Below are 54,027 nucleotides of genomic sequence, written 5' to 3'. Positions count from 1 at the left end.
TGTACGTGGCGGGCTTCCGCAACGCCAAAGCAGTCCTGGAGGCCTTCCGCGGCCTGGAGGGGCTGGTCCTTAGGCCTTCCGGCGCCCCCAACCCCCTTCTCTCCGCGGTGGTGGCAGCGGGATTCTTGCAGAAACGCCTCTTCCCCGAGTCCTCCGCCACCTTAGCCACCGCCCTCCTCAAGGCCTTCCCCGACCCCCAGGAGGCCCTTTTCCAAAGCCCGGAGGGCCAGGCCCTCCACAAGGAAGGGCGCACGGAGGAACTGGCCCGGGCCAGCCTCATCGGGGTGGACCCCGTGGTACCCAGGCTCGCCGGGGTGCGCTTCTTCCCCAAGGTGGCCTTTGGCCTAACCCAGGACCGTTACGCCCAGAGGTTTGTGGCATGGAACGGGTAGAGCTCTTAGGCCTTCCCCTGGACCCCGTGGGGATGGAGGAGGCCCTGGCCCGGATCGGGGGCTTCCTGGAGGAGGAGGGCACCCACCAGGTGGTCACCCTGAACCCCGAGATGGCCGTGCGGGCCCAGGAGGACCAGGACCTCAGGCAAGCCATCCTCGAGGCGGAGCTGGTAACCCCGGATGGGGTGGGGATCCTCTGGGCCGCCAAAAGGCTTTTGGGCCTGGAGCTTAAGGAGCGGGTCACCGGGGTGGACCTCACCCTGGCCCTTTTCCGCCGCTTTCCCGGGATCCGGGTCTACCTCCTGGGAGGCAGGCCTGGGGTGGCAATGCGGGCGGCCCTCGAGGCCGGGCGGCTAGGGGCGGAGGTGGTAGGGTACCACCACGGCTACTTCCAGGAGGAGGAAGGGGTGGTGGAGGCGATCCGGCAAAAGGCCCCGGACCTCCTCCTGGTGGGCATGGGGGAAAGGCAGGAAACCTTCATCCACCGGCACAAGGCCCACCTTGGGGCCAAGGTGGCCATGGGGGTGGGGGGCACCCTGGACGTGCTGGCCGGGGAGGCCAAACGCCCCCCGGCCTGGGCCCAGAGGCTTGGCCTGGAGTGGCTCCTCCGGGTGGGCCTGGATCCCAAGCGCTGGAAAAGGGCCCCCAGGCTCTTCCGCTTCGCTTACCTGGTTCTCAAGGAAAGGCGCTAGAATGCGTCCATGGTGACCCCAAGGCGCTTCCTTGCCCTTCTCCTCTTCCTGGGGCTCGGCCTAGCCCAAGGGCTGGTCCTGCCCTTTGAGGGCCCCCAGGGCTTCCGCTTGGCCCAGGCCTTCGCCCAAGGCCTCAAGGCCCCTCCCCCCACCCTCCTGGCCCTTCTCCTGCCCGATCCCCCCTGGCGGGGCGGTTACGATCTGGCCGGGGGGCTTTACACCCGGGCCGGGGCCCGGCTCGCCCAGGCGGCCACGGGGGCCGAATGGGTTCTCCTGGGCAAGGGGGAGGAAAAGGGCTTAAGGCTTTTCCTGGCCCGAAGGGATGGGGTGAAGGAGGGGCTATTCCCCACCCCCAACCTCGCCTGGCTCTGGCTCCAAGGGGAGGGCCTGGCCCCGAAGTTTAGCCCCTTACCCCACCCCACCCTCAGCGAGGAGGAGCTCAGGGCCTTGGCCCAAGGGGAAAACCCGGATCCCCTCCACCAATCCGCCTTGGACCTTAGGGAAGGACGGGGTGCAGGCCTTTTGCAGGGGCTCTTGCCGGAAAGGCTCCTGCTCCTTTGGCAGGACAAGCTTCCCCCCGCCTACCAGGCCTTCGCCCTCCTCTCCCAGGGCAAGCGGGAGGAGGCCCTTAAGCTGGCGGAAACCCTACGGGAAGGGGATGTCCTGGAAAAGGCCGCCGCGGAGCTGGTGTTTAGGGCCCTCGAGGACCCGCGCTGGAAGGAATCGGCCCGGGTCCTGGCCCAAGCCTTCCCCGAACTTCCCCTGGCGTGGGAGGAGGTGAGCTTTGCCGCCTTCTCCGAAGGGAAAGGGGAAGAGGCCAGGGATGCCCTGCTCAGGGCCCTCAGGCTCAGGCCGGATCACTGGCTTTACTGGACCAACCTGGGCTGGGCCTACTACCTCACGGGGGACCTCCCCCGGGCCATCCTGGCCTCAAAGCGGGCGGTGGAGCTCCTGCCCAACGCCACCGCCTACTACAACCTGGGGCTTTTTAAGGCCATCTACGGGGACTTCCTGGGGGCCAAGGCCTTTTACCAACGGGCCTTGAGGCTGGACGAGGGCGAGGACTTCCCCGAGGCCTTAAAGGACCTGGAGGGGCGAACCGAACCCCTGGCCCTTTTCTTCCGGGCCTACGTGTCAGAACGGGCAGGGCTTCCGGCCAAGGCGCTGTACCAGGCCTTCCTGGAAACCCATCCCCGGCATCCCCTGGCCCAGGCGGCCAAGAGGGCCTTGGGCCAGAAAGAGGAGAGGCCCCTTCTGGAGGTGAAGAAGCTTTCCCTGATCCCCGGGGACCTGGAGGCCCGGCCCTTCCACGCGGGGGAAGCGGTCTTCCCGGAGGTGAGACTCGTGGGAGACCCCTACCTTCCCCGCAAGGAGCTGGAAACCCTCCTTTACAGGGAGGGCACCCTGGTTGCCCAGGAGAAGAAACCCCTGGGCTTCCCCCCCCTCACCAGCGCCCTGGAGGAGGTGGCCCCCGCCGTCACCCTGCCCGAGCCCGGGCGGTATGCCCTCGAGGTGCGCTACGGGGAGGCCCAGGTGGTCATCCCCTTGCCGGTGGGGCCGGAAAGCCTGGCGCGGAAGCTCTACGCCCTGGGCCTCGAGGTGCGGGACCTGGATGGCACCCTGCTCCTCAACCCCAAGGAAGCCTTGGGCGCCGAGGGGGACCGCCTCCTCCTGGAAAGGACCCTGGAGGCCCTAAGGCAGGCCGCCCCCCTGGCCACGGGAAGCCGCTTCACTAACCCCCTCACCCAAGGGCCCTACGCCGGGAAGAGCGTGCAGGACCTCCTGAAAAACCCCGCCCCGGAGATGGTGCAGGCCTTTTTCCGGGCAGTGCTGGAAGCCCCGGAACTCCTGGCGGAAAACGACGTGGTGAACGCACTGGTAGCCTGGCTCCTTCAGGGCCAGTAACGCGGTAACGCCCCTGTAACGGCCCCTGGGGTTTACCCTAATCTTGGTCTCATCGGACCGGATTGGAGGCGTATTCGTATGGGCATCCTTCGGCATTGGCGTTTGGGTATTGCAGTGTTGCTGGCAGCGCTGGGTGCTGGTCCTGGCTCGGCTACCGGATACTAGTAAGCAAAAACCTCCCGCCTAGGCGGGAGGTTTTTTGGTGGAGCCGACGGGACTCGAACCCGTGACCTCCTGAGTGCGATTCAGGCGCGCTCCCAGCTGCGCCACGGCCCCACGCGCCCTATATGGTAGCCGGGGGCCCTGGCCTTGTCTAGTCCCCATCCTTGAGCCGCACCTCCACCCGGCCCTTCTTGTCCTTTACGGAAAGCCTGGCCTTGGCCTTGCCCTTCTTGTACTCCGCCTTCCACTCGTCCTTCTTCACCTCGTACTTCACCCGCACCCAGCCCCGGCGGCGAAGGTCCTCGTCGTGGTGGCGGAAGATGGCCTCGGCCTGGGAGTAGCGGTAGACCACCACCAGACCCTGGGGCTCCGGAAAACGCTCCACCACCACCGCCTGGGGAAAGAGGTTAAAGGAGAGGCTTGCGGTGATGCGGAGCTCCAGAGGGCTGGAGGGATTCACCTCGAGGGCCCAGGCTAAAAGGAGCAGGGGTAGCATCCCAAGCATCCTACGCATGCCCATAGCTTAACCCACCCCTCCCCCTGACCCCTGAGCGCCGCCTAAAGTAGACTTTAGGTATGGACGAAGTCTGGCAAAAGCTGGCCGAGCCCTTTCCCCCAGGGGAGGTACAGTGGCGCATCGAAGCCCTCTCCCGGGACAGAAAGCGGGCCCTGGTGGTCCCCTACGTGGACGCCCGCACCGTTTTGGACCGCCTGGACCGGGTGGTGGGCCCGGAGGGGTGGCAGGACGCCTACGAGGTGCTGGCCGACGCCGAGCGCACGGTGAAGGACGAGCGGGGGGAGCGCCGGGAACGCCTGGTGGAGGTGAAGTGCCGCCTCACGGTCCTGGGGGTGACCAAGGAGGACGTGGGGGAGGGGGATTCCCTGAAAGCCGCCTTCTCCGATGCCCTGAAGCGGGCTGCGGTGAAGTTCGGGGTGGGCCGGTACCTCTACCGCCTCGAGAAGCAGTGGGTGGATTACGACCCGGAAAAGGGGCGCTTCACCCCGCCTAGGCTCCCCGAACCCACGGGGGAGGAAACCCCACCCGAAGAGGAAAAGCCCGAGGCCCACCGGCTCATCGACCAGCTTCTGGAAAGGCTTAAGGAAAAGGGCCTGGGCAAGGAGGCCGCCCGGATCGTCACCAAGTACGCCGGTTACGGCAAGACCCCCGAGGAAACCAAGCGGCTTTACGGGGAGCTCAGGGCTCTACTCAAGGGATGAGAATCGTCGCCATCGGGGACCTCCACGCCAACTTCCCCACCCTTTGGCGCATCCTGAAGGCAGAGGGCCTGGCGGATCCTGGGCTTAGGCCCACGGAAGCGCTCCTTTCGGGAAAAACCCACCTGGTCCTCCTGGGGGACCTGGTCCACCCCAAGACCCCGGGGGACTACGGGCGCCTGACGGGGCTTAACCCCTATAACCCCCTGGACCCACACCACCTGCGCCTGGCAGCCGGGGCACAAATCCGGGAGCTCTTCCGGCTAAAGGCCTTTCAGGAGGCAGCCCAGGGGCAGGTGACCATCCTCCTGGGGAACCACGACGAGGCGGTGCTCAAAGGGGAGCCCATCCTGGGAAACCAGCACCTCAGGCACCTGGAGTTCCATCCCGAGCACGGGGGGCGCCCCCTTCCCGAGACCCTGAGGGCCTGGATGAGGGGCTTCCCCCGGGAGGTGGTCTTCCAGGGGGTGCACTTCGCCCATGTGGGCCCCGTGCCCTGGTTGCAGGAATACGACGATCTTTTCTACGCCCAAAGCGAGCCCAAAACCTGGTGGTTCCGCACCCCCGACTACGTAGAGCGGATGGGCTACCGCTTTGGCGTGTACGGCCACGTGCCCATGAAGGAGGGCATCCTCCTAAAGGAGCGCTTCGCCCTCATCGACGCCCTGGACCTGGGGGAGTACCTGGAGATTTTCCCACAGGAAGAGCCCTTGCACCCCCAGGTGAAGCGCCTAAACCATGCTTAACCGCCTCACCTCCCCCAAGGGCATTAGGGAACTCCTGATGCGCCACGGGCTTTTCGCCGACAAGCGCCTGGGGCAAAACTTCCTGGCCTCGGAAGCCCATCTAAGGCGCATCGTGGAGGCGGCCAAACCCTTTACCGGCCCCGTCTACGAGGTGGGGCCCGGCCTTGGGGTTCTTACCCGGGCCCTGGCGGAGGCGGGAGCCCAGGTGACGGCCATTGAAAAGGACCAACGGCTAAAGCCCGTGCTGGAGGAAACCCTAAAGGGCCTTCCCGTTAAGCTGATCTTTGCCGACGCCCTGGCGTTCCCTTGGGAAGAGGTGCCTGAGGGAAGCCTTCTGGTGGCCAATCTCCCCTACAACATCGCCACCCCCTTGGTCACCCGCCTCCTGCAGACGGGCCGGTTTGCCCGCCTGGTCTTTCTGGTGCAGAAGGAGGTGGCCGAACGCATGGTGGCCCGGCCCAATACCCCTTCCTACGGCCTCCTCTCCCTGCGGGTGGCCTACCACGCCCGGGCGGAGAAGCTCTTCGACCTGCCCCCTGGGGCCTTCTTTCCCCCTCCCAAGGTGGTGAGCAGCCTGGTGCGCCTCACCCCCCGGAAGGTGCCGGACGACCCTGCCCTTTTTCAGCTCCTCGAGGCTGCCTTTTCCCAGCGGCGCAAGACCCTGAAAAACACCCTCACCGCCGCCGGATACCCCAAGGAGAAGGTGGAGGAAGCGCTGAAAAACCTAGGCCTACCGAGGGAAATCCGGGCAGAGGCTTTGGATCTATACCATTTCCAGAGGCTGAAGCACCTCCTTTACACCTGGGGTGTAGGTTGTCCTTAACCGATAACTAACGGACCTACACCGATTAGCCACCCCTGTGGTGTAGGGCGGCCCATTTGTCCCGGGGAGGGGGTGATAAGATGGGCGGGAAATGGGGAGGGGGTTTGGGTTTTGGACCTCCTCCTCGTGACAAGAGGCACGAAAGGAGGGGACCTTGGCGCCGATCGCGGAGTACGTGAGCATCCTGATCTACCTGGGGGTGGCCCTTTTCATCGGGGTGGCGGCCCTGGTGGTGGGGGCCCTCCTGGGTCCCAAGAAACCGGGGAAGGCCAAGCTAATGCCCTACGAGTCGGGGAACGACCCAGCGGGGGAGGTCAAGCGCTTTCCCGTCCACTTCTACGTGGTAGCCATGCTCTTCATCCTCTTTGACGTGGAGGTGGCCTTCCTCTGGCCCTATGCGGTGAGCGCAGGCACCCTCGGCCTGTACGGCTTCTTGGGCGTGGCAGGCTTCACCCTGCTCCTCTTCGTGGGCTTCCTCTACGAGTGGTGGAAGGGGGTGATGCGGTGGCACTGAAGGACCTCTTTGAGCGGGATGTACAGGAGCTGGAGCGGGAGGGCATCCTCTTCACCACCCTGGAGAAGCTGGTGGCCTGGGGGCGCTCCAACTCCCTATGGCCCGCCACCTTTGGCCTGGCCTGTTGCGCCATCGAGATGATGGCCTCCACCGACGCCAGAAACGACCTGGCCCGTTTCGGGAGCGAGGTCTTCCGGGCAAGCCCCCGCCAGGCGGACGTGATGATCGTGGCGGGCCGGCTCTCCAAAAAGATGGCCCCGGTCATGCGGCGGGTCTGGGAGCAGATGCCCGACCCCAAGTGGGTGATCTCCATGGGGGCCTGCGCCAGCTCGGGGGGCATGTTCAACAACTACGCCATCGTGCAGAACGTGGACTCGGTGGTGCCGGTGGACGTGTACGTACCCGGCTGCCCCCCACGCCCCGAGGCCCTCATCTACGCGGTGATGCAACTACAGAAAAAGGTGCGGGGCCAGGCGGTCAACGAACGGGGCGAGAGGCTTCCCCCTGTGGCTGCCTGGAAGCGCACCAGGGGGTGAGGTATGCGGCTCAATAGGGTGCTGGAAGAAGCCCGGGCCAAGGGTTACGCCCTGGAGGACAACGGCCTTGGCAACCTCTGGGTGGTGATACCCCGGGAGGCCTTCAAGGAGGAGATGGCCCACTACAAGGCCCTGGGGTTTAACTACCTGGCGGACATCGTGGGCCTGGACTACCTGGAATATCCTGATCCCCGCCCGGAGCGCTTCGCCGTGGTCTACGAGCTGGTCTCCCTTCCCGGGTGGCAGGATGGGGACGGCAGCCGGTTTTTCGTGAGGGTCTACGTGCCGGAGAAGGACCCCAGGCTTTCCAGCGTCACCGACCTTTGGGGAAGCGCCAACTTCCTGGAGAGGGAGGTTTACGACCTCTTTGGGATCGTCTTTGAGGGCCACCCGGATCTGCGCAAGATCCTGACCCCGGAGGACCTCGAGGGCCACCCCCTGCGCAAGGACTTCCCCCTTGGGGAAACCCCCACCCTCTTCCGCGAGGGGCGCTTCATCGTGCCCAGCGAGTTCCGGGCCGCCTTAACCGGCAAAAACCCCGGCCTCACCATGTACCGGGGCGGTAGCCGCAAGGGGTACCGGGCCCTGTGGGCCGACCTCATGAAGGCCAAGGAGGTCAAATGAAGGACTATCTGGACCTAGACCCAAGGGTGGCGGAGGAGCCCAAGGAGCTCCGCACGGAGGTGATGACCCTCAACGTGGGGCCCCAGCACCCCTCCACCCACGGGGTGTTGCGGGTGGTGGTGACCCTGTCGGGCGAAGAGGTCCTGGACCTCGTCCCCCACATCGGCTACCTCCACACCGGGTTTGAGAAGAACATGGAGAACCGGACGTATACGCAGGTGATCACGTATACGCCCCGGATGGACTACCTCCACTCCTTCGCCCACGACCTGGCCTATGCCCTGGCGGTGGAGAAGCTGGTGGGGGCGGTGGTGCCCCCAAGGGCCGAGACCATCCGCATCATCTTGAACGAGCTTTCCCGTCTGGCCAGCCACCTGGTCTTCCTGGGCACCGGGCTTTTGGATCTGGGGGCCCTTACCCCCTTCTTCTACGCCTTCCGCGAGCGGGAAACCATCCTGGACCTCTTCGAGTGGGTTACGGGCCAGCGCTTCCATCACAACTACATCCGTATCGGTGGGGTTAAGGAGGATCTTCCCGAGGAGTTCGTACCCGAGCTTAAAAAGCTTTTGCAGGTGCTGCCCCACCGCATCGACGAGTACGAGGCCCTCTTTGCGGAAAGCCCCATCTTCCACGAAAGGGCCCGGGGCGTGGGGGTCATTCCCCCCGAGGTGGCCATCCACCTGGGCCTCACCGGGGGCTCCCTGAGGGCCAGTGGGGTCAACTACGACGTGCGCAAGGCCTACCCCTATGCGGGCTACGACACCTACCGCTTTGACGTGCCCCTGGGGGAACATGGGGACGTGTTCGACCGCATGCTCATCCGCATCCGGGAGATGCGGGAGTCGGTGAGGATCATCCAGCAGGCCCTGGAGAGGCTGGAGCCAGGGCCGGTGCGGGACCCCAACCCCCAGATCACCCCGCCTCCCAGACATCTTTTGGAAACCTCCATGGAGGCGGTCATCTACCACTTCAAGCACTACACCGAGGGCTTCCATCCCCCCAAGGGGGAGGTGTACGTGCCCACGGAATCCGCCCGGGGTGAGCTGGGCTACTATATCGTCTCCGACGGGGGAAGCATGCCCTACCGGGTCAAGGTGCGGGCCCCGAGCTTCGTGAACCTGCAAAGCCTCCCCTACGCCTGCAAGGGGGAACAGGTGGCCGACATGGTGGCCATCATCGCCAGCTTGGACCCGGTGATGGGGGATGTGGACCGATAGGATGAAAAGGGCCTTGAAGGGACTAGGTTGGCTGAGGACCACAAGGAGCCCGGGGCTAGGTTGGCTAGGGGATAAAAGGGCCCCGAAGGGGCTAGGTTGGCTAGGGGATAAAAGGGCCCCGAAGGGGCTAGGTTGGCTAGGGGATAAAAGGGCCCCGAAGGGGCTAGGTTGGCTAGGGAGGAAAGATGGGGTTCTTTGACGACAAGCAGGACTTCCTGGAGGAAACCTTCGCCAAGTATCCACCGGAGGGGCGACGCTCCGCCATCATGCCCCTCTTGAGGCGGGTGCAACAAGAGGAGGGCTGGATCCGTCCCGAACGCGTGGAGGAGATTGCCCGCCTGGTGGGCACCACGGCCACGGAGGTCCTGGGGGTGGCAAGCTTCTACTCCTACTACCAGTTCGTGCCCACGGGGCGTTACCACCTTCAGGTGTGCGCCACCTTGAGCTGCAAGCTAGCCGGGGCCGACGAGCTTTGGGATTACCTCACGGAAACCCTGGGCATCGGCCCGGGGGAGGTGACCCCGGATGGCCTTTTCAGCGTGCAGAAGGTGGAGTGCCTGGGAAGCTGCCACACGGCCCCTGTGGTGCAGGTGAACGACGAACCCTACGTGGAGTGCGTGACCCGGGCGAGGCTTGAGGCGCTCCTGGAAGGCCTTAAGGCGGGCAAGCGCCTCGAGGAGATCCAGCTTCCCGGCAAATGCGGGCACCACGTGCACGAGGTGGAGGTATGACCGGGCCCATCGTTTCCGGACGCGACCCCCGTTTTGAAAAAACCCTCTACGCCCACGTGGGCCAGGAGGGAAGCTGGACCCTGGACTATTACCTGAGGCACGGGGGGTACGAGACCGCCAAGCGGGTTCTAAGGGAGAAGACCCCGGAGGAGGTCATCGAGGAGGTGAAGCGCTCGGGGCTCAGGGGCCGGGGCGGGGCGGGCTTTCCCACGGGGGTGAAGTGGGGCTTCATGCCCAAGGATGGGAAGCAACACTACCTGATCTGCAACGCCGACGAGTCCGAGCCGGGCAGCTTTAAGGACCGCTACATCATGGAGGACGTGCCCCACCTCCTCCTCGAGGGCATGATCCTGGCGGGCTACGCCATAAGGGCCACGGTGGGGTACATCTACGTGCGGGGGGAGTACCGCAAGGCCGCGGACCGCCTCGAGGCCGCCATCCGGGAGGCCCTCGCCCGAGGCTACCTGGGGGAGAACCTCTTCGGCAGCGGCTTCTCCTTCCACGTGCACGTGCACCGGGGGGCCGGAGCCTACATCTGCGGGGAAGAAACCGCCCTCATGAACTCCCTGGAGGGCTTAAGGGCCAACCCCCGCCTGAAGCCGCCCTTCCCCGCCCAGTCCGGCCTCTGGGGCAAGCCCACCACCATCAACAACGTGGAAACCCTGGCCTCGGTGGTGCCCATCCTGGAGCGGGGCGCGGACTGGTTCGCCAGCATGGGCACCGAGGGGTCCAAGGGGATGAAGCTCTACCAGATCTCCGGCCCCGTGAGGCGGCCCGGGGTTTATGAGCTCCCCATGGGCACCACCTTCCGGGAACTCATCTACGATTGGGCGGGAGGACCTCTGGAACCCATCCAAGCCCTCATCCCCGGCGGCTCCTCCACCCCGCCCTTGCCCTTCACCGATGAGGTCCTGGACACCCCCATGAGCTACGAGCACCTGCAGGCCAAGGGCTCCATGCTGGGCACGGGAGGGGTAATCCTCATCCCGGAAAGGGTCAGCATGGTGGACGCCATGTGGAACGTGACCCGCTTCTACGCCCACGAGTCCTGCGGCAAGTGCACTCCCTGCCGGGAGGGAGTAGCGGGCTTCATGGTGAACCTCTTCGCCAAGATCGGCTCCGGGGAAGGGGAGGAGAAGGACGTGGAGAACCTGGAGGCCCTTCTGCCCCTCATCGAGGGCCGGAGCTTCTGCCCCCTGGCGGATGCGGCGGTATGGCCGGTGAAAGGCTCCTTGAAGCACTTTAAGGACCAGTACCTGGCCCTGGTGCGGGAAAAGAAGCCCGTGCCCAGGGTGAACCTCTGGAGGTGAAGGGTGGTTAAGGTCAAGGTCAACGACCGCGTGGTGGAGGTGCCCCCGGGGACCAGCGTCATGGACGCGGTCTTCCACGCGGGGTACGACGTGCCCCTCTTCTGCTCGGAAAAGCACCTCTCCCCCATCGGGGCCTGCCGCATGTGCCTGGTGCGCATCGGCCTGCCCAAAAGGGGTCCGGACGGCAAGCCGGTCCTGAACGACCAGGGAGAGCCCGAGATCGCCTGGCAACCCAAGCTGGCGGCCAGCTGCGTCACCGCCGTGGCGGAGGGCATGGTGGTGGACACCCTCTCGGAGGTGGTGCGGGAGGCCCAGGCGGGGATGGTGGAGTTCACCCTCCTCAACCACCCCCTGGACTGCCCCACCTGCGACAAGGGCGGGGCCTGCGAGCTCCAGGACCGCACGGTGGAGTACGGGCTTTACGAGAAGTACTACCAGAAGGCCCCCCTCCAGCTTCCCACCTACACCCGCTTTGAGTTCACCCGCCGCCACGTGGACAAGCACCATCCCCTGTCTCCCTTCGTGGTGCTGGACCGGGAGCGGTGCATCCACTGCAAGCGCTGCGTGCGCTACTTTGAGGAGATCCCGGGGGACGAGGTCCTGGACTTCATCGAGCGGGGGGGGCACACCTTCATCGGCACCATGGACTTCGGGCTTCCCTCGGGGTTTTCCGGGAACATCACCGACATTTGCCCGGTGGGGGCCCTTCTGGACCTCACCGCCCGCTTCCGGGCCCGCAACTGGGAGATGGAGGAAACCCCGAGCCACTGTGCCCTCTGCCCCGTGGGGTGCGGGATCACCGCGGACACCCGTAGCGGCGAGCTCCTAAGGATCCGCGCCCGGGAAGTCCCCGAGGTGAACGAGATCTGGCTTTGCGATGCCGGCCGGTTCGGGCACGAGTGGGCGGACGAGAACCGGATCAAATACCCCCTGGTGCGGAAAGGGGAAAAGCTGGTGGAGACCACCTGGGAGGAGGCCTTCGCCGCCCTGCGGGAGGGCCTTAAGGGGGCCCGGAAGGAGGAGGTGGGCATCTATCTGGCCCACGACGCCACCCTCGAGGAGGGCCTCATGGCGGCCGAGCTGGCCCGGGCGCTAGGCACCCCTCACCTGGACTTCCAGGGCCGCACCGCCGCCCCGGCAAGCCTCTTCCCCGCCGCCACCTTGGAGGACCTCCTCTTGGCCGACTTCGCCCTGGTTCTGGGTGACCCCACGGAGGAGGCCCCCATCCTCCACCTCCGCCTGAGCGAGTTCGTGCGGGACCTAAAGCCCGCCCCCAGGCTCGCCCACGGCACCCCCTTTGCCGACCTGGCCATCAAGGAGAGGATGCCCCGCCGCACCGACAAGATGGCCCTCTTCGCCCCCTACCGCGCCCCCTTGATGAGATGGGCCGGCATCAAAGAGGTCCACGCCCCGGGGGAGGAGCGGGAAATCCTCCTGGCCCTTCTTGGGGAAAAGGAGGGAGGAAAGGCGGTGGCCCAGGCCAAGGAGGCCTGGGAGAAGGCCCAAAACCCCGTCCTCATCCTGGGGGCCGGGGTCCTGCAGGATGCGGTGGCGGCGGAAAGGGCAAGACTCCTTTCGGAGCGCAAGGGGGCCAAGGTGCTTCCCATGACCCCGGCGGCGAACGCCCGGGGCCTCGAGGCCCTGGGGGTCTGGCCCGGGGAGAAGGGGGCGGCCTGGGACGAGCCCGGAAGCCCCTACGCCTACTACGGCTACGTGCCCCCGGAAGGAGCCCTTAGGGACAAGCGCTTCCTGGTGATGCACCTAAGCCACCTCCACCCCCTGGCGGAGCGGTACGCCCATGTGGTCCTCCCCGCCCCCACCTTCTACGAGAAGCGGGGGCGCGTGGTGAATCTGGAAGGGCGGGTCCTCTACCTCAACCCCGCCCCCATCGAAAACGGCGAGGCGGAGGGAGCCATCCAAGCCCTGGCCCTGCTGGCCGAGGCCCTGGGGGTTAGGCCGCCCTTCAGGCTGGGCCTCGAGGTGGAGCGGGAACTCAAGAAAAAGGTGCCCGCCCCCAACGGCCTCCTCGTCCACCGCACCCAGCGCCTCCGGCCCAAGGCCCAGGAGGGAAGGCTCTACCTCAGGCCCACCATGTGGAGGGCCTGGCAGCTTACGGGCAAGGTGAAGGAGGCCGTGCGCCCCGAGCTTTGGGTCCACCCGGAAACCGCCAAGGCCGAGGCCCTCTTGGAGGGGGCCCAGGTGGAGGTGGAGGGCCCCTTGGGCCCGGTCTTGGCCCAGGTGGTCCACCGGGAGGACGTGCCCAAGGGCTTCCTCTACCTTTCCGCCTTGGGTCCCTTTGCGGGTCGCCGGGCGGAGGCCAAGGTGTTGGTTCCCACGGGAGGTGAGGCATGAACCCCTACCCCTTGGATCCCTACTGGATGGTGGCCCTGAAGGCCTTCTTGGTGGTGGTGGGCCTCCTCACCGCCTTCGCCTTCATGACCCTGATCGAACGCCGCCTCCTGGCCCGCTTCCAGATCCGCCTGGGCCCCAACCGGGTGGGGCCCTTGGGGCTCTTTCAGCCCGTGGCCGACGCCATCAAGAGCATCTTCAAGGAGGACCTGGTGGTGGAGCGGGCGGACAAGGTACTCTTTGTCCTGGCTCCCTTGATCGGGGTGATCTTCGCCCTCTTGGCCTTCGGGGCCATTCCCTTCGGCCCCCCGGGAAGCTTCTTCGGCTACCAGCCCTGGGTATTGAACCTGGACCTGGGCCTCCTCTATCTCTTCGCCGTGAGCGAGATGGCCATCTACGGCATCTTCCTGGCGGGCTGGGCCTCGGGGAGCAAGTATAGCCTCCTGGGCTCCTTGCGTTCCTCGGCCAGCCTCATCTCCTACGAGCTGGGCCTCGGTATCGCCCTCCTCTCCCCCGTGCTCTTGGTGGGAAGCCTCAACCTGAACGACATCGTGAACTGGCAAAAGGAACACGGTTGGCTGGCCCTTTACGCCTTCCCCGCCTTCCTCATCTACAGCATCGCCGCCTTGGCGGAAGCCGCCCGCACCCCCTTTGACCTACCCGAGGCGGAGCAGGAACTGGTGGGGGGGTACCACACGGAGTACAGCTCCATCAAGTGGGCCCTCTTCCAAATGACCGAGTACATCCACTTCATCACCGCCAGTGCCCTCATCCCCACCCTCTTCCTGGGGGGCTGGACCATGCCCTTCCTCAACATCCCCTACCTCTGGATGTTCCTCAAGATCGCCTTTTTCCTCTTCCTCTTCATCTGGATCCGGGCCACCTGGTTCCGGTTGCGCTACGACCAGCTCCTGCGCTTTGGCTGGGGGTTCCTCTTCCCGGTGGCCCTGATCTGGTTCCTGGTGACCGCCCTGGTGGTGGCCTTAGACCTTCCCCGCTCCTACCTCCTCTACCTTTCCCTGGTCGCCTTCTTGGTCCTTCTGGGAGCGGTGATCTATAGCCCCAAACCCGCCCGCAAAGGAGGTGGCGCATGACCCTAAAGGCCCTGGCCCAAAGCCTCGGCATCACCCTCAAGTACCTCTTCTCCAAGCCGGTGACCGTTCCCTACCCCGATGCCCCCGTGGCCCTTAAGCCCCGCTTTCACGGACGGCACGTGCTCACCCGCCACCCTAACGGCCTGGAAAAGTGCATCGGTTGCTCCTTGTGCGCGGCCGCCTGTCCCGCCTATGCCATCTACGTGGAGCCCGCGGAAAACGACCCGGAGAACCCGGTTTCGGCGGGGGAGCGCTACGCCAAGGTCTACGAGATCAACATGTTGCGGTGCATCTTCTGCGGGCTTTGCGAGGAGGCCTGTCCCACCGGGGCCATCGTGCTGGGCTACGACTTTGAAATGGCCGACTACGAGTACTCTGACCTCATCTACAGCAAGGAGGACATGCTGGTGGACGTGGTGGGCACCAAGCCCCAGCGCCGGGAGGCCAAGATCACCGGCAAACCCGTGAAGCCCGGCTACGTGGTGCCCTACGTCCGCCCGGAGCTGGAAGGGGTCAAAGCCCCCACCAAAGGAGGCGAACGATGAGCCCCTGGGAAGCCTTTGCCCTCCTGCTAATCCTTTTCACCGGGGTCCTGGTGGTCACCCTGAAAAACGCCATCCACGCCGCCTTGGCCCTCATCGGCAACTTCCTGATCCTGGCCGGGATCTACGTGGCCCTCGAGGCCCGCTTCCTGGGCTTCATCCAGATCATCGTGTACGCCGGGGCCATCGTGGTCCTCTTTCTCTTCGTGATCATGCTCCTCTACGCCGCCCAGGGCGAGGTGGGCTTTGACCCCCTGGTGCGAAGCCGCCCCCTGGCCGCCCTTCTGGCCCTGGGGGTGGCCCTGACCCTCCTTTCCGGGCTTTGGGGCCTGAACCTGGCCTTTACCCAGGACCTGCGGGGGGGCCTGCCCCAGGCCCTGGGACCCCTTCTTTACGGGGACTGGCTCTTCGTCCTGCTGGCGGTGGGCTTCCTTCTCATGGCGGCCACGGTGGTGGCGGTGGCCCTGGTGCAACCTGCCCGCCCCTTGGATGCCCTAAGCCCTGAGGAGCGCAAGGAGGAAAAGGAGGTGGTGCGGTGAGCTACCTGTTCGCCTCCGCCCTCCTCTTCGCCCTGGGGGTCTATGGGGTCTTGACCCGCAGGACCGCCATCCTGGTCTTCCTCTCCATCGAGCTCATGCTGAACGCCGCCAACCTCTCCCTGGTGGGCTTTGCCCGGGCCTTCGGCCTGGAAGGCCAGGTGGCGGCCCTCATGGTCATCGCCATCGCCGCCGCCGAGGTGGCGGTGGGGCTAGGCCTCATCGTGGCCATCTTCCGCCACCGGGAGAGCACCGCGGTGGACGACCTCTCGGAGCTTAGGGGGTAAGCATGTGGCTTCTTCTGACCATTCTCCTGCCCCTTTTGGGCTTCGCCCTTCTCGGGCTTTTCGGAAAGCGGATGAGAGAACCCCTCCCCGGGGTCCTGGCCTCGGCCCTGGTCCTGGCCTCCTTCCTGGTGGGGGTTGGCCTTCTCCTTTCGGGCGGGGCCCGCCTCGAGGTAGGCTGGCTACCCGGGATCCCCTTTAGCCTGCTTCTGGACAACCTCTCTGGCTTCATGCTCCTCATCGTCACCGGGGTGGGCTTCCTCATCCACGTTTACGCCATCGGCTACATGGCCGAGGATCCGGGCTATAGCCGCTTCTTCGCCTACTTCAACTTCTTCATCGCCATGATGCTCACCCTGGTCCTGGCCGACTCCTACCCGGTGATGTTCATCGGCTGGGAAGGGGTGGGCTTGGCCAGCTTCCTCCTCATCGGTTTCTGGTACAAGAACACCCAGTACGCCGACTCCGCCCGCAAGGCCTTCATCGTGAACCGCATCGGCGACCTGGGCTTCATGTTGGGCATGGCCATCCTGTGGGCCCTTTACGGCACCCTTTCCATCAGCGAGCTCCAAGAGGCCCTGGAAGGCCCCTTGAAGAACCCCAGCCTCCTGGCCCTGGCGGGCCTCCTCCTCTTCCTGGGGGCGGTGGGCAAAAGCGCCCAGGTGCCCCTCATGGTCTGGCTTCCCGATGCCATGGCCGGTCCCACCCCGGTTTCCGCTTTGATCCACGCGGCCACCATGGTGACCGCCGGGGTCTACCTCATCGCCCGCAGCTCCTTCCTCTACGCCAACCTCCCCGACGTTTCCTACACCATCGCCGTCATCGGGCTCATCACCGCCCTTTACGGGGCCCTTTCCGCCTTTGGCCAGACCGATATCAAGAAGATCGTGGCCTACTCCACCATCAGCCAGCTGGGGTACATGTTCCTGGCCGCCGGGGTAGGGGCCTACTGGGTGGCCCTCTTCCACGTCTTCACCCACGCTTTCTTTAAGGCCCTCCTCTTCCTGGCCTCGGGGAGCGTGATCCACGCTTTGGGTGGGGAACAGGATGTGCGCAAGATGGGCGGCCTTTGGAAGCACCTGCCCCTAACCCGCTGGCACGGGCTCATCGGGGCCCTAGCCTTAGGGGGCCTGCCCCTCCTCTCGGGCTTCTGGTCCAAGGACGCCATCCTCACCGCCACCCTCACCTACCCCTTTGGCGGCCTGGGCTTCTACCTGGGGGCCCTCTTCGTGGCGATCCTCACCGCCATGTACGCCATGCGCTGGTTCGTTCTGGTCTTCCTGGGCGAGGAACGGGGCCACCACCATCCCCACGAGGCCCCTCCCGTGATGCTCTGGCCCAACCACCTTTTGGCCCTGGGCTCGGTGCTGGCCGGGTACCTGGCCCTGCCCCATCCCTTACCCAACCTCCTCGAGCCCTTCTTGAAGCCCACCCTGGCGGAGGTGGAGGCCCACCACCTCTCCTTGGGAGCAGAGTGGGGTCTCATCGCCCTCTCGGGGGTGGTGGCCCTCGTGGGGCTCTGGCTGGGCTACACCTTCTTCCAGAGGAGGACCTTCCCCACCTGGTACGTCACCTTTGAGGCCTGGAGCCGGGAAAGCTTCTATGCGGACCGGGTCTACAACGCCCTTTTGGTGAACCCCTTGAAGGCCCTGGCGGAGGCCCTCTTCTACGGGGACACCGGCCTCCTTCGCGGCTACTTTGGCCTGGGCGGGACGGTGCGGAACCTGGGACAGGGCATCGCCCGCCTGCAGACCGGCTATCTAAGAGTCTACGCCCTGCTTTTCGTGCTGGGCGTTCTGGTGTTGTTGGGGGTGATGCGGTGGTAGTCCTGGCGATCCTCCTACCCATCCTCTTCGGCCTCCTCCTCCTCCTGGGCCTTCCCCGCACCCTGGGGGTTTGGGGAGCGGGATTGGGCTTCCTCCTGAACCTCTACCTCTTCCTCACCCACCCAGGCGGGATGGCCCACGAGGTAACCCTTCCCTTGCTTCCCGGGTTCGGGGTTTACTGGGCCTTTGGGCTGGATGGGCTTAGCGCCCTATTCTTCCTCACCATCGGCCTTACCGTCTTCCTGGGGGCTTTGGTGGCCCAGGTGGAGGGGCGGTTTTTGGGACTTGCCCTTCTCATGTCCGGCCTCCTCCTGGGGCTTTTCGCCGCCCGGGACCTCCTGGTCTTCTACCTGTTCTTTGAAGCGGCCCTGATCCCCGCCCTCCTCATGCTCCTCTTCTATGGCGGTGAGGGTCGGCTTAGGGCCCTCTACACCTTCCTCCTCTTCACCCTGGCGGGCTCCTTGCCCATGCTGGCCGCCATCCTGGCGGTGAAGGCCCTGGGGGAAAGCCCCAGCTTCCTCCTCGAGGACCTCCTGGCCCACCCGGTGGGGGGAAGCGCCGCCTTCTGGGTGTTTTTGGGCTTTGCCCTGGCCTTTGCCATCAAGACACCCCTTTTCCCCCTGCACGCCTGGCTTCCCCTCTTCCACCAGGAAAACCATCCCTCGGGGCTGGCCGACGCCCTGGGCACCCTCTACAAGGTGGGGGTCTTCGCCTTCTTCCGCTTCGCCATCCCCTTAGCCCCGGGAGGATTTGCGGAGCTTCAGGGGCTTCTCCTCTTCCTGGCGGCCATCTCCGCCCTCTACGGGGCCTGGGTGGCCTTCTCCGCCAAGGACTTCAAGACCCTTTTGGCCTACGCCGGGGTTTCCCACATGGGGGTGGCCGCCTTAGGGGTCTTCTCCGGCACCCCGGAAGGGGCCATGGGGGGGCTTTACCTGCTGGCGGCGAGCGGCGTCTACACGGGGGGGCTTTTCCTCCTGGCGGGTAGGCTTTACGAAAGGCTTCACACCCTGGAGATGGGGCGCTTCCGGGGCCTTGCGGAAAGCGCCCCCGGGCTGAGCGCCCTGGCCCTCTTCCTCTTCCTGGCCATGGTGGGGCTTCCCGGGCTTTCCGGCTTTCCGGGAGAGCTTATGACCCTCCTTGGGGCCTACAAGGCCAGCCCCTGGCTCACCGCCCTCGCCTTCCTCTCGGTGATCGCCGGGGCCGCCTACGCCCTCACCGCCTTCCAGAAGGTCTTCTGGGAGGAGGGTCAAAGGGGAGCGGAGGACCTTAAGGGGGCGGAATGGCCCTTCGCCTTCCTGGCGGTGGCCGCCTTGGTCCTCATGGGCGTCTTCCCCGGGTTCTTCGTAAAGGGCCTTGAGCCTCTGGCGGAGGCCTTCGCCAAGATCCTTGGAGGTGGCGCATGACCCTTTTGCTGCTGAGCTTCTTTGCCGTAGTCCTCACCCTTTTGGGCTTCTTCGTTTCCGTACCCCTTTTCAAGCGCCTCACCATCCTGGGGCTCTCCTTGGCCCTTCTTTCCCTCCTTCTCACTTGGGGAACGCCCTTCGCCCTTGGCCCCTACCAGGTGGACGGCATCGCCCAGGTCTTCACCCTGCTCGCCCTTTTGGGAGCCCTCTGGACCGTGGGGCTGGTGCGCACCCGGCGGTTTGAGTTCTACCTCCTGGTCCTCTACGCCGCCTTGGGGATGCACCTTCTCGCCTCCACCAAAAACCTCATCCTGATGCTGGTGGCCCTCGAGGCCCTCTCCCTCCCCCTCTACGCCCTGGCCACCTGGCGGCGGGGAGAAGGCCTGGAAGCCGCCCTAAAGTACTTCCTCCTGGGGGCATTGGCGGCCGCCTTCTTCCTCTACGGCACCGCCCTCCACTACGGGGCCACGGGAAGCCTCCTGGCGGGAACCCCGGGCGAGGGTCCCCTTTACGCCTTGGCCCTAGGCCTCCTCTTGGTGGGGCTTGGCTTCAAGGTGGCCCTGGCCCCCTTCCACTTCTGGACCCCGGATGTCTACCAGGGTAGCCCCACCCCGGTGGTGCTCTTCATGGCCACGGGGGTGAAGGCGGCGGCCTTCGCCGCCCTCCTCCGGGTGGTGGGCCCGGGGGCCCTGGATGCCCTGGCCCTCCTCATCGCCCTCTCCGTGATCCTGGGGAACCTGGCGGCCTTGGGCCAGAAGGAGGCCAAGCGGCTCCTCGCCTACAGCTCCATCGCCCACGCCGGGTACATGGCCTTGGCCCTGTACACGGGGAACCTGCAGGCCCTAGGCTTCTACCTCCTCACCTACGTGCTGGCCACGGGGCTGGCCTTTGCCGTGCTCTCGGAGATCTCCCCCGACCGCGTGCCCCTGGAGAGGCTAAAGGGCCTCTTCCACCAAGACCCCCTCCTGGGCCTTGGCCTCTTCGTCTCCTCCCTCTCCCTCTTGGGCCTGCCCCCGCTGGCGGGCTTTTGGGGCAAGTACCTGGTCTTCAGCGAGGCCGCCAAGGCAGGGGCCTGGGGGCTTTTGGTCCTGGCCCTGATCACCAGCGCGGTAAGCGCCTACTACTACCTGGCCCTGGGTTTGGCGGTGTTCCAGAAGGGGGCCGCCGAGGCCCACCCCCGCCCCTTGGCCCGGAGCGTGGCCCTGGGGGTGGCGCTTCTCCTCATCCTGCTAGGCCTCATCCCCGGGGCGGTTCTGCCCGCCCTGGCCGCGGGCTAAGCCGGGGCTTGCCGGCCATAGGGCATCCCTCGAGGGTCCCAGGGCACCTTCCGTGCCCCGGGACCTGGGACTTGTCCCATCCCAGGTTTACACTCAAGGCATGGAGGACCCCCTGGCCCATCTGCCGCGGGAGCTTTTGCACAAGGATCCCCTGGGCTACGTGGCCCGGGGAGCCCAGACCCTGCCCAAGGAGCTTCGGGGAGCCTGGCTCCTAGGGGTGGTGAGCGGCTTCCTTTGGCCGGAGGCCCCTGCGCCCAAGGACCTCTCCGCCTTGTTCCGCCGCAGCGAGGGAGCCTGGCGGGAGGCGGAGGCGTACTTCCTGGAAACGGGCCTAGATTTCCCCGTGTTGGTGAGCGAGTGGGCGAGGGAGGCCCTGGACCCCCTTCTCCACCGCAAGAAGGAACCTCCCTGGGAAAGTCTTACCCTGGCCTTCCACGGAGGGCAAAAGCTGGGGCGGTACCTGCGGAGCCAGGCTAGGGGTTAACCACTACCCGCACCACCCGCCACCTTAACCCCTGAAGCTCCATCAGCAAACCGGTTTGCGGGTCATTCCCGTGGTGGACCAAAACCCGGGATAGCCCCTGCCGTTTGAGCCGCCACTGGCGCACCTCCTCCAGACCCACCTCCCCCGGGTCTTTCCCCGTGCCCAAGCTGGCAAGGCCCTCAGGGGTAAGCAGGGCATCCACCAGGGCCCGGATTAAACCCCCGGCCAAGAGCACTCCCAAGGCCGCAAAGGGGTCCTCCTGGGTCCTTTCCAGCTCCTTAACCATGGCGGCATGGAGATCCGCCTCGAGGCCCTCCCTAACCCGGGGAAAGTCCACGTACCGCTCCAACGCCACCGCATCCCGGCCCTCGATGGCCTTCTGAAGGCCCCGTAGGGCAAAGTAAGGGGAAAAAACCAGGTAGCCTCCCAAAGCCAGGAGGAGGATCCCCACCCACCAGCGGGCTTTCATGGGGCTACTCTAGCCAGTATAGACGCTGGCGTCAATCCTTAAAGGATGCGCTTTCCCAGGAGGCTTAGGGCCAACCCCACCATCATCTCCGCCGTGCGGTTGCGCTCGTCCAGAATGGGGTTTACCTCCACCAGGTCCAGGCTCCGCACCCGGCCCGACTGGGCCAGGATCTCCATGAGGAGGTGCGCCTCCCGGTAGGAAAGACCTCCGGGCACCGGGGTCCCCACCCCGGGAGCCAGGGTGGGGTCCAGGACGTCGGCGTCCAGGGAAACGTGGAGGGGAAGGCCGTCGAGCCTTTCCAAAACCTCCTCGGCGATACGGGCCACCCCCAGGCGGTCCACCTCGTGCATGGTGTAAACCCTGACCCCCATTTCCCCAAGCAGCCGCTTCTCCCCAGGGTCCAGGCTCCGCACCCCCACCAGGACCACCCTCTTGGGGTCCACCGCCTGAAAGGCCTCGGTGAGGCGGGGGTGCCCAAGCCCGCAGAGCACCGCCAGGGGCATGCCGTGAATGTTTCCCGAAGGGCTGGTTTCGGGGGTGTTGAAGTCCGCATGGGCGTCCACCCAGACCACCCCCAAGGGCTCCTTGGCCACCCCGCTCACCGAGCCCATGCTCAGGGAATGGTCCCCGCCCAAGACGATGGGAAACACCCCTTCTGGCAGGGAACGGAGCCGCTCCTTGAGCTCGAGGGAAGCCTTTCGGATCTCCTCCAGGTAGGTTTCCCCACCCGGGCGCAAGCCCTTTCGCCTCAGGGTTTCCGCCACGGGTACCCGCACATCCCCCAGGTCCTCCACCGCCAAGCCCAGGGCCTCGAGCTCCTCCGCCAACCGGGCATAGCGCAAGGCGGAGGGCCCCATGTCCACCCCACGCCGGCCCGCACCCAAGTCCATGGGCACGCCCAGGATGGTCACCCGCTCCATGGGGGGCATGCTAGCAGAAACCCCCATGCACCGCTTGGGAACTTTATGCCAGCCCCCTAGGAGAAAGGAACCCTGGGCGCTATACTTAAAAGGATGGAACACCGCAAGGTGGCAAGCATCAACCTAGCCCGCCTCCTGCGGGAAGGAGGCACCGCCAAGGCTACGGGCGTGGTGCAGGAGGCCTTCTGGGTCGGGGAGGAGCGCTTCCCCCTGGAAGGAGAGGCTTCCTGGAAGGTGACGGTTTCCTCGGTGGGCGGGAACGAATACTGGCTCTCGGGGGAGGTGGAGGGCGTGGTCCTCATGGAGTGCCGCCGTTGCCTCAAGCCCACCCCCACCCCCATCCACGCCCACTTCCAGCACCTTCTCCGTTACCAACAGGGCTTGGATGGGCTCGTCTTCCATGAGGAGGCGGAGGAGGAGTACTACGCCTTCGGCGAGCCCGACCTGGACCTTCTCCCCTTCCTCACCGAGGCCTTCGTCACGGAGATGCCCTACACCGTCCTCTGCGAGGAGGGGTGCAAGGGCCTCTGCCCGGTGTGCGGGGCGGACCGCAACCTGGTGGACTGCGGCCACGAGCCGGAGGTCCACCACCCCTTCCTGGGACTTAAAGACCTCCTTCCCGAACTCTAGCGGGTCTGCTATACTACCTGGGGTTTAGCGGGGGCTAAGCCCCCCTGGAGGATTGGAGATGGCCAAGCACCCTGTACCCAAGAAGAAGACCTCTAAGGCGCGGCGCGATGCCCGCAGGAGCCACCACGCCCTGACCCCTCCGACCCTGGTGCCTTGCCCCGAGTGCAAGGCGATGAAGCCCCCCCACACCGTCTGCCCGGAGTGCGGCTACTACGATGGGCGCAAGGTTCTAGAAGTCTAGACCCGGTCAAGACTTAAGGGACCCCGGCTTCCGGGGTCTCAACTTTTTGCGGCATAGACCGGTATAGTGGAGCCCATGACGGGAGGTCAGGCATGAGCGGCATCCTGGCCCTGGGGGCCTACACCCCCGAGAGGGTCATGAAAAACGAGGAGTTTGAGGCTTACCTGGATACCTCGGACGAGTGGATCGTAACCCGCACGGGCATCCGGGAACGGCGCATCGCCGCCGAGGACGAGTACACCTCGGACCTGGCCTTTAAGGCGGTGGAGGACCTCCTCAGGCGGCACCCAGGAGCCCTGGAAGGCGTGGACGGGGTCATCGTGGCCACCAACACCCCTGACGCCCTTTTCCCTGACACCGCCGCCCTGGTCCAGGCCCGCTTTGGCATCCAGGGCTTCGCCTACGACCTGTTGGCGGGTTGCCCGGGGTGGCTCTACGCCCTGGCCCAGGCCCACGCCCTGGTGGAGGCAGGCCTTTCCCGCAAGGTCCTGGTGGTGGGGGCCGAGGCGCTCTCCAAGATCGTGGACTGGAATGACCGGGCCACCGCGGTCCTCTTCGGGGACGCCGGGGGCGCGGCGGTGGTGGGGAGGGTGCGGGAAGGCTTCGGCTTCCGCTCCTTTGTGCTGGGAGCGGACGGCAGCGGAGCCAAGGAGCTCTACCACGCCTGCGTGGCCCCCAGGCTTCCCGACGGCACCTCCATGCGTAACCGCCTCTACATGAACGGGCGGGAGGTCTTCAAGTTCGCCGTGCGGGTGATGAACACCGCCACCCTCGAGGCCATAGAGAAGGCCGGCCTCACCCCGGAGGAGATCAAGGTCTTCGTGCCCCACCAGGCGAACCTCAGGATCATCGACGCCGCCCGGGAGCGCCTGGGCCTTCCCTGGGAGCGGGTGGTGGTGAACGTGGACCGTTACGGCAACACCTCCACCGCCTCCATCCCCCTGGCCCTTAAGGAGGCGGTGGACGAGGGGCGCATCCAAGAGGGGGACCACGTGCTCCTGGTGTCCTTCGGGGCCGGGCTCACCTGGGCGGCCGCGGTGGTCACCTGGGGGGGGGCCTGATGTACGCTGCCCTTTTCCCGGGACAGGGCTCCCAGCGGGTGGGGATGGGGAAAGCCCTCTACCAGGCCTCGCCCGCCGCCAAGGAGGTGCTGGACAGGGCCGAGGCCACCCTGCCCGGCCTCCTCAAGCTCATGTGGGAAGGCCCCGAGGAAACCCTTACCCTCACGGAAAACCAGCAACCCGCCCTCCTGGCGGTGGGCTACGCCGCCTACCGGGCCTTTTTGGCGGAAGGGGGAAAGGAGCCCTCCCTGGCCGCGGGGCACTCCCTGGGGGAATGGACCGCCCACGTGGCCGCGGGTACCCTGGAGCTGGAGGACGCCCTGAGGCTGGTGCGCCTGAGGGGGCGGTACATGCAGGAGGCGGTCCCCCCAGGGGAGGGAGCCATGGCCGCCATCCTAAAGCTTCCCCTAGAGGCCATCCAGGAGGCCTTGGCGGGGCTAGAGGGGGTGGAGGTGGCCAACCTAAACGCCCCTGAGCAGACAGTGATCTCCGGCAAGAAGGAGGCGGTGGAGGAGGCAGCGGAAAGGTTAAGGGAAAAACGGGCCCGGGTGGTCGTCCTGCCGGTTTCCGCCCCCTTCCACTCCTCCTTGATGGCTCCCGCCAGGGAGCGCCTGGCCCAGGACCTGGCCCAGGTGATCCTGAGGAAGCCCCGCTTCCCCGTGTACTCCAACGTGACCGCCAGGCCCGAGGAGGACCCCGAGCGCATCCGCGCGCTTCTCCTGGAGCAGATCACCGCCCCGGTGCGCTGGGTGGAGATCCTAGAAGATATGGAAAAGAGGGGCATCCGGCGCTTTTTGGAGTTCGGAAGCGGGGAGGTGCTGAAGGGCCTCGTGGCCCGCACCCTGAAGGAAGCCCAGGCCCTTTCCGTGGGGGACCCGGAAGGGGTAAGGAAGGCGTTGGAGGTGGAGGATGCGTAAGGCGTTGGTGACAGGGGCCAGCCGGGGCATCGGCCGGGCCATCGCCCTCAGGCTGGCCCGGGAGGGCTACGCCCTGGTGATCCACTACGGCCAGAACCGGGAGAAGGCGGAGGAGGTGGCAGAGGAGGCCAGGAGGCTGGGGAGCCCCCTGGTGGGGGTCTTGGGGGCCAACCTCCTGGAGGCGGAAGCCGCCACGAGCCTGGTCCACGGGGCGGCGGAGATCCTGGGGGGGTTGGACACCCTGGTGAACAACGCCGGCATCACCCGGGACACCCTCCTCATCCGCATGAAGGACGAGGACTGGGAGGCCGTGCTGGAGGCCAACCTCTCCGCGGCCTTCCGCACTACCCGTGAGGCCATCAAGCTCATGATGAAGGCCCGCTTCGGGCGCATCGTCAACATCACCAGCGTGGTGGGCCTTCTGGGCAACCCCGGCCAGGCCAACTACGTGGCCTCCAAGGCAGGGCTCATCGGCTTTACCCGGGCGGTGGCCAAGGAGTATGCCGCCAGGGGGATCACGGTGAACGCCGTGGCCCCCGGGTTTATCGAAACGGAGATGACGGAAAAGCTCCCGCAGGAGGTGCGGGAAGCCTACCTGAAAAGCATCCCCGCAGGCCGCTTCGGCCGGCCCGAGGACGTGGCCGAGGCGGTGGCCTTTTTGGTCTCCGAGGCAGCCGGCTACATCACCGGCCAAACCCTTTGCGTGGACGGGGGGCTCACCCCCCACTGAAGGGGCCAGGCCCATGGCCAGACCCCGTGGTAAAATCCCCAAGGGAGGTTTTCATGACGGAGCAGGAAATCTTTGAAAAGGTCAAGGCGGTTATTGCGGAAAAGCTCTCGGTAGAACCCGAGAAGATCTCCCTCGAGGCCCGCTTCATCGAGGACCTGGGGGCGGACAGCCTGGACACCGTGGAGCTCATCATGGGCCTCGAGGATGAGTTCGGCCTGGAGATCTCCGACGAGGAGGCGGAAAAGATCCGCACCGTGAAGGATGCGGTGGCCTACATCCAGGCCAAGCTGGGTTAAGCCCAAGCCCGTAGGGAAAAAGGGGGCGCCAAAGGCGCCCCGTTTCCCGCTTTCAGGGGTGGGCAGGGTATACTACCCCCATGCGACGCGTGGTGGTTACCGGCCTAGGACCCCTCACCCCCATCGGGATGGGGGCGGAGGCTTACCATAAGGCCCAGTTGGCGGGAAAGAGCGGGGTGCGCCCCATCACCCGCTTTGACGCCTCGGCCCTGCCGGTGCGCATCGCCGCCGAGGTGGACGTCAATCCAGAGGAGTTCATCGATAAGAAGGAGCTGAGGCGCCTGGACCGCTTTGTCCAGTACGCCTTGATCGCCGCCGAGCTGGCCCTGAGGGACGCGGGGCTGGAGCCAGGCGCCCTGGACCCCGAGCGGGTGGGCACCCTGGTGGGCACGGGCATTGGGGGCATGGAGACCTGGGAGGCCCAGAGCAAGGTTTTCCTGGAACGGGGCCCAAACCGAATAAGCCCCTTCTTCATCCCCATGATGATCGCCAACATGGCCTCGGCCCACATCGCCATGCGCTACGGCTTCATGGGGCCCAGTTCCACGGCCGTCACCGCCTGCGCCACGGGGTCGGATGCCCTGGGAAATGCCTTCCGCATGATCCAGCTGGGGGAGGCCGACGTGGTCCTCGCCGGGGGCACGGAGGCCGCCATCACCCCCATGGCCATCGGGGCCTTTGCGGTGATGCGGGCCCTTTCCACCCGGAACGAGGAGCCCACCAAGGCCAGCCGCCCCTTCACCCTAAGCCGGGACGGCTTCGTGATGGGGGAAGGGGCCGGGGTCTTGGTCCTGGAAGAGTACGAGCACGCCAAGAGGCGGGGAGCCAGGATCTACGCCGAGCTGGTGGGCTTTGGCCGGAGCGCCGACGCCCACCACATCACCGAGCCCCACCCAGAGGGCAAAGGAGCGCTCCTGGCCATGCGCCGCGCCCTATTGGACGCCAAGGTTAACCCCGAGGAAGTGGGCTACATCAACGCCCACGGCACCTCCACCCCCGTGGGGGACCGGGCGGAGGTCCTGGCCATCAAGGAGGTCTTTGGGGAGCACGCCAAGAGGCTCATGGTCTCCAGCACCAAGAGCATGACCGGCCACCTCCTGGGGGCTGCCGGGGGCATCGAGGCCATCGCCACGGTGCAGGCCCTTTACCATGGGATCATCCCCCCCACCATCAACCTGGAGGACCCCGACCCCGAGCTGGACCTGGACTTCGTGCCCGAGCCCCGGGAGGCCAGGGTGGCCTACGCCCTCTCCAACTCCTTCGCCTTCGGCGGCCAGAACGCCGTCCTGCTCTTCAAGCGGGTTTAGATGCTGATAGGCCGGGAAAGGCTTTTGGAGGAGGAAAGCAAGAGGCTCGCCCCCTACGCCCAAAAGGCCCGGGACACCCGGGGGCGGAAACACCCAGAGCCCGAGTCCCCCTATCGCACCCCTTACCAGAAGGACCGGGACCGTATCCTCCACACCACCGCCTTCCGCCGCCTGGAATACAAGACCCAGGTCTTTCCCAACTGGGCTGGGGACTACTACCGCACCCGCTTGACCCACACCCTCGAGGTGGTCCAGGTGGCCCGCTCCATCGCCCGTGCCCTGGGACTCAACGAGGACCTCACCGAGGCCATCGCCCTCTCCCACGACCTGGGCCACCCGCCTTTCGGCCACACGGGGGAGAAGGTCCTGAACGAGCTCATGCGGGACCACGGGGGGTTTGAGCACAACGCCCAGGCCCTTAGGATCCTCACCCAGCTGGAGGTGCGCTACCCCGGCTTCAAGGGCCTGAACCTCACCCACGAGGTCCTGGAGGGGATCGCCACCCACGAGGCCGCCTACGCCCCGGGCTTCAAACCGGAGTACGAGGGCAGGGGCACCCTCGAGGCCCAGGTGGTGGACCTCTCGGACGCCATCGCCTACGCGGCCCACGACCTGGACGATGGGCTCCGTAGCGGCCTCCTGCGCCCCGAGGAGCTCAACGGGGTGACCCTTTTGCAGGAGCTGGCCCGGGAGGAGGGCTTGGACCTCCAGAGGTTCACCGAGCTCTCCCGCCGCATCCTGGTGCGCCAGCTTCTGGGTTTTTTCATCACCGCCGCCATAGAGGCCACCCACGCGGCGGTGGAGGGGTCGTGGGTAAGGAACGCCGAGGACGTGCGCCGGCACCCTAAACGCCTGGCTGCCCTCACCCCCGAGGCTGAACAGGCCCACCGGGAACTCAAGGCCTTTCTCATGGAGCGCTTTTACCGCCATCCCGAGGTCTTAAGGGAAAGGCGTAAGGCGGAGATCGTTCTGGAAAACCTCTTCTCCACCTATACCCGCTACCCTGAGCTCCTGCCCAAGGAGGTCCAAGCCCGCATCCCCGAGGAGGGATTGGAGCGGGCGGTGTGCGACTACCTCGCGGGCATGACGGACCGGTACGCCCTCGAGGCCTACCGCAAGCTCTTTCCCTAAGGGCCCCAGGGGCTAAAATGGGTAGGTGAAAACCCTGGACTGGAATACCCTTTTGGGCGAGCGGGCCAGGCGCATCCAAGCCTCCACCATCCGGGAGCTGCTAAAGCTCACCCAGCGCCCCGGTGTCCTCAGCTTCGCCGGGGGGCTTCCCGCCCCTGAGCTCTTCCCCAAGGAGGAGGCGGCAAGGAAAGCGGCGGAGATCCTAAGTAGCCAAGGCGAGGTGGCCCTGCAGTACGGGCCCACGGAGGGCTACTTCCCCCTAAGGGCCTGGGTGGCGGAATGGGTTGGGGTAAGCCCCGAGGAGGTCCTCATCACCACGGGAAGCCAGCAGGCCCTGGACCTCCTGGGCAAGGTCTTTTTGGACGAGGGAAGCCCGGTTCTGTTGGAGGCCCCCAGCTACATGGGGGCCATCCAGGCCTTCCGGGCCTATGGCCCCCGCTTCCTCACGGTGCCGGCGGGTGAGGAGGGGCCGGACCTTCAAGCCCTGGAGGAGGTCCTGGAGCGGGAACGCCCCCGCTTCCTCTACCTCATCCCCTCCTTCCAGAACCCTTCCGGGGGGCTTATGCCCCTCGAGGCCCGCAAGCGCCTTCTGGAGATGGCGATGGAACGGGATTTGGTGGTGGTGGAGGACGACGCCTACCGGGAGCTCTACTTCGGGGAACGCCGCCTGCCAAGCCTTTTTGAGCTGGCCCGGGAAGCAGGGTATCCCGGGGTCATCTACCTATGCAGCTTCTCCAAGGTGCTGGCCCCGGGCCTACGGGTGGCCTTCGCCGTGGCCCAGCCCGAGGTGATCCTCAAGCTCACCCAGGCCAAGCAGGGGGTGGACCTGCACACCCCGGTCCTCAACCAGATCCTGGTGCACGAGCTGGTGAAGGAGGGCTTCCCAGAACGCCTGGAAAGAATCCGCGCCACCTACAAGGCCAAGGCCCAGGCCATGCTGGAGGCCCTGGACCGGGAGATGCCCAAAGAGGTCGTCTACACCCGGCCCAAGGGGGGGATGTTTGTGTGGATGACCCTCCCCGAAGGGCTTTCCGCCGAGGCCCTCTTCCAAAGGGCCATGGAGGAGAACGTGGCCTTCGTGCCCGGAGGCCCCTTCTTTGCGGGCGGGGGTGGGGAGAATACCCTGAGGCTCTCCTACGCCACCATGGACGAGGAGCGGATAGCAGAAGGAATCCAGGGGCTGGCTAGAGCCTTAAAGGGTCTACTCGCCTCTGCCTAAGAACAGCAAAGGCTCCCTCTTACGAAGGGCATCCACCAAGGCGTCCACAAAGACCTCACCCTTTCTTACCGTTTCCTCTGGGTCCAGCAAACTCGGCTGGCTCCGCGTGTCTATCTCCACCACCCAATGCCCTTCAATCAGCCCCTGCGCCCATAGAGGAGGCTCCCTTTTGGAAAGCGCTGCCAGGCCCTGCTTGAAGCGTTTATAAAGAGGCTCCAGCTCATTGCCTATGGGCCGCTTGCCCTCCCTAGGAGCTCCGCGGTCCAAAACCGCCACATATCCCACCACTACCTCAGGAAAAAGCATCTGTACCGAGGATACCTCACCTATAAGGTCGTCCAAGCGGTTGGGCCAAGCTCCCGAGGGATTAGCCAAAATGGATTTAAGGGATATCAGGATGCGGGGTTTTTTCAAGATTCCCTTTCCTCCAGGGTAGATTAAGCCCAGGTCCCAAGACTTCTCCCGGGCTAAGCCAGGCACCTTTGCTTCTTTTTGTAGATATGGTAAGAGGTGTGACGGTAACCGTTGGCCTAACCTACTCAAAAGGTAATCCGCCAAGGGATCCTGGCGTCTACTGCTGGTAACTGCTGATCCGAGCATCCGCTGGAGTACCCCTTCCAGCTCATGGGCTAAGGCGTTCAGCTCCATCCACCACCTCCAAGACCAGGCGCCCCCGGGGTACCGCCCGGGCAAACCGCTCCTGGGCCAGCCTTCCGTAGCTGGGCACCAGCTCCACGCCTATTGCGTGGCGCCCGTGCAGGGCGGCGGCTATGAGGGTGGTGCCGGAGCCCGCAAAGGGGTCTAGCACCACATCCCCCACGAAGGAGAACATGCGGACAAGCCTCTCTGCCAGCTCCAGGGGGAAGGGGGCTGGGTGGGCTTTGGTGCTTTCGCCGGGGATATCGTCCCAAACCTGCCGGAACCACCGCCCGAAAAGCTCCTTGGGGATGCGGCTCTTCTCTCTCTGCTCAGGAGTGGGCTTCCGATACCCCCCCGGCTTTCTCTGCATGAGGATGTACTCCACCTCGGTTTTGATGATGGCCCCGGGCTCGTAGGGCTTCCCCAGGAAGAAGCCGGGGCGGCCCGCCTCGAGGTGGGCGTTGGTGTGCTTGAGCCACAGGATGGGGTTCAGGTTGTCAAAGCCCAACCGCCTGCACCGCACCTGGATGTCCGCGTGCAGGGGGAAGACCAAATGCCTGCCAAACCGCCTCCTGGACACGGCCACATCCCCCACCACCACGATGAGGCGCCCTCCGGGAACCAGCACCCGGTAGACTTCCCGCCAGACCTCATCCAGGGCATCCAGAAAGGCCTCATAGTCCTCCAGGTGTCCAAGCTGTCCCGGCAAGTCCTCGTAGCGCTTCAGGTTCCAGTAGGGGGGAGAGGTGAGCGCCAGGTGTACGGAATCCGGAGGCAGGGAGGAAAGGGCCCTGCGGGCGTCCCCTATGAGGAGGCGGTGGCGGCTCGCAGGAAAAGTTAGGGGAGCCTCCTCTTTTTCCCCCACCATTCCCACCTTGCTACTAGAAACAAGTTCCTTTAAAGAGCTCATTTACTGTCAGTATAGTGCCCTGGAAATCTCCTCCGGCCATCTCCCCCCCAAGGCCTCCCAGGCCTGGACCATATCCAGGGGCACCGGGGCCAAAAACTCCAGGATGCGCCCGGTGCGGGGATGGGGAAGGCGAAGCTCGTAGGCATGCAGGGCCTGCCGCGGGATGTGGGGGCTTTCCCGGCCGTAGACCGCATCCCCCAGGATGGGAGCCTTCAGATGCCTCAGGTGGACCCGGATCTGGTGGGTGCGGCCGGTGTGGGGCCTGGCCTCCACCAGGGCGTAGGGCCCGGCCGTGGCCAGGACCCGGAAATCGGTCTCCGCATAGCGGGGCGCGATCCCCCCCACGTGCATCTTGTGCCGCTCCACGGGATGCCGGCCTATGGGGGCGATGAGGGTGCCCTCCTTGGGATGCCCTTCGGTGATGGCCAGGTAGCGCTTCATCACCAGCCTATCGCGGAAGGCCCGGGCCAGGGCCTCGAGGGCCCCCCCATGCTTGGCCACCACCAGGACCCCGCTGGTCTCCTTATCCAGGCGGTGCACGATGCCGGGGCGCACCTCCTCGGGCCGCTCCGCCTCCTGGGGAGGGAAGTACCGCCCCAACAGGGCGTTGACCACGGTGCCCGTGTACACCCCAGGAGCCGGATGGGTAAGAAGCCCCGCGGGCTTATTGAGGACCAGGAGGTCCTCATCCTCGTAGAGCACCGGAATGGCCAGGTCCTGGGGGGCTACGAAGGGCTTTTCCTCCGGGGGAAGTACCCGAACCTCCTCCCCCTTGAGGCGGTAGGAGGGCTTTTCCACCACCCTCTCCCCCACCTGGACCCGTCCCTGGGCGATCCACTCCTGGGCCCGGCTTCGGCTCACCCCGCAGGCCTCGGCCACCGCCTGGTCCAGGCGCACCCCCTCCATGCGAAAGCGCACCACGCCCTCCATGATACGAACCCCGGCGCGGCTTCCGCCACGCCGGGAACCCTAGGGGCCTACATGAACCGCTTCCGCCTCTTGTAGGCCTTTACCTCCTTGAAGCTCTTGCGCCCGCCCCCTTTGGCCACCCCCAGGTAGAACTCCTGCACGTCGGGGTTCTCCAGAAGGTAGTCCCGGTCCCCCTCCAGAACGATCCGCCCGGTTTCCATGATGTACCCGTAGTGGGCGATGGAAAGGGCCACCCGGGCGTTTTGCTCCACCACCAGGACCGTGACCCCCTCCTCGGCGTTCACCCGGGCCACGATGTCAAAGATCTCCCGCACCAAAAGGGGAGCCAGGCCCAAGGAGGGCTCGTCCAGAAGGAGAAGCCGGGGCCTGGCCAGAAGGGCCCGGCCGATGGCGATCATCTGCTGCTCGCCTCCCGAACAGTAACCGGCCAGACGGTTCCTGAGCTCAGCCAGGCGGGGGAAGTAGTGGTAGATGCGGTCCAGGTCCTCCCTCAGGTGGGTGTCCTTACGGGTCAAGGTGCCCACCCGCAGGTTCTCCTCCACCGTGAGGTGCTTGAAGACCCGCCGGCCCTCCAGCACCTGGACAATGCCCATCCTCACGATCTCCTCGGGGGGGCGGTTATGGATGGGCTTCCCCTGGTAGAGGATCTCCCCCCTCACCACCCCCCCGTCCTCGGGGATTAGGAGGCCGGAGATGGCCCTTAAGGTGGTGGTCTTCCCGGCCCCGTTGGGGCCCAGGAGGGCGGTGATGCGCCCCTCAGGGACCTTCAGGGAAACCCCCCGCAGGACCTGGATGATGTCGTGGTAGACCACCTCGATGTTGTTGACCAAGAGGAGGGTGGAGCCTAAGTCTTCGGGGCGCGTGGGGTTCAGGCTCATGGCGAGGGGAATGCCCGGGGGAATCCCCCCGGGCTAAAGGGTTTACTTGCCGTAGTGCACCTTGCGGAAGAGGGCCGAGGTGAAGGGCTCGGTCACGGGGACGAAGCGGCCACCCTTGGCCTCGAGGATCCGCAAGCCCTCCGCCCCGGTGTGCTCGCTCTTGGTGAAGTCGATCTCAATGCCCTGCTTGGTGGAAACGGCAAACCCCGGCTTGAAGGCGTTGGGCCCGTTCATCCCCACGAGGGCCTGGTAGACGGTTTCCCCCGTGATGCGCTTGAACCGCTCCTGGGCCCGGCGCATGGCCTCCACGGCAATGGCGGTGGCCAGCATGCCGTTGGTGTAGTTCACGCTCTCCACGATGGCCTGTGGCCGCCCGTACTTCTGCCCGAGCTCCTTCTGCAAGCGGATACCCGGGGCATCCTCGTGGAACATGTAGAAGCTGGTAGCCCAGAGGAATCCCTCCGCCGCATCCCCCGCCAGCTTGACCAGGTCGGGGCCACCGGTGTAATGGGCCCCCAGTTGCTTCATCTTCTTGTCCAGACCCAGGCGCTTGGCATCCTTCAGGATGTTGGCCACGGGGCCGGCCACGTTCTGGTGGACGATATACTCCACCCCTGCCGCCTCAAAGCGCTTCAGGAGGGCGGTGTTGTCCAGGTTGCCCGCCCCCACCTCCTGAACATCCACGATCTGAAGCCCCAGCTGGGCCGCCGCCTTCCGGGCATCGGCCACCGGGGCCCGGCCGAAGGGGGAAGGGTGCACCACCAAGGCCACCTTAGCCCCCTTCTTCTGCTTGGCGATGTATTCCAAAAGGGCCACCACCTGCTCGGAGTAGGTGGAGGTGGGGATGAAGAAGTAGTCGTTGTTGGGTGGGTCGATGAGCTCCACGTGCATGGAAGCAGGAATGGTGGGTACCTTCACCTCCTGGATCAGGGACTTGAGCTGCAGGTTGGCCCCGGTGGCGTAGGAGAGGAACACGGGGATCTTGAAGCGGTCCAGGGCCTCCTCAAAGAAGCGCTGGGTGTTGGCGTTGTTGTACTGGTCATCCCGCACTAGGCAGTTTAGGACCACCCCAGGGATCAGCTTCCTCTCGTTGGCGTACTTGCAGTAGTCCTCCACCGCTGCCCCGTAAGGAGCCCCCGCATCCGAGGTGGGGCCGGTGATGGCCCCCGACCACAGGATGGTCACCTGCTGCTGGCCCAAGGCCAGCCCCGCCATCGCCAGTAGACCGAACCAGAGTTTTCGCATCTGCCTCACCTCCCATTGCCAACCCCATAAGGGGGGTTGCCTAGTACTTGAAGGGCCAGGTGCGGAAGTAGCTTCGCACGATCCGCCACCAGTTGTAAAGCCCCCGGGGCTCAAACATCAGGAAGAGCACGATGATAAGGCCGAAGGCCAAGGGCCTCAGGGCGCTGGCCACATCCACCCCGGCCATGCTGAAGCCCAGGCCCTTGATGAGGTGGGAAAGGGCTTCCATGTTCACGTCCAAAAGCTCCAGGAAAACCGGTCCCAGAAAACTTCCCACCAGGGTACCCAACCCCCCCACGATGGCCATGGCCAAAAGCTTGATGGAAACCGCGAAGGTGTAATCCTCTATGACCACAGCCCGGGAAAGGTAGGCGTAGAGCACCCCCGCCACCCCCGCGTAAAAGGCCCCCAGGGCAAAGGCGAAGAGCTTGGTGCGGCCCGGGTCCATGCCCATGGCGTCTGCGGCCCGGTCGTTGTCCCTCACCGCCACCAAGGCCCTCCCGTAACGGGTGCGCAGGAGGTTGCGGAAGAAGACCGCAAGGAGGACCAAAACCACCAGGGAAACATAGTACCAGAAGTGGAAGTGGGTGCGAAAACCCGCCTCGTAACCCAAAAAGCTGGCCCGGGGCATGTCCATGGCCCCGCCCTGTTTGAGAAGGGGCATGTGGCCCACGGTCCACTCAAACACCACCTGGAAGGCCAAGGTGGCCAGGGCCAGGTACAGGTGCTTCACCCTGAGGCTCGGAATCCCCACCAGAAAGCCGAAAAAGGCCGCCACCCCCCCGCCCAAGGGGACCACCAGCCAAAAGGGGAGCCCCTGGGGGGCAAGAAGGGCCGCGGTGTAGGCCCCCACCCCCATGAAGGCCGCCTGGCCGATGTTGATGAGGCCGGCGTAGCCGGTGGTGATGTTCAGCCCCAACACCGCAATGCTGTAGACCAGGATCAGGTCCAGGATAAAGACCTGGGTGCGGGAGAGGAACTGGGGCAAAACCAGGAGAAAACCCAGGAAGAGGAGAAGGGAGACCAGCTCCCGATGGGTGGCGAAGATGCTGGTGTCCTGTTGGTACGAGGTGCGGTAGTTTCCGGTCTGGGCCCAGGGGTTTCTCATACGCGCTCGATCTCCTCCGTGCCGAAAAGGCCATGGGGCTTAAACCAAAGGACCAAGAGCAGCACCAGGAAGGGGAAGACGTCCCGGGTGCCCCCACCGGGGATAAAGGGGTCCAGAAAGCCCGCGGCCAGGTTTTCCAAGACCCCGATGAGGATCCCCGCCACCACCGCCCCCGGGATGGAATCCAGCCCTCCCAGGATCACCACGGGGAAAACCCTGAGGCCGATGTGCACCAGGCCGTCCAGGTTGAGGCCGGAGATGGTCCCCACCACCATCCCCGCGGCCGCCGCCGTAAGCCCCGCCGCCGCCCAGGCCAGGGCGAAGACCCGTTCCACGGAAACCCCCAGGCTCATGGCCGCCATCTGGTCGTCGGCCACGCTGCGCATGGCCACGCCCAGGGTGGAGCGCTGGAAAAACCAGGTGAAGGCCAGGAGGAAAAGCAGGGTGAAGGCCACCGCAAGGAGCTGGGCGTAAGAGATCTGGACGCCCAGAAGGGTGAGGCCCCCTGCGGGAAGGAAGCTGGGGTAGCTAAAGTTCCCCGCCCCGTAGGGGGTGAGGTGGATGAGGCCGTCCAGCAGGGAGGCCAAGCCGATGGTGGCCATGATGACCGAGATGATGGGCTGGCCCACCAAGCGCTTGAGGAAAACCCGCTCCACCCCAAAGCCCAAAAGGGCGGTCAAGGCCAAGGCCAAGGCTGCGGCCAGGAGGAAGGGTGCCCCCAGGGACACCATGGCCCAGTAGGCCAAAAAGGCCCCGATGGCGATGAACTGCCCCTGGGCGAAGTTCACCACCCGGCTGGCCTTGTAGATGAGCACAAAGCCCAGGGCCGCCAAGGCGTAGACCAAACCCAGGACGATGCCGGAAAAAAGGAGCTGCAAGAAGAAGCTCACACCGCCACCTCCTCCCTCAGGTCCAAAACCGGTACCCGGGCCCGCACCCGCTGGACGGTCCCGTCCTGGTAGCGGTATTCCGCCTCCACCTCCACCGCCTGGGTCTGGGAATACAAGGCCTCCACCAGGGGCGCATACTTCTTGGCGATGAGCCCCCGGCGCACCTTGCCGGTGCGGGTGAGCTCCTCATCGTCGGCGTCCAGAAGTTTGTAGAGCAGGACAAAGCGCCGGATCTTGAGGTCGTCGGGAAGTTCCCTGTTCACCTTCTCCACCTCTTGGCGTATGAGTTCAGCCACCTCGAGCTTCAAGGAGAGGTCCAAATAGGTGGTGTAGACCAGCCCCCGGTCCTCCGCCCACTTGCCCACCGTCTGGGGATCTATGTTGATGAGGGCCGCCAAGTAGGGCTTGCGGTCCCCGAAGACCACCGCCTCCTTGATGTAGGGGGAGAACTTCAGCTTGTTCTCCACGAACTGGGGGCTAAAGACCGTGCCCTTCTCCGTGCGCATCACGTCAGAGAGCCGGTCGATCACCACCAGATGCCCGTCCTCCGTGAGGTAGCCGGCATCCCCTGTGTGGAGCCAGCCATCCCGGAAGGTTTCCGCCGTGGCCTCGGGGCGCTCCCAGTACCCGGCGCAGACCGCATCGGAGCGGCAGAGGATCTCCCCCTCCTCGCTGATGCGGACCTCGGTGCCGGGGATGGGCAGGCCCACGGTATCGTGGCGCACGTCCCCGTCCCGGTGGACAAAGGCGATGCCGATGATCTCCGTCTGGCCGTAGATCTGCTTGAGGTTCACCCCGATGGCGTGGAAGAAGCGGAAGACATCGGGGCCCAGGGCGGCACCCCCCGTATAGGCCCGCCTTAGGCGCAAGAAGCCCAGCTGGTCCCGTAAGGGCTTGAAAAGCACCTGGTCCGCCAGCCAGTAGGAAAGGCGAAGCCCCAGGGGCATGGGCTTTCCCCGCATGCGGTACTCCGCCGCCCGGTAGCCTATCTTGAGGAGCTTCTCGTAAACGAAGCGGTTGAAGGCGTAGCTCTCCGACATGCGCACCCAGATGCCGCTTTGGATGCTCTCCCAGACCCTGGGAGGGCTGAACATCACGTGGGGTCCGATCTCCTTCAGGTCCTGCATGGCGGTTTCCACCGCCTCGGGGAAGTTCACGGCAAAACCCCCTGTGAGGGCCATGGCCACCGACATCATCTGCTCCCCGATCCAGGCCAGGGGCAGGAAGGAGAGGTAATCGTCCGTGGGCAAGAGGGGGTCCACCTCCTGCAGGGCCACCCCCATGTGGATGAGGTTGCGGTGGCGGAGCATGGCCGCCTTGGGCCGGCCCGTGGTGCCGGAAGTGGAGGAGAGGTGGCAGACCTCCTCGGGGCTCGCCTCGAGGAGGAGCCTTTCCACCGCGTCGGGGTTTTTCCTCCGGTGCTCCCGGCCCCGCTCCAGCACCTCTTCAAAGGAAAGGAGCCAAGGGTCCCGGTAGCCCCGCATGCCCTTGGGGTCCTCGTAGATCACGTGGCGGACCGTGGGGATCTCGCTTCGGATCTCGTAGAGCTTGTCCACCTGCTCCTGGTCCTCCGCCAGAACAACCCTGGCCCCGGTGTACTGGAGCATGTAGGCGATCTCCGCGGGGAGGCTGCTTTGGTAAACCCCCACGCTGATCCCCCTCACCGCCTGGGCCCCCAGCTCCGCGTAGAGCCACTCCGGGATGTTGTCGGCGATGATGGCCAGCCTCTCTCCGGGCTGGAACCCCAGGGCAAGGAGGCCGTGGGCGAAGAGGAGAACCTGCTCATAGTACTGGGCATAGGTGATCTCATTCCAGATCCCGTAGTCCTTTTCCCTCAGGGCCACCCGGTCCCCCTCCTTTTCCGCCCTGAGGCGGAGAAGCTGGGGCAGGGTGTAGCGTTTCATCTCGTGGGAGGGCCTTAGGGCCTTCATGCCTCCACCCCCAGGTAGGCCTCCTGGACCCTGGGATTCCTGGCCACCTCCTCCGGGGCCCCCTCGGCGATCACCTGGCCGAAGTCCAGCACATAGACCCGGTCGGAGATGTCCATGACCACGGAAAGGTCGTGCTCGATGAGGATCACCGTGGTACCCCGGGCCCGGATCTCCAGGATGAAGCGGACCATGTCCTCCTTCTCCTCGAGGGTCATCCCGGCCATGGGCTCGTCCAGAAGGAGGAGCCTGGGGGAAAGGGAAAGGGCCCGGGCCACCTCCACCCGCTTCCTGACCCCGTAGGGAAGGTTACCCACCAAGGCCTTGCGGTAGGGTTCCAGCTCCATGAAGTCGATGACCTCCTCCACCACCCGACGGTTGTCCACCTCCTTGGCCAAGGCCTTGCCGTAAAAGACCCCGGCTTGGAGCAGGTTGTAGCCCAGATGGGTGTGCCGGGCCAGCATGAGGTTTTCCAGCACCGTGAGGCCCGAGAACAGCTCTATGTTCTGAAAGGCGCGGGCAATGCCCAGACGGGTCACCTCGTGGGGGCTTGCCCGGGTGATCTCGTGCCCCTCAAAGAGGATGCGACCTCGCTGGGGATGGTAGAAGCCGGATATGCAGTTTAAGAGGCTGGTCTTCCCCGCCCCGTTGGGGCCGATGACGGAAACCAGCTCCCCCTCTTCCACCGCCAGGGAAACCGAGGAAAGGGCAGCCACGCCGCCAAAGGTTAGGGTGATGTTCTCCACTAAAAGCTGGGCCACAGACCTCCTCCCTAACAGCCGTTTGGGGGGAAGTATAGGGGAAAGCCCAGAGGAATGTCAACGCTCTCTTGCCAGGGTGTAAAAAACCGTTAGACCCCGTACAGCCCTTCTTATGCTACACTCTTTAGGGTATTGGGGGCCAAGGCCCCAGGGAGGGAAATGGATGAAAAGGACCTGGCAACCCAACCGGAGGAAGCGGGCCAAGACCCACGGCTTCCGGGCCCGCATGAGGACTCCAGGCGGCAGGAAGGTGTTGAAGCGGAGAAGGCAGAAGGGCCGCTGGCGCCTCACCCCCAGGGTGAACACCTGAGCCAGCCCCCCCCTCTGGCGGGGGGTAAACTCCTTTCCCTTAAGGGCGACCGGGCATTCCAAAGGCTCCGCCAAGGACGCATGGGGCGGGGCCGTTTTTTAAGCGTCAAGTGGCTCCCCGCCCCCGAGCTTAGGGTGGGGATCGTGGTGTCCAAGAAGGTGGGCAAGGCGGTGGTGCGCAACCGCATCAAGCGCCGCCTAAAGGAGATCCTCCGCCGCCTCCACCTTCCCAAGGCCCACCTCCTGGTGATCGCCAACCCCGAGGCTCGGGAGGCCCCTTACGCCGAGCTCTTCCAAGACCTCATCCGCGCCCTCAAGAGGAGCGGACTGATACAATAGGCGGCGTGCGCGGCTTACTGATCCTTCTGGTCAAGGCATACCGCAGGTTCATCTCCCCTCTGAAACCCAAGACCTGCCGCTTCCACCCCACCTGTTCCGCCTATGCCCTCGAGGCCCTCGAGCGGCATGGGGCCTTCTGGGGAAGCTACCTGGCCGTCAGGCGCATCCTGAAATGCCATCCCCTGCACCCCGGCGGGCTGGACCCGGTGCCCCTGGTCTTCCCGCCCCGAAAACCCGCTAACCCAAAGGAGGCCCGATGAAAAGGCTCGTATCCCTGCTTTTCCTGCTGGGCTTAGGCGCCCTGGCCCTCGAGGCGGGCTTCAAGGACCAGGACGTAAACGGGGACGGGGTTCCGGAGAAGATCGCCGTCACCAACCTCATGGACCTGGCCTTCGACCAGAAGGGCCAGGTGGTGGGCTGGTACGTGAAGACCTACAAGGGCACCGCCTTCCACGACTACACCCGCGCCCCCAACCTGAGCGGCAACGGCCCCGTGGTGGCCCCGGTGGGCTTTACCCCGGAGGAGGCGGAGTACCAGGTGGAGGATGGCCGCCTCCTGGCCCGCTTCCAGGGTCGGGAGGGTACCCTCACCTACCGCATCGAAAAGGGGCGGTACACCGTCCAGATCAGCGCCGACTTCCCCCTCACCCTAAGGCTTTCCGCCCAGGGAAGCCCCAAGGTGCTCCTAGAGGGCCAGAAGGAGCCCACCCCTAGCGGGGAGGGCCAGCTGGCCTACCTGGCCTGGCAGACCAGGCCCAAGGCGGGCTATGCCCTGGTGGCCTTCGCCCAGGGGCCCCTATCGGGGAAGCTGGTGGGCAAGGAGGCCACCCTTACCCTGGCTCCCGGGGAAACCCTGAGGGTCTACGGGGGCCAGAACGAGCTGGTGCGCTTCCACGTGGAGGGCCTTCTCCCCCTTCCCGGGCTCTTTTCCCCCAACATCTGGGGGCAGCTTTCCTTGGGGCTTCTCTGGCTCATGGAGGTGGCCTTCCGCTACACGGGTAGCTGGGGCCTGGCCATCCTCTTCCTGACCCTGGTGGTGCGCCTCCTCCTTTGGCCCCTCATGCACCAGCAGTTCAAGAGCATGGCGGAGATGCAACGCCTCCAGCCCCTCATCCAGAAGATCAACGAAAAGTACAAGGACGACCCCAACAAGCGGGCGGAGGCCACCATGAAGCTCTACCAGGAGCACAAGGTGAACCCCGCCGCCGGCTGCCTCCCCCTTTTCATCCAGATGCCCATCCTCTTCATCCTCTGGAAGGTGATCGCCAACTACGAGTTCGGCCAGGGCCTCCTCTGGATCCCCGACCTGGCCCTCCCCGACCCCTTCTACATCCTCCCCGCCCTCTACGTGGCCTCCACCTTCCTCTCCTCCTGGCTTTCCGCCCACGGGAACAAGGACCTCATCCGGCAAAGCCTCTTCATGAACCTGATCTTCATTTTCCTGGTCCTGCAGTTCCCCTCAGGGGTGACCCTCTACTGGGTGCTCTCCAACCTCATCGGCCTGGTGCAGCAGTGGCTGATCAACAAAAGCCTCAAGCCCCTGGCGGCGTAAACTGAGGGCATGGACGAAAGGAAAAAGAGCATCGACGACCTCCTCTCCGACCTGGGGGTTTTGGAGGAAGCCCCGGTGGAGGTGGAGCTTAAAGAAGCTGGGAAGGCGGGCCCCGCACAGAAAGGGCCCAAGGAGGTTTTGGAAAACTTTCTGGTGGGCCTCTTGCTCCGCCTGGACCCCGCCCACTACGTGGAGATCCGCCAGGAGGGCAACCTCCTCAAGGCGGAGGTCAAGGGGGGGGATCTGGGACGCTTCATCGGCAAGGAGGGGCGCACCTTAAAGGCGGTGGAGTACCTGGCAGGGGTGGTGCTGGCCAAGCATTTCGGCGGGGCCTACCGGGTGGTTCTGGACGCCGCCGGTTACCGCAAGCGCCAGGAGGAGAGGATCCGCAGGATCGCCGAGGAGGCCGCCCTCGCCGTGGCCATGACCAAGGAACCCCTCCACCTCCCCCCCATGCGCCCCTCGGAAAGGCGCATCATCCACATGCTCCTCAAAAACCACCCCCAGGTGACCACGGAAAGCCAGGGGGAGGGGGAGGAGAGGCACGTGGTGGTCTATCCCCGTGATCAGGCTCCTCCGGGAACTGGAGAGGAGGCTTAAGGCCAAGGGGCTCCCGGAAAGGGAAGCCTGGGACCTCCTGGCCTTGGCCTCGGGCCTTTCCCGGAAGGACCTCCTCCTCGGCCTATCCCAAACCCCGCCCCCGGGCACCGAGGCCAGGGCCCTGGCCCTCTTGGAAAAGCGCCTCGAGGGCTATCCCTTGCAGTACCTGCTGGGGGAGGTGGAGTTCTTCGGCCTGCCCCTAAAGGTGGCCGAAGGGGTGCTCATCCCCCGGCCCGAGACGGAGGGCCTGGTGGAGCTGGCCCTAAGGCTTCCCCTGCCCAAGGCCCCCCGCATCCTGGATGTGGGCACGGGCACGGGGGCCATCGCCCTAGCCCTGAAAAAACACCTTCCGGAGGCCCAGGTGTGGGCCACGGATACCGATCCCAAGGCCCTGGCCTTAGCCCGGGAAAACGCCCGCAGGCTGGGGCTGGAGGTAACCCTTCTCCTGGCGCCCCTCACCGGTGGGGTGAGGGATCTGGACCTGATCCTTGCCAACCCCCCCTACCTTCCCGAGGCCTACCGGTCCCAGGCCCCCAGGGAGCTGGCCTTTGAAAGCCCCCAGGCCCTCTACGCGGGAGGGGAAGGGCTGGATGTGGCCCGGCCCCTGGCCCAGGAGGCTTGGAAGGCCCTAAGGCCAGGGGGGTTCCTCCTCCTGGAACTTGCCCCGGAAAACGTGGGGCTTCTGGCCCGGGAACTGCAAGCCGCAGGCTGGGAGGGAGTAGAGGTGCTAAGGGATTTGGCGGGTCGGGACCGGTACCTCCGGGCCCGGAGGCCCCCCCAGGAGTTGGAAGGAGAGAAGGGGCCTCTCCGTGGTCCATAGCTCCTTGGCCGCCACCACCCCCACCCGCACCACCCCCCTTCTCCCCTGAAGGAGGGAAAGCCCGCGGGCCAGCTCCTCAGGGGAGGGAAAGGTGGCGTACTCCGGGGCGTACCCCGCCTGCAAAAGCCTTTGCCGCACGGCCTCCCCCAGGCCCTCGAGGACCTCCTGGTTGCGGGCCTGGGTGGAAAGGCGGAAGGTGCGGGCGGCCAGAACCTCCCCGGCGGCGAAGGCCTTGCGCTCGGGATAAAAGCGCACCCGAACCAAGAGCCTTCCCTCCCGGTACCCCGCCCCCTCCAGCACCGCAAGCCCTGGGCCTTGGGGAGCGTCCAAAAGCTCCACTCCCCGGAAACCCTGGAAAAGGACCCGGCGCTCGGCCACCCGCTCCAAGGCCTCCCTTCCCTCCTCCGCCCCCAGGCGCACCTCCCCCAGGTAGAGGCCCTGGCTGAGCCGGACCAGGCTTTGGGAAAGCTGGCCCCTCTCCCCTTGGAGCACCTCCGCCTGCACCAAGAGGTTTCTTACCCTTTCCTCCGTCTGGCGAAGCTCCTCCCGGGCCTTGGCTAGGCTGGCCTTAAGGGCCTCCACCTCCTGGAAGAGGGCCTGGCGTTGCCGCCGGGTTTCCTCCAAGCGGGCTAGGGCCTTTAGCACGTCTTCCTGCAGGCGCCCTTTTTCCTCGGTTAAGCGCGCCCTTTCCGCCTCCGCCCGCCTGGCCGCCTCCTGGAGGGCTGCCAGCCGTTTTTCCAAAACCCGCACCTCCTTGGCCTTCTGAGCCAGCTCCTGATTCCGCTTCTCCAAGGCTTCGGCTAAGGCCTGGCGCTCCGCCTCGAGGGCCGCCCGCTCCTTGGCCAGGGTCTCCTTCTCCCTCTCCAGGGCCTTCACCTGGGAGGCTAGGGCCTTGGCCTCCTCCTCCAGGCGGCTTCTCACAACCCCGGCCTGCTCCAGGGCCTGGGCCAGGGTTCTCCTTTCCTCCCTTAGGGCGTTGAGCTCCGCCAGAGCCCTGCTGGCCTCGGCCTCCATGGCCGCCTTGGCTTCCAAGAGGACCTGCTGCTCCCTCCTAAGCTGGTCCCGTTCGGCGCGGATGGCCTGGGCCTCGAGGATCACCTCCCGGGCCTCCCGGAACACCAGGAGAAACCCCAGGTAGCTGAAGAGGGCGATCCCCACCCCCGTGAGGACCGCCACCAGGGTGGCGGTCTGCCGGGGCCTCAGGCCAAAAAGGCGGTAGTGCCGCTTCCCCGCCCACTTGGCCACCTTGTCCCCCAGGTAGGCCACCAAGGCGGCAAGGAGGAGGATCAGGATGAGAAGGGCCCAGAAGGTCATGGCCTAAAGCTCGTAGTCCTCTCCCAGGTAGTGCCTCCTCACCCCCTGGTCCCGGGCGAAGGTATCGGGATCCCCGTGGAAAAGAATCTGCCCGTCGTACATCACGTAGACCCGGTCGGTGATGGCCAGGGTCTCCCGCACCGCGTGGTCGGTGATGAAGACCCCCACCCCCCGCCTTTCCCTTAACTCGGCGATGACCTTTTGGATCTCTTTCACGTTTTTTGGATCCACCCCGGTAAAGGGCTCGTCCAGGAGGATGAAATCGGGGTCGGTGCAAAGGGCCCGCGCCATCTCCAGCCGCCTCCTCTCCCCCCCGGAGAGGGCGTAGGCCATCTGGTCCTTGAGGTGGTAGATGGCCAGTTCCTCCAAAAGGGCCTTGGCCTTCTCCAGGCGCTCCGCCCGGGAAAGGGGCTGGAACTCCAAGACGGCCAGGAGGTTTTCCAATACCGTCATCCTGCGGAAGGCGGAGGGCTCCTGGGGGAGATACCCCAGGCCCAGCCGGGCCCGGCGGTACATGGGAAGGCGGCTCACCTCCTGCCCCTTAAGGAAGATCCGCCCTCCCGTGGGACGGATGAAGCCCACCATCATGTAGAAGGTGGTGGTCTTCCCCGCCCCGTTGGGGCCAAAGAGGGCCACGATCTCCCCCCGCTTCAGGCTCAAGTCCACCCCCCGCACCACCTCCCTGGGCCCATAGCGCTTGCGCAATCCCTTAGCCAGAAGCTCCCCGTCCATTACCCTAAAGCCTAAGCCCCAACCTTTAGCCCCGGGTGAGATAATGGGCGAGGTATGGTGGTGACCCGCATCGCCCCAAGCCCCACGGGGGACCCCCACGTGGGGACGGCGTATATCGCCCTTTTCAACCACGTCTGGGCCAGGAAGAACGGGGGGCGCTTCCTGGTGCGCATTGAGGACACCGACCGCACCCGCTATGTGCCGGGGGCGGAGGAGCGCATCCTGGCCGCCCTTAGGTGGCTTGGCATCTCCTACGACGAGGGACCGGATATCGGCGGGCCCCACGGCCCCTACCGGCAGTCGGAACGCCTACCCCTCTACCAAAAGCACGCCGAGGAGCTCCTCAGGCGGGGGTGGGCCTACCGCGCCTTTGAGACCCCAGAGGAGCTGGAAAGAATCCGCAAGGAAAAGGGTGGCTATGATGGCCGCGCCCGCAACATCCCCCTCGAGGAGGCCGAGGAACGGGCGAGGAGGGGCGAGCCCCACGTGATCCGCCTCAAGGTGCCGAGGCCCGGCACCACCGAGGTAAAGGACGAGCTCCGGGGAGTGGTGGTCTACGACAACGGGGAGATCCCCGACGTGGTCCTCCTCAAGTCCGATGGGTACCCCACCTACCACCTGGCCAACGTGGTGGACGACCACCTCATGGGGGTGACGGATGTGATCCGGGCCGAGGAATGGCTGGTTTCCACCCCCATCCATGTCCTCCTCTACCGGGCCTTCGGCTGGGAGGTGCCCAAGTTCTACCACATGCCCCTCCTGAGAAACCCCGATAAGACCAAGATCAGCAAGCGGATGGGCCATACCTCCTTGGAGTGGTACCGCGCCGAGGGGTTCTTGCCCGAGGCCCTGCGCAACTACCTGGCCCTCATGGGCTTTTCCATGCCCGATGGGCGGGAGATCTTCACCCTGGAGGAGCTCATCGAGGCCTTCACCTGGGAGCGGGTCTCCCTGGGAGGCCCGGTCTTCGACCTGGAGAAGCTCCGCTGGCTTAACGGCAAGTACATCCGCGAGGTCCTCCCCCTGGAGGAGGTAGTGGAGCGGACAAAGCCCTTTTTAGAGGCAGCGGGGCTTTCCTGGCCCAGCGAGGCCTACCTAAGGCGGGCGGTGGAGCTCATGCGCCCCCGGTTTGACACCCTAAAGGAGCTTCCGCAAAAAGCCCCCTACCTCTTCAGCGAGGACTACCCCTTCACGGAAAAGGCCCTGGAGAAGTTGCGGGAAGGCCTTCCCGTGCTACGGGAGGTGGAACCCCTCCTACGGGCCCAGGCGGACTGGAGCGAGGCTGCCCTGGATGCCCTCCTCCGGGGCTTCGCCCAGGAACGGGGCCTGAAGCTGGGCCAGGTGGCCCAGCCCCTGAGGGCGGCCCTCACGGGGAGCCTGGAAACCCCGGGCCTTTTTGAGATCATGGCCCTCCTCGGCAAGGAGCGGGTCCTCGCCCGGCTGGCCCGGGCCCTTGAAGGGGGTGCTTCGTGAAACACCCCACAAGGCCGGGTATACTGGAAGCATGAAGCGACTTTTCCTTGCCCTCCTGCTGCTTTTGGGGATGGCCAGCGCCCAGGGTGCCATTCAGATGCGGTTTGGCCATGGGGAAGCCCTGGGCCTCACCTTCGGGGCAGGGCTGGAAAGCCACCTGAGGCAAAACCTCTCGGGCCGGATCTCCGCCATGCTGGCCCCGAAAGCGCCGGGGGTGGCCCTCGAGGCTGCCCTCCTCTTCAAACCCGACCTGGGACAGTACGACCCTAGCCTAAAGGGTTTCCTCCCCTACTTCGGCGGCGGGCTCAGCGCCGTGGTGGGGCCAAGCCTCACCGCCGGGGTGAGCTTCACCGGGGGTGTGGAGGGCCTGCTGGACCCCTACACGGGCCTTTTTGCCGAGGCCACTTACGTGTACGGCTTCGCCGACTTCCCCAAGGTCTGGCATCTTGCCCTGGGGGTAAGCTTCCGCTAAAGGCCCCAAGGCGGGGTGCGGAGCTTGCACAATAGGGAAACCATGGGCTTCTTCGACCGATTGAAGGCCGGCCTCGCCAAGACCCGGGAAACCCTCCTCAACGCTATCCCCTGGGGCGGCAACCCCGAGGAGGTCCTGGAGGAGCTGGAGATGGCCCTCCTTTCCGCCGACGTGGGCCTCGAGGCCACCGAGGAACTCCTGGCCGAGGTAAGGGCCTCGAGGCGGAAGGACCTGAAGGAGGCGGTTAAGGAGAAGCTCGTGCAGATGCTGGAGCCGGACGAGCGCCGGGCCACCTTGAGGAAGCTGGGCTTCCGCCCGCAAAACCCCAAGCCCGTGGAGCCCCAAGGACATGTGGTCCTGGTGGTGGGGGTGAACGGGGTGGGCAAGACCACCACCATCGCCAAGCTGGGCCGCTACTACCAGGGCCTGGGCAAGAAGGTGATGTTCTGCGCCGGGGATACCTTCCGCGCCGCCGGGGGCGCCCAGCTTTCCGAGTGGGGGAAACGCCTGGGCATCCCCGTCATCCAAGGGCCAGAGGGAGCCGACCCCGCCGCCTTGGCCTTTGATGCGGCAAGCGCCCGCAAGGCCAGGGGTTACGACCTCCTCCTGGTGGACACCGCAGGCCGCCTCCACACCAAGCACAACCTCATGGAGGAACTGAAGAAGGTGAAGCGGGCCATCGCCAAGGCCAACCCCCAGGAACCCAAGGAGGTCTGGCTGGTCCTGGATGCCGTCACCGGGCAAAACGGCCTGGAGCAGGCCAAGCGCTTCCACGAGGCGGTGGGCCTCACCGGGGTCATCGTCACCAAGCTGGACGGAACCGCCAAGGGCGGGGTCCTCATCCCCATCGTGCGCACCCTCAAGGTGCCCATCCGCTTCATCGGGGTGGGAGAAGGTCCCGACGACCTCCAGCCCTTTGACCCCGAGGCCTTCGTGGAGGCGCTATTGGAGGGCTAAACCTCCCTTCTCCTTTTTGCCCAGGGCAATAGCGGCATCCCGAGCCCCAGCAAAACCCCCAAGGTGAAGGTGGGCCTCCGTGAAACCCCACACCCCTCCTCCCAATAAAAGTTCTCCCCCTCCCTAAGGTCCGCTTCCCCCATGGGTCCCAGTCTCGCAGTATGCTCTCCCCATGAAGCGCGCCCCTTTCCTCCTGGCCTTCGCTTGGCTGGTGGCCCTGGTGGCCACCCTGGGAAGCCTCTACTACTCCGAGGTGCGCCTTTTCCTGCCCTGCGAACTCTGCTGGTACCAGCGCATCTTCATGTACCCGCAGGCGGTTCTCCTGGGCCTGGCCCTTTGGCGGCAGGATTTCGCCATCTGGCCCTACAGCCTGGCCCTCTCCCTGGTGGGAGCCGGGTTCAGCACCCTGCACCTTTTAGAGCAACGCTTCCCCGACCTCTTCACCCTGGCCTGCAAGCCCCCGGTGCCCTGCTCCGCGGAGTACATCCCCCAGTTTCCCATCCCCTTGCAGGCCCTGATCGCCTTCCTCCTCATCGCCCTCAGCATGGGGCTTTTGGCCCGAGAGGCCCGTCAAAGGGGGTAACCGAGGCCCTCGAGGACCGCCCGCACCCGATAGCCCAGGAGGTCCTCCGGAGGGTAGACCACCTGCACCCTTTCCCAAACCCCCCTCTCCACCTGGGCCATGGCCACCAGGGCGTGAAAGGGCTGAAGTAGATCCAGGCTAAGCCGCCCTCCCGCATAGAGGAGGAGGTCCACCCTCAAGGAAAGGGCCCGGGCCTCCTCGGGCCTCAGGGCCACGTGCCCCCGGGCCCGTTCCGGCAGGCGGGAGAGAAAACCATCCCCCTCGGCGAAGCTCCCGGCCACCACGGAAACCTGGCCCAAGGGCCGGAGGAAGGGGGCTAGGGAGGGCCGCAAAGGCCCAAGCCATAACCCCTTAGCCCCGGGGAAGTGGACGGAGAGAAACCGCTCCAAGGCCACCCCTTCCGTGTACTGCCCCACGAGCCCTCGCACCCGGGGGACCACCAGGTCCAAAAGCCCTGCCTCCCGGGCCTCCGCCTCCAGGGAAAGGCCTAGGGCTAAGTCCCTGGGAGGGGGCAAGGCCTCCGCCAGCACCGCCCCGGCCAGGCCCAAGGGGGCTAAGCAGGGGAAGAGGGCAATGGGGTCCTGGGCCTCCACGGGATAGGGGAAAAGGGGAAGCCTGGCCGTGGTCACCTCGGCCACCAGGCGGTCAAAAAGGCCAGAAGGCGCCCGCTCCAGGTAGACCAGGGGACGGACTTTCTGGTACTCCGGGCGCACGGCTTCACCCCACGGGCCTTAGGTCGGCATACTTGAGGGAAAGCCGCTTTAGGCCTACCCCTTCAAAGTGCACGGTCACCTCATCCCCCATGGCCGCCACCACCGTTCCCAAGCCAAAGCGGGGATGGACCACCTTCTCCCCGCCCCTATAGGCCCCGGGCTTGGCGGCCCGGGCCCCGCCGGGGACAGGGGAGGGGGAAGCCTTGGCCGAGGACCGGTAGGGGTCGTACTCTTGGTAAAGCCCCCCCTCCACCTCCTCCAGGAAACGGCTTGGCCGGGTGGGCTCCGTGCGCCCATAGACCTCCCGCTCCTCGGCATGGGAGAGGTAAAGCCTCTCCTGGGCCCGGGTCACCCCCACGTAGAAGAGGCGGCGCTCCTCCTCGAGGCCCTCCAGGGTGCTCAAGGAGGAGCGGTGGGGCAAAAGCCCCTCCTCCACCCCCACCACGAAGACCACGGGAAACTCCAGCCCCTTGGCGTTGTGCAGGGTCATGAGGGCCACCTTGCCCGCGGGCTCCCCCGGCTCCTCGGCCCGGGCGGTGAGGGCCACCTTATCCAGAAACTCCATGAGCCCCTCCGCTTCCTTGGCCGCCCTGAGAAGCTCCTCCACGTTCTCCAAGCGGTCCTCGTGGTCCTCCGGGTAAGCCTCCCGCAGGTAGGCGGGATAGTCGGTGGCCTCGAGGAGGTGGCGGAAAAATGCCTCAGCTGGGCCAAAGGCGAGTTCCTGGAGCTCCTCCATCAAGGCCAGGAAGTGGCGCAAGGGGGCAGGGCGAGGAAGCACCTCCGCCGCCACCTTAAGGGCCTCAAAAAGGGGAAGTCCCTTCTCCTTGGCGAGGGCCTCCACCTTTTCCACCGTGGCGGGGCCGATGCCCCGGGGAGGGGTGTTCAGCACCCGCTTCAGGCTCACCCCATCCAGGGGGTTCAGGCTCAGGCGGGCATAGGCCAAAAGGTCCTTCACCTCCGCCCGTTCAAAGAAGCCCACCCCGCCCACCACCCGCGCGGGAATCCCCCGGGAGGCCAGGGCCTGCTCCAGGAGGCGGCTTTGGGCATTGGTGCGGTAGAGGACCGCCACCCGGTCAAAGGGGGGCCCCAGGCGCCCGATCTCCTCCGCCACGAAGCGGGCCTCGTCCCGGGCATCCCGGGCCCGGTAGAGGCGCACGGGCTCCCCGCCCGGCTTCACGGGCCTCAAGGTCTTCTCCAGGCGCAGGGCGTTCTTCACGATGAGGGCGTTGGCAAAGCGCAGGATGGCCTCGGTGGAGCGGTAGTTCTCCTCGAGGCGGTACACCTTGGCCCCGGGGAAGTCCCGGGTGAACTCCAGGATGTTCTTGATGTCCGCGGCGCGGAAGGAGTAGATGCCCTGGTCCGGGTCCCCCACGGCCATGAGGTTGGCCTCCTCCCCCGCCAAAAGCTTGGTGAAGCGGTACTGCACGGGATTAGTGTCCTGGTACTCGTCCACGTGGATGAAGCGGGCCCGCCTCCTAACCCGCCTTAGGACCTCAGGGTCCCCCTCCAGAAGGCGCAGGGCATAGAGGAGGATGTCCCCGAAGTCCAAGGCCCCCTGGGACTTGAGGGCCTCCTCGTAGCGCTTCAGCACGTCCAGAAGCCTCCCCCGGCTGAGCCCGGCGTAGTAGTCGGGAAGCTCCGAGAGGAGGGACTCGGGGGCCTCCCCCCGGTTCTTGGCGCGGTCCAAAAGGGCCTTGAGGGGCCCAGGCCTGGCGGCGAGGCCCAGCTCCTTCAGCACCTCCTTGATGAGGGCGGTCTGGTCGTCCTCATCGTAGACCACGAACCCCGGCCTCAACCCCACCCTCTCCCCGTATACCCTCAGGATGCGCAAGGCGGCGGAGTGGAAGGTGGAAACCCAAAGTTCCCCCGCCCCCTTCACCATGTGCCTGAGGCGCTCCCGCATCTCCTCCGCCGCCTTGTTGGTGAAGGTAACCGCCAGGATCTCCGAGGGAAAGACGCCCCTTTCGGCGATGAGGTAGGCCACCCGGTGCACCACGGTGCGGGTCTTGCCGCTCCCTGCTCCCGCCACCACCAGGGCCGGCCCCTCAAAGTGCAAGACCGCCTGGCGCTGGGCCTCGTTTAGGGAGCGAAGGAGCTCGTCTCCAGGATGGCTGCTTTGGGGTCCCTGCATCCTCGAGGAACCGCGCTTGTCCTCCAGCTCCACGGGGGAGAGTGTACCACGGGGTAGACTTTAGGGCATGGAGCTCTACTCCACCCAAGACGGCTTCCTGGGAGAGATCGCCAAGGGGTTCACCTTCGCCCAACTGGCCCGGGTGGCGGCGGGGTTTGGCGCCCGGCTGGAGGCGGAAGGGGTCCGCCGGGTGGTGGTGGCCCACGACACCCGTTTTCTGGCCAAGGAGATGGCCGAGGAGGCGGCGGGGATCCTTGGGGGAATGGGCCTGGAAACCTTCCTCCTGAAAGGCCCTTCCCCCTTGCCCCTCTTCGGCTTCGCCCTGGAGGAACTGGAGGCGGCCGGGTTCTACCTCACCGCCAGCCGTAAGCCCCCCCGCTACCAGGGGGTAAAGCTCCGCCTGGGCCCGGGAAAGCCCCTCTCCCCAGAAGGCATCCTCCTCCCCCCAGAGGCCCCGCAAGGGCGGGGAAGCTTCCAGGTACTGGACCGGAAAAAGGCCTATCTGGAACACCTGGCCCAAAGCGCAGGGGGAGCCCAGGGGAAAGGGGGCGTGGTTTACCTGGACACCCTGGGGGGAGCAGGCGGGGGGGTGTTGCCCGGGGTCTGGAAGCTTTTGGGCCTCGAGGCGGAGCTTAGGGAACTCCACCCCCTCCCCCACCCCCTCTTCTACGGGGTGGACCCCGACCCCAAGCCGGAAAACCTCCCCACCCTCCTCGCCCTCATGAGGGCGGTGGAACCCCCGGCGGTGGGCCTGGCCCTGGATGGGGACGCGGACCGCCTTGCCGTGGTCCTACCCGGCGGGGAACCGCTTTCCCCGGAAGGGGTTCTGGAAAAGCTGGGACAGGCCCTGGAAGGGAGGGAGGTCCAGGCGGATGGCGAGGGAGGCTACCTCTTCCCCTGGCACCTCCCGGAAAGGGATCCCTTTCTGGCCGCCCTCCTCCTCCTCAGGGTCCTCCTATGAGGGAGCTTCTTCCCGGTCTCTACCTCCTTCCCGTGCCCATCCCCTACCCCTTGAAGACGGTGAACCTCTACCTCCTTAGGGGCAACGGAGAGGTGGCCCTCCTGGACACCGCCCTGGGCACCAAGACCGCCCGGGGCACCCTGGAGCTCAGTCTGGCGGAGCTCGGCCTTTGCTTTGCCGACGTCAAGACCGTCCTCCTCACCCACCACCACCCGGACCACTACGGCCTGGCGGGCTTTTTTGAAGGGCTTGGGGCCCGGGTCTTTTTGCACCAGGAGGAGCTAGGGCGGGGCCACCTCTTCTGGCTCCGGCCCGAGACCTTTGAGGAAGCCAGCTGGCGGCTTTTCCTGGACCACGGCACCCCGGAGGAGGCCCTTTGGGGCATCCGGGAAACCATGGCCAAGACCCGGGAGCGGGTCCATCCTCCCCAAAACCCCACGCCCCTGAAGGACGGGGAGGTGCTGGAGGTAGCCGGCAAGAGGCTCAGGGTCATCTGGACCCCAGGGCATGCGGACGGGCACGTGGCCTTCTATCTGGAGGAGGAAGGAATCCTCCTGGCAGGGGACGCCCTCTTGGAACGGGTATCCCCCAACGTGGGCCTTTGGGCCTACACCCGGGAGAATCCCTTGAAGGACTTTCTGGCGTCCTTGGAGCGCCTGAGGGAACTACCAGCCAAGGCGGCGTATGCGGGGCACTTTGGCCCCATTCCCCAGGTTGAGAAGCGGGCCCAAGAGCTCATCGTCCACCACCAGGAGCGCCTGGAGGCCCTGCTTTTCCACCTTCAAGCCCCCATGACCGCCTGGGAGCTCTCCTTAAGGCTTTTCCCCCAGGAGCTGGACGCCGCCGGCAGGCGCTTCGCCTTTGCGGAAACCCTGGCCCACCTGGAGTACCTGCGCCTCGAGGGGCACGTAAGGCGGGAAGGCCCCCCCTACCGGTACTTCCGGGCCTAAAACCCTTGCCCTACGCCGCAGGTGGGGGTAAACTTTGACCCGGTTCAAGGAGGTGCCATGCGTCCTTGGTACGCCCACTACGACCCCGGGGTCCCCAGAGAGGCCCCCAGGCCCTGGCTACTCACCGAGCTCCTAAGGGAAAACGCCCGCCGCCATCCCCACAAGCTGGCCTTGGAGTTCCTGGGGCGAAGTCTTAGCTACCAAAGCCTATGGCAGCAGGTGGAGGCCTTCGCCAAAGGCCTCCAGGAGTCCGGCCTGAAGCCGGGGGACCGGGTGGCCATCATGCTCCCCAACACCCCCCAGTTCGTCATCGCCTTCTACGGCACTCTCTTGGCGGGGGGCGTGGCGGTGAACACCAACCCCATGTACACGCCCCGGGAACTACGGCACCAGCTCAAGGACTCAGGGGCCAGAGCCCTGGTCATCCTGGACCTTCTTCTTCCCCGCTACCAGGAGGTAAAGGGGGAAGCCCCGGTGGAGGTCCTGGTGCGTACAGGTATCCAGGACTACCTGCCCTTTCCCCAAAACCTCCTCTACCCCCTGATGCTCCGCCGGAAAGGACAAGCCCCAGGGAGCCTCGAGGGCACCCCCTGGCGCGCTTTCCTTAAGCCAGGTAAGCCCCATCCCGTACCTCTAGACCTGGACGACCTCGCCCTTTTGCAGTACACGGGGGGCACCACCGGGGTGGCCAAGGGCGCCATGCTCACCCACCGGAACCTATCCAGCAACGCCCTCCAGGTCCGTTCCTGGATCCCCGATTTCCAGGAGGGAAAGGAGGTAGTGTTGGGAGCCATCCCCTTCTTCCACGTCTACGGCATGACCGTGGCCATGAACCTGGCCCTTTCGGGAGCGGCCAAGCTGGTCCTTCTGCCCCGGCCTGAGATCAAGCCCATCGTGGAGGCCATAGAAAAGCACCGGGTGACCCACTTCCCCGGGGTGCCCACCCTCTACGTGGCCTTCAACCACTTCCCAGGAATCGAGAAACGGAACCTAAAGAGCCTACGGGCTTGCATCTCGGGCTCTGCACCCTTGCCGGTGGAGGTGGCCGAGCGCTTTGAACGCCTTACGGGAGCCAAGTTGGTGGAAGGCTACGGCCTCACTGAGGCCAGCCCCGTAACCCACTGCAACCCCCTCCATGGCCCCCGTAAGCTGGGGAGCGTGGGCTTACCCTTCCCCGGGGTGGAGGCACGGGTGGTGGACGAGGAGGGCCAGGAGGTCCCCCTGGGGGAGGTGGGGGAGCTCATCGTCA

Annotated in this window: 59 protein-coding genes and 1 tRNA gene (1 of these 60 only partly in view); 43 read left to right on the top strand and 17 right to left on the bottom strand. The window is 65.7% G+C overall.

Annotated features, from left to right (window positions below):
* The 3 genes in view from L0C59_RS06620 to L0C59_RS06610 are tightly spaced (at most 9 nt apart) and all read left to right on the top strand, a layout consistent with a single transcriptional unit that may run on beyond the window.
* Window positions 1–392, top strand: the 3' portion of a protein-coding gene (locus L0C59_RS06620) for a 2-phosphosulfolactate phosphatase (protein ID WP_243090525.1). 325 nt of this gene lie to the left of the window's left edge; only the last 392 of its 717 coding nucleotides appear in the window; its start codon lies off the left edge, out of view; its stop codon occupies window positions 390–392.
* Entirely contained in the window at window positions 380–1,084 is a 705-nt protein-coding gene (locus L0C59_RS06615) for a WecB/TagA/CpsF family glycosyltransferase (protein ID WP_243090523.1), read from the top strand. The genes L0C59_RS06620 and L0C59_RS06615 overlap by 13 nt, the downstream gene beginning before the upstream one ends.
* Before the next feature lie 9 nt (window positions 1,085–1,093).
* Entirely contained in the window at window positions 1,094–2,989 is a 1,896-nt protein-coding gene (locus L0C59_RS06610) for a tetratricopeptide repeat protein (protein ID WP_243090521.1), read from the top strand.
* Between the two features lie 200 nt (window positions 2,990–3,189).
* Here L0C59_RS06610 and L0C59_RS06605 read toward each other — a convergent pair.
* A tRNA-Ala gene (locus L0C59_RS06605) sits at window positions 3,190–3,265 on the bottom strand.
* Window positions 3,266–3,302: 37 nt separating this feature from the next.
* A complete protein-coding gene (locus L0C59_RS06600; protein WP_243090519.1) occupies window positions 3,303–3,665 on the bottom strand; it encodes a hypothetical protein in 363 nt (120 codons plus the stop codon).
* 62 nt (window positions 3,666–3,727) lie between these two features.
* On the opposite strand from L0C59_RS06600, the gene L0C59_RS06595 reads away from it, so the two are divergent.
* The 18 genes from L0C59_RS06595 (at window position 3,728) to L0C59_RS06510 (ending at window position 20,662) form a co-directional block, all read left to right on the top strand.
* Window positions 3,728–4,369 (top strand): Rad52/Rad22 family DNA repair protein, encoded by a 642-nt coding sequence (locus L0C59_RS06595; protein WP_243090518.1) that lies wholly within the window; start codon window positions 3,728–3,730, stop codon window positions 4,367–4,369.
* A complete protein-coding gene (locus tag L0C59_RS06590) occupies window positions 4,366–5,112 on the top strand; it encodes a metallophosphoesterase (RefSeq protein ID WP_243090516.1) in 747 nt (248 codons plus the stop codon). The genes L0C59_RS06595 and L0C59_RS06590 overlap by 4 nt, the downstream gene beginning before the upstream one ends.
* The gene (gene rsmA, locus L0C59_RS06585) at window positions 5,105–5,935 is read left to right on the top strand and encodes a 16S rRNA (adenine(1518)-N(6)/adenine(1519)-N(6))-dimethyltransferase RsmA (RefSeq protein WP_243090514.1); all 831 of its coding nucleotides are present in this window, start codon (window positions 5,105–5,107) and stop codon (window positions 5,933–5,935) included. The genes L0C59_RS06590 and rsmA overlap by 8 nt, the downstream gene beginning before the upstream one ends.
* A gap of 154 nt (window positions 5,936–6,089) precedes the next feature.
* Window positions 6,090–6,449 carry an NADH-quinone oxidoreductase subunit A gene (locus L0C59_RS06580; RefSeq protein ID WP_028494350.1) on the top strand — a complete coding sequence of 120 codons (360 nt, stop codon included), beginning with the start codon at window positions 6,090–6,092 and terminating at the stop codon, window positions 6,447–6,449.
* The gene (locus tag L0C59_RS06575) at window positions 6,440–6,985 is read left to right on the top strand and encodes a NuoB/complex I 20 kDa subunit family protein (protein WP_243090512.1); all 546 of its coding nucleotides are present in this window, start codon (window positions 6,440–6,442) and stop codon (window positions 6,983–6,985) included. The genes L0C59_RS06580 and L0C59_RS06575 overlap by 10 nt, the downstream gene beginning before the upstream one ends.
* A 3-nt stretch (window positions 6,986–6,988) precedes the next feature.
* Complete coding sequence (locus L0C59_RS06570; RefSeq protein WP_243090510.1) at window positions 6,989–7,609, top strand: NADH-quinone oxidoreductase subunit C; 621 nt, start codon at window positions 6,989–6,991, stop codon at window positions 7,607–7,609.
* Window positions 7,606–8,826 carry an NADH dehydrogenase (quinone) subunit D gene (gene nuoD / locus L0C59_RS06565; protein ID WP_243090508.1) on the top strand — a complete coding sequence of 407 codons (1,221 nt, stop codon included), beginning with the start codon at window positions 7,606–7,608 and terminating at the stop codon, window positions 8,824–8,826. Before L0C59_RS06570 ends, nuoD begins: the two co-directional genes overlap by 4 nt.
* 185 nt (window positions 8,827–9,011) lie before the next feature.
* Window positions 9,012–9,557, top strand: coding sequence for an NADH-quinone oxidoreductase subunit NuoE (gene nuoE / locus L0C59_RS06560; RefSeq protein WP_243090506.1), 546 nt, complete (start codon window positions 9,012–9,014; stop codon window positions 9,555–9,557).
* Window positions 9,554–10,867, top strand: a complete 1,314-nt coding sequence (nuoF, locus tag L0C59_RS06555) for an NADH-quinone oxidoreductase subunit NuoF (RefSeq protein ID WP_243090505.1) — start codon at window positions 9,554–9,556, stop codon at window positions 10,865–10,867. Before nuoE ends, nuoF begins: the two co-directional genes overlap by 4 nt.
* A gap of 3 nt (window positions 10,868–10,870) precedes the next feature.
* Window positions 10,871–13,219: an NADH-quinone oxidoreductase subunit NuoG gene (nuoG, locus tag L0C59_RS06550; RefSeq protein ID WP_243090503.1), complete on the top strand. Its 2,349-nt coding sequence runs from the start codon at window positions 10,871–10,873 to the stop codon at window positions 13,217–13,219.
* Window positions 13,216–14,310 (top strand): NADH-quinone oxidoreductase subunit NuoH, encoded by a 1,095-nt coding sequence (gene nuoH, locus L0C59_RS06545; protein ID WP_243090501.1) that lies wholly within the window; start codon window positions 13,216–13,218, stop codon window positions 14,308–14,310. Before nuoG ends, nuoH begins: the two co-directional genes overlap by 4 nt.
* Window positions 14,307–14,855, top strand: a complete 549-nt coding sequence (nuoI, locus tag L0C59_RS06540; RefSeq protein ID WP_243090499.1) for an NADH-quinone oxidoreductase subunit NuoI — start codon at window positions 14,307–14,309, stop codon at window positions 14,853–14,855. The genes nuoH and nuoI overlap by 4 nt, the downstream gene beginning before the upstream one ends.
* Window positions 14,852–15,391 carry an NADH-quinone oxidoreductase subunit J family protein gene (locus L0C59_RS06535; protein WP_243090497.1) on the top strand — a complete coding sequence of 180 codons (540 nt, stop codon included), beginning with the start codon at window positions 14,852–14,854 and terminating at the stop codon, window positions 15,389–15,391. Before nuoI ends, L0C59_RS06535 begins: the two co-directional genes overlap by 4 nt.
* Complete coding sequence (gene nuoK, locus L0C59_RS06530) at window positions 15,388–15,675, top strand: NADH-quinone oxidoreductase subunit NuoK (protein WP_243090495.1); 288 nt, start codon at window positions 15,388–15,390, stop codon at window positions 15,673–15,675. The genes L0C59_RS06535 and nuoK overlap by 4 nt, the downstream gene beginning before the upstream one ends.
* Window positions 15,676–15,677: 2 nt before the next feature.
* On the top strand, window positions 15,678–17,498 hold the full coding sequence (gene nuoL, locus L0C59_RS06525) for an NADH-quinone oxidoreductase subunit L (protein WP_243090492.1): 1,821 nt from the start codon (window positions 15,678–15,680) through the stop codon (window positions 17,496–17,498).
* Window positions 17,492–18,901 (top strand): complex I subunit 4 family protein, encoded by a 1,410-nt coding sequence (locus tag L0C59_RS06520; RefSeq protein ID WP_243090490.1) that lies wholly within the window; start codon window positions 17,492–17,494, stop codon window positions 18,899–18,901. Before nuoL ends, L0C59_RS06520 begins: the two co-directional genes overlap by 7 nt.
* Window positions 18,898–20,178 carry an NADH-quinone oxidoreductase subunit N gene (locus tag L0C59_RS06515; RefSeq protein WP_243090488.1) on the top strand — a complete coding sequence of 427 codons (1,281 nt, stop codon included), beginning with the start codon at window positions 18,898–18,900 and terminating at the stop codon, window positions 20,176–20,178. The genes L0C59_RS06520 and L0C59_RS06515 overlap by 4 nt, the downstream gene beginning before the upstream one ends.
* 100 nt (window positions 20,179–20,278) lie before the next feature.
* Complete coding sequence (locus tag L0C59_RS06510) at window positions 20,279–20,662, top strand: hypothetical protein (RefSeq protein ID WP_243090486.1); 384 nt, start codon at window positions 20,279–20,281, stop codon at window positions 20,660–20,662.
* Here L0C59_RS06510 and L0C59_RS06505 read toward each other — a convergent pair.
* Together L0C59_RS06505 and rocF are read right to left on the bottom strand one after the other, a co-directional pair.
* Entirely contained in the window at window positions 20,652–21,131 is a 480-nt protein-coding gene (locus L0C59_RS06505; protein ID WP_243090484.1) for a DUF2939 domain-containing protein, read from the bottom strand. The two genes, L0C59_RS06510 and L0C59_RS06505, sit on opposite strands and share 11 nt — an antisense overlap.
* Window positions 21,132–21,169: 38 nt before the next feature.
* A complete protein-coding gene (gene rocF, locus L0C59_RS06500) occupies window positions 21,170–22,060 on the bottom strand; it encodes an arginase (RefSeq protein WP_243090483.1) in 891 nt (296 codons plus the stop codon).
* Window positions 22,061–22,144: 84 nt separating this feature from the next.
* On the opposite strand from rocF, the gene L0C59_RS06495 reads away from it, so the two are divergent.
* The 9 genes from L0C59_RS06495 to lysN all read left to right on the top strand — a co-directional run bounded on the left by L0C59_RS06495 (window position 22,145) and on the right by lysN (window position 29,583).
* Window positions 22,145–22,681 carry a YceD family protein gene (locus L0C59_RS06495; RefSeq protein WP_243090480.1) on the top strand — a complete coding sequence of 179 codons (537 nt, stop codon included), beginning with the start codon at window positions 22,145–22,147 and terminating at the stop codon, window positions 22,679–22,681.
* A 58-nt stretch (window positions 22,682–22,739) separates the two neighbouring features.
* Window positions 22,740–22,922 (top strand): 50S ribosomal protein L32, encoded by a 183-nt coding sequence (rpmF, locus tag L0C59_RS06490; protein ID WP_015716502.1) that lies wholly within the window; start codon window positions 22,740–22,742, stop codon window positions 22,920–22,922.
* Between the two features lie 92 nt (window positions 22,923–23,014).
* Window positions 23,015–23,983, top strand: a complete 969-nt coding sequence (locus L0C59_RS06485; protein WP_243090479.1) for a beta-ketoacyl-ACP synthase III — start codon at window positions 23,015–23,017, stop codon at window positions 23,981–23,983.
* Window positions 23,983–24,900: an ACP S-malonyltransferase gene (gene fabD, locus L0C59_RS06480; protein ID WP_243090477.1), complete on the top strand. Its 918-nt coding sequence runs from the start codon at window positions 23,983–23,985 to the stop codon at window positions 24,898–24,900. Before L0C59_RS06485 ends, fabD begins: the two co-directional genes overlap by 1 nt.
* Window positions 24,893–25,630 (top strand): 3-oxoacyl-[acyl-carrier-protein] reductase, encoded by a 738-nt coding sequence (gene fabG, locus L0C59_RS06475; RefSeq protein ID WP_243090475.1) that lies wholly within the window; start codon window positions 24,893–24,895, stop codon window positions 25,628–25,630. Before fabD ends, fabG begins: the two co-directional genes overlap by 8 nt.
* A 53-nt stretch (window positions 25,631–25,683) precedes the next feature.
* Window positions 25,684–25,926: an acyl carrier protein gene (acpP, locus tag L0C59_RS06470; RefSeq protein ID WP_243090473.1), complete on the top strand. Its 243-nt coding sequence runs from the start codon at window positions 25,684–25,686 to the stop codon at window positions 25,924–25,926.
* Between the two features lie 80 nt (window positions 25,927–26,006).
* Window positions 26,007–27,233, top strand: coding sequence for a beta-ketoacyl-ACP synthase II (gene fabF, locus L0C59_RS06465; RefSeq protein ID WP_243090472.1), 1,227 nt, complete (start codon window positions 26,007–26,009; stop codon window positions 27,231–27,233).
* Complete coding sequence (locus L0C59_RS06460) at window positions 27,234–28,364, top strand: deoxyguanosinetriphosphate triphosphohydrolase (protein WP_243090470.1); 1,131 nt, start codon at window positions 27,234–27,236, stop codon at window positions 28,362–28,364.
* Between the two features lie 25 nt (window positions 28,365–28,389).
* Entirely contained in the window at window positions 28,390–29,583 is a 1,194-nt protein-coding gene (gene lysN / locus L0C59_RS06455) for a 2-aminoadipate transaminase (protein WP_243090468.1), read from the top strand.
* Here the strand turns inward: lysN and L0C59_RS06450 are convergent.
* The 9 genes from L0C59_RS06450 to L0C59_RS06410 are packed head-to-tail and all read right to left on the bottom strand — an operon-like array spanning window position 29,566 to window position 38,872.
* Window positions 29,566–30,231, bottom strand: coding sequence for a hypothetical protein (locus L0C59_RS06450; RefSeq protein WP_243090466.1), 666 nt, complete (start codon window positions 30,229–30,231; stop codon window positions 29,566–29,568). The genes lysN and L0C59_RS06450 overlap by 18 nt on opposite strands.
* Window positions 30,206–31,090: a DNA-methyltransferase gene (locus L0C59_RS06445; RefSeq protein ID WP_243090464.1), complete on the bottom strand. Its 885-nt coding sequence runs from the start codon at window positions 31,088–31,090 to the stop codon at window positions 30,206–30,208. Before L0C59_RS06445 ends, L0C59_RS06450 begins: the two co-directional genes overlap by 26 nt.
* 48 nt (window positions 31,091–31,138) lie before the next feature.
* Window positions 31,139–32,062 (bottom strand): RluA family pseudouridine synthase, encoded by a 924-nt coding sequence (locus L0C59_RS06440; RefSeq protein ID WP_243090463.1) that lies wholly within the window; start codon window positions 32,060–32,062, stop codon window positions 31,139–31,141.
* 47 nt (window positions 32,063–32,109) lie between these two features.
* Complete coding sequence (locus L0C59_RS06435) at window positions 32,110–32,940, bottom strand: ABC transporter ATP-binding protein (protein ID WP_243090461.1); 831 nt, start codon at window positions 32,938–32,940, stop codon at window positions 32,110–32,112.
* 42 nt (window positions 32,941–32,982) lie between these two features.
* A complete protein-coding gene (locus tag L0C59_RS06430) occupies window positions 32,983–34,185 on the bottom strand; it encodes an ABC transporter substrate-binding protein (RefSeq protein WP_243090460.1) in 1,203 nt (400 codons plus the stop codon).
* Window positions 34,186–34,225: 40 nt separating this feature from the next.
* Entirely contained in the window at window positions 34,226–35,293 is a 1,068-nt protein-coding gene (locus tag L0C59_RS06425; RefSeq protein WP_243090458.1) for a branched-chain amino acid ABC transporter permease, read from the bottom strand.
* Window positions 35,290–36,183 (bottom strand): branched-chain amino acid ABC transporter permease, encoded by an 894-nt coding sequence (locus L0C59_RS06420; protein ID WP_038040001.1) that lies wholly within the window; start codon window positions 36,181–36,183, stop codon window positions 35,290–35,292. Before L0C59_RS06420 ends, L0C59_RS06425 begins: the two co-directional genes overlap by 4 nt.
* Window positions 36,180–38,114: a long-chain fatty acid--CoA ligase gene (locus L0C59_RS06415; RefSeq protein WP_243090456.1), complete on the bottom strand. Its 1,935-nt coding sequence runs from the start codon at window positions 38,112–38,114 to the stop codon at window positions 36,180–36,182. Before L0C59_RS06415 ends, L0C59_RS06420 begins: the two co-directional genes overlap by 4 nt.
* On the bottom strand, window positions 38,111–38,872 hold the full coding sequence (locus L0C59_RS06410) for an ABC transporter ATP-binding protein (protein WP_243090454.1): 762 nt from the start codon (window positions 38,870–38,872) through the stop codon (window positions 38,111–38,113). The genes L0C59_RS06415 and L0C59_RS06410 overlap by 4 nt, the downstream gene beginning before the upstream one ends.
* Window positions 38,873–39,035: 163 nt before the next feature.
* On the opposite strand from L0C59_RS06410, the gene rpmH reads away from it, so the two are divergent.
* The 6 genes from rpmH to prmC are packed head-to-tail and all read left to right on the top strand — an operon-like array spanning window position 39,036 to window position 42,492.
* Complete coding sequence (gene rpmH / locus L0C59_RS06405) at window positions 39,036–39,182, top strand: 50S ribosomal protein L34 (protein ID WP_243090453.1); 147 nt, start codon at window positions 39,036–39,038, stop codon at window positions 39,180–39,182.
* Window positions 39,179–39,520 (top strand): ribonuclease P protein component, encoded by a 342-nt coding sequence (gene rnpA / locus L0C59_RS06400; RefSeq protein WP_341474742.1) that lies wholly within the window; start codon window positions 39,179–39,181, stop codon window positions 39,518–39,520. Before rpmH ends, rnpA begins: the two co-directional genes overlap by 4 nt.
* A gap of 5 nt (window positions 39,521–39,525) precedes the next feature.
* Window positions 39,526–39,780, top strand: a complete 255-nt coding sequence (gene yidD / locus L0C59_RS06395) for a membrane protein insertion efficiency factor YidD (protein WP_243090450.1) — start codon at window positions 39,526–39,528, stop codon at window positions 39,778–39,780.
* Entirely contained in the window at window positions 39,777–41,072 is a 1,296-nt protein-coding gene (locus L0C59_RS06390; RefSeq protein WP_243090448.1) for a YidC/Oxa1 family membrane protein insertase, read from the top strand. Before yidD ends, L0C59_RS06390 begins: the two co-directional genes overlap by 4 nt.
* A gap of 9 nt (window positions 41,073–41,081) precedes the next feature.
* The gene (locus L0C59_RS06385) at window positions 41,082–41,672 is read left to right on the top strand and encodes a Jag family protein (RefSeq protein ID WP_243090447.1); all 591 of its coding nucleotides are present in this window, start codon (window positions 41,082–41,084) and stop codon (window positions 41,670–41,672) included.
* Window positions 41,635–42,492: a peptide chain release factor N(5)-glutamine methyltransferase gene (gene prmC, locus L0C59_RS06380; RefSeq protein ID WP_243090445.1), complete on the top strand. Its 858-nt coding sequence runs from the start codon at window positions 41,635–41,637 to the stop codon at window positions 42,490–42,492. The genes L0C59_RS06385 and prmC overlap by 38 nt, the downstream gene beginning before the upstream one ends.
* Here the strand turns inward: prmC and L0C59_RS06375 are convergent.
* Window positions 42,400–43,806 (bottom strand): DUF3084 domain-containing protein, encoded by a 1,407-nt coding sequence (locus L0C59_RS06375; RefSeq protein ID WP_243090444.1) that lies wholly within the window; start codon window positions 43,804–43,806, stop codon window positions 42,400–42,402. The two genes, prmC and L0C59_RS06375, sit on opposite strands and share 93 nt — an antisense overlap.
* Window positions 43,807–43,809: 3 nt before the next feature.
* The gene (gene lptB, locus L0C59_RS06370) at window positions 43,810–44,538 is read right to left on the bottom strand and encodes an LPS export ABC transporter ATP-binding protein (protein WP_243090442.1); all 729 of its coding nucleotides are present in this window, start codon (window positions 44,536–44,538) and stop codon (window positions 43,810–43,812) included.
* A gap of 54 nt (window positions 44,539–44,592) precedes the next feature.
* Here lptB and gltX point away from each other — a divergent pair, with 54 nt between their 5' ends.
* The 4 genes from gltX (at window position 44,593) to L0C59_RS06350 (ending at window position 48,023) form a co-directional block, all read left to right on the top strand.
* The gene (gene gltX / locus L0C59_RS06365) at window positions 44,593–46,011 is read left to right on the top strand and encodes a glutamate--tRNA ligase (protein WP_243090440.1); all 1,419 of its coding nucleotides are present in this window, start codon (window positions 44,593–44,595) and stop codon (window positions 46,009–46,011) included.
* 31 nt (window positions 46,012–46,042) lie between these two features.
* Window positions 46,043–46,483, top strand: a complete 441-nt coding sequence (locus L0C59_RS06360; RefSeq protein ID WP_243090439.1) for a hypothetical protein — start codon at window positions 46,043–46,045, stop codon at window positions 46,481–46,483.
* A 42-nt stretch (window positions 46,484–46,525) separates the two neighbouring features.
* On the top strand, window positions 46,526–47,440 hold the full coding sequence (gene ftsY / locus L0C59_RS06355; RefSeq protein ID WP_243090437.1) for a signal recognition particle-docking protein FtsY: 915 nt from the start codon (window positions 46,526–46,528) through the stop codon (window positions 47,438–47,440).
* Window positions 47,441–47,612: 172 nt separating this feature from the next.
* Complete coding sequence (locus tag L0C59_RS06350) at window positions 47,613–48,023, top strand: disulfide oxidoreductase (protein WP_243090436.1); 411 nt, start codon at window positions 47,613–47,615, stop codon at window positions 48,021–48,023.
* Here L0C59_RS06350 and L0C59_RS06345 read toward each other — a convergent pair.
* Both L0C59_RS06345 and L0C59_RS06340 read right to left on the bottom strand, forming a co-directional pair.
* Window positions 48,011–48,736, bottom strand: coding sequence for a hypothetical protein (locus tag L0C59_RS06345; RefSeq protein WP_243090434.1), 726 nt, complete (start codon window positions 48,734–48,736; stop codon window positions 48,011–48,013). The genes L0C59_RS06350 and L0C59_RS06345 overlap by 13 nt on opposite strands.
* A gap of 4 nt (window positions 48,737–48,740) precedes the next feature.
* Window positions 48,741–50,867, bottom strand: coding sequence for an ATP-dependent helicase (locus tag L0C59_RS06340; protein ID WP_243090563.1), 2,127 nt, complete (start codon window positions 50,865–50,867; stop codon window positions 48,741–48,743).
* Between the two features lie 67 nt (window positions 50,868–50,934).
* On the opposite strand from L0C59_RS06340, the gene L0C59_RS06335 reads away from it, so the two are divergent.
* The 3 genes from L0C59_RS06335 to L0C59_RS06320 form a co-directional block, all read left to right on the top strand.
* The gene (locus tag L0C59_RS06335; RefSeq protein ID WP_279232572.1) at window positions 50,935–51,828 is read left to right on the top strand and encodes a phosphohexomutase domain-containing protein; all 894 of its coding nucleotides are present in this window, start codon (window positions 50,935–50,937) and stop codon (window positions 51,826–51,828) included.
* Window positions 51,825–52,778, top strand: a complete 954-nt coding sequence (locus L0C59_RS06325) for an MBL fold metallo-hydrolase (protein WP_243090433.1) — start codon at window positions 51,825–51,827, stop codon at window positions 52,776–52,778. Before L0C59_RS06335 ends, L0C59_RS06325 begins: the two co-directional genes overlap by 4 nt.
* Before the next feature lie 57 nt (window positions 52,779–52,835).
* Window positions 52,836–54,027, top strand: a 1,192-nt coding sequence (locus tag L0C59_RS06320; RefSeq protein WP_243090431.1) for an AMP-binding protein, incomplete at its 3' end; no start/stop codon positions are given.

Source organism: Thermus neutrinimicus (assembly GCF_022760955.1).
GTDB classification, from domain to species: domain Bacteria; phylum Deinococcota; class Deinococci; order Deinococcales; family Thermaceae; genus Thermus; species Thermus neutrinimicus.
Note: the sequence above shows the minus strand (reverse complement) of the source record. Positions and strands in the feature narration are given on the sequence as shown.

Bases quoted from the DNA above. Each gene is read 5' to 3' on its own strand.
- rpmH (WP_243090453.1), top strand. From the start codon at position 39,036: ATGAAAAGGACCTGGCAACCCAACCGGAGGAAGCGGGCCAAGACCCAC.
- L0C59_RS06535 (WP_243090497.1), top strand. From the start codon at position 14,852: ATGAGCCCCTGGGAAGCCTTTGCCCTCCTGCTAATCCTTTTCACCGGG.
- L0C59_RS06610 (WP_243090521.1), top strand. From the start codon at position 1,094: ATGGTGACCCCAAGGCGCTTCCTTGCCCTTCTCCTCTTCCTGGGGCTC.
- nuoD (WP_243090508.1), top strand. From the start codon at position 7,606: ATGAAGGACTATCTGGACCTAGACCCAAGGGTGGCGGAGGAGCCCAAG.
- nuoL (WP_243090492.1), top strand. From the start codon at position 15,678: ATGTGGCTTCTTCTGACCATTCTCCTGCCCCTTTTGGGCTTCGCCCTT.
- nuoE (WP_243090506.1), top strand. From the start codon at position 9,012: ATGGGGTTCTTTGACGACAAGCAGGACTTCCTGGAGGAAACCTTCGCC.
- L0C59_RS06430 (WP_243090460.1), bottom strand. From the start codon at position 34,185: ATGCGAAAACTCTGGTTCGGTCTACTGGCGATGGCGGGGCTGGCCTTG.
- rocF (WP_243090483.1), bottom strand. From the start codon at position 22,060: ATGCCCCCCATGGAGCGGGTGACCATCCTGGGCGTGCCCATGGACTTG.
- nuoH (WP_243090501.1), top strand. From the start codon at position 13,216: ATGAACCCCTACCCCTTGGATCCCTACTGGATGGTGGCCCTGAAGGCC.
- L0C59_RS06385 (WP_243090447.1), top strand. From the start codon at position 41,082: ATGGACGAAAGGAAAAAGAGCATCGACGACCTCCTCTCCGACCTGGGG.
- gltX (WP_243090440.1), top strand. From the start codon at position 44,593: ATGGTGGTGACCCGCATCGCCCCAAGCCCCACGGGGGACCCCCACGTG.
- L0C59_RS06415 (WP_243090456.1), bottom strand. From the start codon at position 38,114: ATGAAGGCCCTAAGGCCCTCCCACGAGATGAAACGCTACACCCTGCCC.
- lptB (WP_243090442.1), bottom strand. From the start codon at position 44,538: ATGGACGGGGAGCTTCTGGCTAAGGGATTGCGCAAGCGCTATGGGCCC.
- nuoF (WP_243090505.1), top strand. From the start codon at position 9,554: ATGACCGGGCCCATCGTTTCCGGACGCGACCCCCGTTTTGAAAAAACC.
- L0C59_RS06515 (WP_243090488.1), top strand. From the start codon at position 18,898: ATGACCCTTTTGCTGCTGAGCTTCTTTGCCGTAGTCCTCACCCTTTTG.
- L0C59_RS06600 (WP_243090519.1), bottom strand. From the start codon at position 3,665: ATGCGTAGGATGCTTGGGATGCTACCCCTGCTCCTTTTAGCCTGGGCC.
- fabD (WP_243090477.1), top strand. From the start codon at position 23,983: ATGTACGCTGCCCTTTTCCCGGGACAGGGCTCCCAGCGGGTGGGGATG.
- L0C59_RS06425 (WP_243090458.1), bottom strand. From the start codon at position 35,293: ATGAGAAACCCCTGGGCCCAGACCGGAAACTACCGCACCTCGTACCAA.
- L0C59_RS06615 (WP_243090523.1), top strand. From the start codon at position 380: ATGGAACGGGTAGAGCTCTTAGGCCTTCCCCTGGACCCCGTGGGGATG.
- L0C59_RS06390 (WP_243090448.1), top strand. From the start codon at position 39,777: ATGAAAAGGCTCGTATCCCTGCTTTTCCTGCTGGGCTTAGGCGCCCTG.
- nuoI (WP_243090499.1), top strand. From the start codon at position 14,307: ATGACCCTAAAGGCCCTGGCCCAAAGCCTCGGCATCACCCTCAAGTAC.
- L0C59_RS06375 (WP_243090444.1), bottom strand. From the start codon at position 43,806: ATGACCTTCTGGGCCCTTCTCATCCTGATCCTCCTCCTTGCCGCCTTG.
- L0C59_RS06595 (WP_243090518.1), top strand. From the start codon at position 3,728: ATGGACGAAGTCTGGCAAAAGCTGGCCGAGCCCTTTCCCCCAGGGGAG.
- L0C59_RS06445 (WP_243090464.1), bottom strand. From the start codon at position 31,090: ATGGTGGGGGAAAAAGAGGAGGCTCCCCTAACTTTTCCTGCGAGCCGC.
- rsmA (WP_243090514.1), top strand. From the start codon at position 5,105: ATGCTTAACCGCCTCACCTCCCCCAAGGGCATTAGGGAACTCCTGATG.
- L0C59_RS06485 (WP_243090479.1), top strand. From the start codon at position 23,015: ATGAGCGGCATCCTGGCCCTGGGGGCCTACACCCCCGAGAGGGTCATG.
- L0C59_RS06350 (WP_243090436.1), top strand. From the start codon at position 47,613: ATGAAGCGCGCCCCTTTCCTCCTGGCCTTCGCTTGGCTGGTGGCCCTG.
- L0C59_RS06440 (WP_243090463.1), bottom strand. From the start codon at position 32,062: ATGGAGGGCGTGGTGCGCTTTCGCATGGAGGGGGTGCGCCTGGACCAG.
- L0C59_RS06460 (WP_243090470.1), top strand. From the start codon at position 27,234: ATGCTGATAGGCCGGGAAAGGCTTTTGGAGGAGGAAAGCAAGAGGCTC.
- L0C59_RS06450 (WP_243090466.1), bottom strand. From the start codon at position 30,231: ATGGAGCTGAACGCCTTAGCCCATGAGCTGGAAGGGGTACTCCAGCGG.
- L0C59_RS06570 (WP_243090510.1), top strand. From the start codon at position 6,989: ATGCGGCTCAATAGGGTGCTGGAAGAAGCCCGGGCCAAGGGTTACGCC.
- L0C59_RS06360 (WP_243090439.1), top strand. From the start codon at position 46,043: ATGAAGCGACTTTTCCTTGCCCTCCTGCTGCTTTTGGGGATGGCCAGC.
- L0C59_RS06340 (WP_243090563.1), bottom strand. From the start codon at position 50,867: ATGCAGGGACCCCAAAGCAGCCATCCTGGAGACGAGCTCCTTCGCTCC.
- fabF (WP_243090472.1), top strand. From the start codon at position 26,007: ATGCGACGCGTGGTGGTTACCGGCCTAGGACCCCTCACCCCCATCGGG.
- acpP (WP_243090473.1), top strand. From the start codon at position 25,684: ATGACGGAGCAGGAAATCTTTGAAAAGGTCAAGGCGGTTATTGCGGAA.
- L0C59_RS06495 (WP_243090480.1), top strand. From the start codon at position 22,145: ATGGAACACCGCAAGGTGGCAAGCATCAACCTAGCCCGCCTCCTGCGG.
- L0C59_RS06505 (WP_243090484.1), bottom strand. From the start codon at position 21,131: ATGAAAGCCCGCTGGTGGGTGGGGATCCTCCTCCTGGCTTTGGGAGGC.
- L0C59_RS06325 (WP_243090433.1), top strand. From the start codon at position 51,825: ATGAGGGAGCTTCTTCCCGGTCTCTACCTCCTTCCCGTGCCCATCCCC.
- L0C59_RS06435 (WP_243090461.1), bottom strand. From the start codon at position 32,940: ATGAGCCTGAACCCCACGCGCCCCGAAGACTTAGGCTCCACCCTCCTC.
- L0C59_RS06590 (WP_243090516.1), top strand. From the start codon at position 4,366: ATGAGAATCGTCGCCATCGGGGACCTCCACGCCAACTTCCCCACCCTT.
- L0C59_RS06510 (WP_243090486.1), top strand. From the start codon at position 20,279: ATGGAGGACCCCCTGGCCCATCTGCCGCGGGAGCTTTTGCACAAGGAT.
- fabG (WP_243090475.1), top strand. From the start codon at position 24,893: ATGCGTAAGGCGTTGGTGACAGGGGCCAGCCGGGGCATCGGCCGGGCC.
- rpmF (WP_015716502.1), top strand. From the start codon at position 22,740: ATGGCCAAGCACCCTGTACCCAAGAAGAAGACCTCTAAGGCGCGGCGC.
- ftsY (WP_243090437.1), top strand. From the start codon at position 46,526: ATGGGCTTCTTCGACCGATTGAAGGCCGGCCTCGCCAAGACCCGGGAA.
- L0C59_RS06335 (WP_279232572.1), top strand. From the start codon at position 50,935: ATGGAGCTCTACTCCACCCAAGACGGCTTCCTGGGAGAGATCGCCAAG.